Genomic DNA, 57,671 nt, shown 5'->3' on the forward strand with positions numbered 1-57,671 from the left:
TCTTTTCTTTATTATAGTACTTTATTGAAAATAAAACAGCATTCTCTTAGTTGAGAATGCTGTTTCTTTACTTCTTTTTGATGCCTATCGCACGCCCGGCCATAGACGGACGGAATTCAGCTTCTGTATGAGGCAGCGCTTCTATTCCTTTCACAAGTGCGGGAGGAAAAGGCGCCGGCCGGCCGGCTGCTTGATCCATCCCCATAATCATCTGCTCACTTGCTGCTGCTAGTTCACTGCTTTCATTTTTCATTTCCATCCATAGATGAAGTCTTTTTTCGTCTTTATCCAATATTTGAACAAATACGTCCAGTTTTTCATCCAGCACTGCTTCTTTTCTATATAGAACATGAGTTTCAAGCGTATAGGCCGTATAGTGATTTTGTTCCCGGAACGCTTCATCAAGCCCTATTTTATCCAGCATACTATCAAGAGCCATGCTGAAAACGATGGCATAGGCCGCGTCATTCATATGATTGTTGTAATCGACCCATTCTGCATTTACCCGGCCTTCCCAGATCAACTGACTATCAGACATTGCTGTCCACTTTCTCTGCCGGCCAGTAGTTTTCTTCCTGAAGCAGGCGCATCAACTTTAGAAGAAACTGATCACGTCTTTCTTCCAGTTCGGCTACGCTTTGTGTTCCGGACTGCTCTTTTGTTCCGTTTATCACTTTTTCACTCAGTTCAGGGGTCAGCTCCGGCGCTTCCAATTTAGTCCACGGTGCCTTTAAAGCAGGACCGAATTGTTCAAGCATATGAGCCATTCCTTTTTCGCCGCCGGCTAAATGGAAGGTTAAAAACGGTCCCATCAATGCCCAGCGCAGTCCTGCACCGTATACAATTGCTTTATCTACTTCTTCAGTCGTTGCGTGTCCGTCATTTACAATATGAAGTGCTTCTCTCCAGAGCGCTTCCATCAGGCGGTCTGCGATATGTCCATCCACTTCTCCCTTCATGACTAAGGGCTTCATTCCTGCGGATTCATATATATTCCGTGCCCGTTCCAAAGCTTCCGGGCTCGTAGCTGCTCCTCCTGAAATTTCCACCAGCGGCAGAAGATAAACTGGATTAAAAGGATGCGCGACCATCACTCTCTCTGGATGAACAACACATTGTTCCTGAAGCGTAGTCGGCTTATAGCCGGAAGTACTCGAAGCGATAATACTCTCGGCTGGTGCATGCTTATCTATTTGAGCCAGCACGCTTTTTTTCAAATCCTCGCGCTCCGGAACGTTTTCCTGAATAAGCACTGCTTCATAAACAGCCGTTTCTATATCATCTGTAAAAGAGAGGCGGTTTAAAGATGCTGATTCGTGCATGCCATGCTCTTTCAGCGAAGGCCAAAGCTTTTCTACTGTCGTTCGTGTTTTCTGTTCGGCTTCTGGAGCCGGATCACAGGCGATCACGTCGAATCCTTTTGCCAAAAAGCGGGCGATCCATCCATTTCCGATGACGCCTGTTCCAATAACTGCAATCGTTTGGTTTGTCATTATTTTATCCTCTCTGTGGTAATTGTTTAGTTAATCCCAGGCTGTTCCGTGCTTCTTCCGGCGTCATAGGCTCTATATCCAATGCTTGAAGAATATTTGTCGTTTTATCTACAAGCTGGGCGTTTGTTGCGAGCACTCCTTTTTCTAGATACAAATTATCTTCCAGGCCGACACGTACGTTTCCGCCTAATAAAGCGGCCTGCACTGCCGTTGGGATTTGGTGACGTCCAATGCCAAACGCTGACCAATTGGCACGGTCCGGTAGATGATGAATCATATGAAGCATTGTTTCAGCATCTGCTTCGGCTCCCCAGGGAATACCCAGGCAGAATTGATACAAAGGATCTCCATCGATAAGCCCTTCCTGAACAAGCTGATTGGCAAACCGAAGATGGCCGGTATCAAAGCATTCCATTTCTGCTTTGACTCCGCTGTTTTTAATAAGTGCCGCCTGTTCACGAAGCCATTCTACAGGTGCCATATAAAGCTGATCCCCAAAATTCAAGCTGCCGCAGTCCAATGTACATATTTCCGGAAGCAGTTTCCCGACCGGCAGATGACGCTCTTCCGGCGTTTGAATAAACGTTCCTTCCCCTCCTGTTTCAGGGTTGGCACGATCCGGAACAAAATCTCCGCCGCCGCCGGCTGTTATGTTTAAAATCACATCTGTTTCTTTCTCACGAACCCGTTCCACCACTTCCTGAAAAAGGGCAGGATCAAAGCTGTACTCCCCCGTTTTAGGATCTCTTACGTGAATATGAGCGACTGCCGCTCCGGCTTTTGCTGCTTCAATGGAAGCTTCTGCTATCTCCTTTGGTGTAATTGGTACATGGGGGCTTTTCTGAAATGTGTTACCTGCCCCGGTTACTGCACATGAGATAATTGTTTTTTTTCCCATTATTTATCTTCTCCTTCGTTTTCTAATGGCGTTTCTACAGGAACTGATTCAAAGATAGCTCCACTTTCAAAGAATTCCACCAGGTTGTTAATCCAATTGTAATAGGCTACCCATTTGCTTAATTCTTTGCGCAGTTCTTCCACCTTGGCTTTCACTTCGTAAGAACCGTTATTCGCTTTTTCTATTTCATTTATTTCCTGCTGCAGTTTTTTGGCGAACATGCGGTTTTTACTGATTACTTCCCGCCAGTTTGTCGTAAAAAGGGAGATAAATGTCTGTACATAATCATTTTCCACATTATAATGCTCTTTTCTGCTTCCCTTAATATGTTCTTTTTCTGCAATGTTCAGGGCGATCATTTCACGCATCACCTGGCTCATCCTGGTTTTGCTCATTCCAGTTGCCTCTGCCAGATCATCAAGTGTCATCGGTTCACGGTTCATATAAATGATACCGAGCAGCCTTCCTATAGTAGAAGATACACCGAATGTACTCATGTTATCGGAGATTCTGTCTCCGATTTGACGCTCTGTTTCGCTTAGCTGTGAGAGCAGTTCCGCTTCTTTTTCTACAGTCATTGTATTTACTCTCCCTCATCTGCATATCTAGTAGTTTCTGCTCATAGTTGTTACTGTATCATCTTTCTAAAAAAAGTAAAAAGCGGCTCTTCTATCTTATCTCCGCGATAAACCGAGGATTGATAAGATAAAACGCTGTAAACTTTGTACAATAAAAATTGCATAGATTTTATAGAGTATACGCTGTTATACGCGTTTTTCTTTTTTCAGCCTACTTCCATATACTTAAGCGAGGCTATTAAAAGAGTAGCAGCGCAAGTCTAATGAAGGAGGAATTTTGCATATGTCAAGATTCACGACGGTATTAAAAGTTTCTATTGTACTTATTATTTCTTTTCTATTATTCGGGGTCTTCTTCACTGAGCAGCTCGAATCCGGCATTACAGTAACTCAGAGTTTTTTGTTTAATCACTTTGGCTGGTACTTTCAAATATTAGTGACGGCCCTGCTGATTTTCGCCGTTTATCTGGGCTTTAGTAAATATGGAAAAATACGATTGGGGAAACCGGATGAAAAACCGGAATTCAGCAGGCTTACCTGGTTTACGATGCTGTTTTCCGCCGGTATTGGCATCGGCTTGCTGTTTTATGGGGTCAGCGAGCCAATTAGTCATTTCGCAAGCCCGCCTATCGGAGATGGAGGAGAAGCATCAGATGCAGTAACAGGTGTATCATCAACATGGCTGCACTGGGGTCTTCACGCCTGGGCCATCTATGCACTGGTAGCTCTAGCTCTTGCCCTGCAGCAGTTCCGCTACGAAGCGCCCGGCTTAATGAGCACAACGCTTCGTCCTGTTCTCGGTAAACATGCGTACGGACCGGCAGCAACGATTGTAGATATTATTGCGGTATTTGCTACGCTGTTTGGAGTAGCAGCCTCTCTTGGCCTCGGTTCCCAGCAGATTAACTCCGGTCTTCAGGCTGTATTCGGAGTACCATATAATCTCGGGGTCCAGTTTATTATTATGGCTATTATCACCGTCATTTTTGTAACATCAGCGAGCACCGGTATTCACCGTGGTATTAAATACTTAAGCAATATCAACTTATCAATAACCGGATTGTTTCTTCTATTTATGTTTATTGCCGGGCCGACACTGTTTCTTTTGAATATGTTCGCTTCCGGATTATCAGATTATATGCAGAACTTTATTGGCTGGGGACTGCGCATGAGTCCGGTTGACGCACAGGAAGCAGACTGGACGCAGGCCTGGACCGTCTTTTATTGGGCATGGTGGATTTCCTGGACACCATTTGTCGGAATGTTTGTCGCCCGGATTTCCAGAGGGCGGACCATTCGTGAATTTATAGCAGGCGTGCTTCTTCTTCCTTCCATCGTATCGTTTTTCTGGTTCAGTACGCTGGGCGGTTCTGCTATTTTTATGGAACTGTACGATGGACGCGATGTTTCTTCGCAGTCGCTGGAGGGTGCGTTGTTTTATGTTATTGAAGCATATCCCATGAGCGGACTTATCTCCGTGCTTGCGATATTCGTTATTACCATCTTTTTTGTAACCACTGCCGATTCAGCTACATTTGTTCTCGGCATGCAGACTACAGGAGGCAGCCTGAACCCGCCGACCTCTATTAAAATTATGTGGGGCGTGTTCTTTGTGACCGTCACCGCGGTTCTATTGGTTGTAGGAGGGCTGAATGCATTTCAGACTTCCATTGTCGTCAGTGCCCTGCCTCTCTCGATCATTATTATTTTAATGTGCATCGGCATTATGAAAACATTAATCAGTGAACACAAGCAGAATTAAAAAAAGCCCTTTTTTCCTGACCTGGAAAAAAGGGTTTTTTTCTTTTATAAAGCTTTACTGCCATGCTGGCTTAAAAAATGCTCTATTTCCAGCACAGTTAACGGCTTTGAAAATAAGTAACCCTGGGCGGTATCGCATTCATAGGCCGCAAGGGCATCCAGCTGTACTTCTTCTTCTACCCCTTCTGCTACGACTTCGAGCTGAAGGTGGCGTCCAATATCTATAATTGCTTTAACCAGGGATTGTTCTTTTACTCCGCTTAAATCATCAATAAAGGATTTATCGATTTTAATTGTATCAATAGGAAGAGTTTTCAATACGTGAAACGAAGAATAACCTGTTCCAAAATCATCCAGCGCTACCCGGACACCATGGGCACGAAGCGCATCAAATATAACAGAAGTTGCGTCCACATCCTGCATGATCGATTCGGTAATTTCAATTTCGAGCTGCTCCGGGGCCAGTTTTGATTTTTCCAGTGCTTCTCGTATCATCGTCAAAACGTCCCCATATTTTATTTGATGAACCGAAACATTAACAGCCATTGTCCCTTGAAATATCCCATTTCGCTTCCACGTCTGCGCCTGACGGCAGGCTTCATTCATTACCCAGCTTCCTAATAACTTAATAAAACCTGATTCTTCTGCTATCGGAATGAATTCATAAGGGGAGACACTCCCCAGTTTTCGATTATTCCAGCGCAGCAATGCTTCCATACCGCAGACTTCCAGCGTCTGGACATTTATTTTCGGTTGATAATGCAGCGTGAATTCGTGTCTGATCAGCCCCTGCCGCAGCTCGCTTTCAATAATCATTTTACGGCTTAGCTTCTTGTGAAGTTTTTCATCATAAAATACAAAAGCATTTCTTCCATTCTCTTTTGCCGCATACATAGCGGCATCAGCACTTTTCAACAGGGAGTCACTGTCTCTGCTCGTAGACGGATAGCAGCTGATACCAATACTTGGGGTGATCGATATGCGCTGTCCTGCTATTAAATACGGTTTGCTGAACGCTTTTTTTACCTGGGCTGCAGCTTCTAGAGCTTTGTTTCCTCGGACATCATCCACTATAATGACAAATTCATCACCGCCTAAACGATAAATATCATAGGGTAGACCATTCTTCAGGCGGTAAGCAGTTTCCATCAATACCTCATCACCTACATGATGGCCGAGTGAATCATTAATTACTTTAAACCGATCAATATCAAACAATAGCAGCGACAGTTCCGTTTTCTCTTTTCTGGCAACTGCCACTGCCTTATCTACATTTATTTTAAAGCTCGTACGGTTATAAATTCCTGTAAGAGAATCATAATACGCCAGGTGCCGGTATTCTTGTATAAGATTTGAATTTTTTTTGTTCATAATATAATTTCTGCCGACAAATAGCAGTAGGATGATTCCGATAGATACACTGAGTATATTTATGCGCCATTCGTAGCTGTTAAATGTGAATAGTATAAGTAGAGTAATTCCTGCTGCTGGAAAAAGGATGAACGGCTGCTTTATGTCTGTCCGTATCATCCAGTTGTGTTCCCACAACCCTATTTTCTCGTATGTAGCTGCCACGCCCAGCAAAATAATCGCTGCCAGCCAAAAGACATCATTAAAATTGCCCGGACTCACTGCAACCCCCACTATTTCAAGGTAAGCGGCATGAAAATCACCAACACTTTGAAAGCTGAACGCGGCAATGAGTATACATACTACCGCGATATCACGTTTTGCTTTTAATAAATAAACAAGATAGCCCGCAGCAAACAGCAGAGTACTATTAATTAATAAAAAAGAAAGGTTTATTACACTGTTTATAATGGAATAATCGAACAGCTCTAAAGCTAGTGCTGTAAAGAAATGTCCTATTATCGCTGTCGATACAATCATAAACACGCTCACGTTAAACATATGAATAGATATCACCGGTTCGCGGCTGACAATAAAAAGCTGGTATAAAAGCGCGCAAAGAAACAAAATGTAAGACGCCAGCCACAATACATCAGCCAACGAGGGAGGAAATGCAGATATGCCTATTAATGCAGCAGCCAGCCAGATGCCATTTGCGGCACCATTCGCGGCAATTCCTCTGTTTATCCATTTCCAAAATACGCGGCGGTGGCCCGAGGAGTTATTAATTGTCCTGCTTATCTGAATAAAAGCCCACAAAGCCCCTCCAACAGCAAAAAGGCTGGTACCTACCGCTTCTATATTGTCGGATTCTTTATATAAGAGTACCCACAGAGCTGAGCCAATAACCCATAACATGATGAATATGGCATTCTTTTTTTTATTTATTTTCATTAGTCGTCCTCCAGGCGGTCACGTAGTTCTATTGAACTATATATACCTTCTACTATACAATAAATCCGCACATTTCGTATGAATTATTTTAATGAAACACCGAAAAAATATCAGGCTTCTTTTCCTTCAGTGTAAATTTTTTGTTATACTAATCTTCTGTGTCAAATTGTGACAAGAAAGGAGCCTGCGCTCATGAAAAATATATTGTTTATTGTTATCGGTACGCTGCTGTTTGCGATTTCCGTCACACAGCTTGCTATGCCAAACTCCATTGCAGAAGGGGGCATTATCGGAGCGGCATTATTAATTTATTTTGCTACCGGCTTAACGCCAAGTATCTCGACCCCGGTTATATTCCTTCTGCTTCTCGGTGTCAGCTTCAGGTACCTGCCCCGTCACATGGTCTATAAGACCATTTTTAATGTGTTTTTATTGTCATTTTTCATTTGGCTGCTCGAAGGGGTGTACGCCGTACCGATGGAAGACACGCTTCTCGCTGCTATTTTTGCAGGTATTATTACGGGAATTGGCTTCGGCTTCATTTTCCAGGCAGGAAGCTCGGTAGGAGGAACTTCTATTATCGCCCGGGTTCTTCATCACCAGCGCGGCTGGGATTTAACAGGTACCACATTGGTACTCGATGCCGCCGTTGTTATTATCGGCATTTTTATTATCGGTCCTGTATTTACTATGTATACGCTGATTACACTTTATATTGGAAAAGTTGTAACCGACTATGTACTAGGCGGTTTTGATTCTAAAAAAGCTATTAATATCATTTCTCCCTATTCAGAAGAAATATCCCAACGTATTACAACAGAGCTTGCCGCAAGCGCCACTGTTTTTGATGCTTACGGTGAATATTCCAAAGAACAGCGGAGAGCGCTTTATGTGATCATACCAACGCACCGCCTGCTTCGTTTCAAACGAGCTATTAAAGAAATTGATCCTAATGCGTTTATTGTTGTTCATAACGTAAAGGATGTTTCCGGGGGAACCTTCTCTATCCCGCATGAATCCCATAACGCTGTGTCTAATGAATAACGAACAATGATAGGCGGTATGTATAGATCTTCAATATTCTGTAAAAAGAAGAGAGCGCCCGGTCCTTGGCGCTCTCTTCTTTTTTATACCATATCTTTTATAGCCGGCCGGGATGCTTTTTTATGATGATACATATTTTCATCTGCGGTTTTATAAAGCTCCCTAAAACTTCGGCTTTTTGGAGATACAAAAAGCATACCAATTGACGTAGTTAAAGCTATGCCTATCGTTTCCCCTGCCTGCGCCACAATCGTTTCCACCTTTTGCTGTTCCGCTTCCAGGTTTACTGCATGGGGCAGATATAAAATAAACTCATCCCCGCCGATCCGTCCTACAATCGCTGTATCCGGCAGTTCTCTTTTTAATCCGCTGCCCACCTGCTGCAGAACTTTATCACCCGTATGATGCCCCAGGTTATCATTTATCTGCTTAAATTGATTCAAATCCATTACGGCAAAAATGCCTCTTTTCGGACGTCTGTTGCCCCATGCCTTTAAAAATCCTTCGCGATTATACAGCCCGGTTAAATAATCCGTGTAAACTTTCTCCTTTAGATTGCTGAATGTTTTCTCATAATGATGAAGCGCATAGGAAATAAGAAATCCCCCCGCAATTGTTAACATGTTGACTCCAATAATACTAAGCGGGAGAATAAAATCGCCGGATTCCGGAAACAGAAAAATCCCGCTGAACAGTACGGTATTTCCATATATCAGGGCCCCGGCTGTATTTAATAACAGCGAACCGGACAGGGCATACAAAATCAGCGGAATACCCGCAAAATAAAATATCGGACTTTCCCACCCGCCGGTTCCAAATATAGTGGCGCTCCACCAGATAAATGCGAGGATCAGATATAGGCTTAACATTCCTGTGCTCTGCTTATCGATTGTATGTTTAATTACAAAAACACCTGCACAGACAAAAATAGTCCAGGCTGCCATAACAGCCGGTGGAAAAGCAATAAGATAAATGCTGTCCCAAATAAGCAGCAGGGCAAACAGCATATACATACCATAAAGCGATCGAATGTATCCTTTTTTTTGGAACAGCTTTATACTGTAAAGCGCTCCCGGGGCCAGCCTGTTAAGCTTCAGCATGGTAGGCACCATCCAGTTGAACTACTGGAATTTCATTTGGCCTGGCAAAATAGTATCCCTGAAAAAGCTCGTATCCCATATTGGAAAGATACTCAATATCTTCAATATGCTCAACTCCTTCAGCGAGCGGTGTTGCTTTCAGATGGTGGGCAATGTGAATAACAGAGAGCGCCACGTTTTGTTTTGCAGGATCACTGCTGACGCCGTCCGCAAATTCCCTGGCCAATTTAACAAAATGGGGTTCCAGGCTGGCAAGCTTTTTTAAATCGTTTGCTCCGGTGCCTACATCATCCAGCGCATATTTGAAGCCGTGTTTCCGGTAAAAATTCAGTATATTTTTCAAATGATTAATATCCTTCACTTCATCGCTTTCCACTACTTCAAATACTACCTGCTCCGGTCTGACGCCAATCTGCTTGATCAGTTCAAAGGTTGTGGCAAGACAGTGTTCCGGCACATAAATAGCCGTTGGTATAAAATTAATAAAAATAAGCTGGTTCATTTTTACAGCAGCTGCATTTTTCACAGCTTCCATCCGGCAGGCTCTGTCTAACGCAAATAAACGATTTCTGGACCGCGCTGCTTCGAAGAGCTTAAATGGAGGAATAATTTCTCCCTGCGTATTCACTCCCCGTGACAGCAGTTCATGCCCTATGACAGAAGCTTTTTTATTTTTTATTTCTACAATAGGCTGAAAATGTGTTCGGATCGCCTTTTTTTCAATCACTTTATCGATCCAGGCGGTCTGCTGTTCGGAACGAAGTTCAGTTATATTCATTTTTTGCTCCTGGTCATCCGGCAGCTCTGCTTCGTTTGTATGTACAAAATAGACAGAATCCGCTGGATAATGGGCTTCCAAATAATCAAGTAAGTCAAATAGAATATGCTCCAGCGTCCAGAAAGCTCTTCTATTTAATATCGCCCATTCCTCTTCCGGGTAGTCTAGAAAATAAGATGAAAGAGCTTCTATATTTTGTCCATCTTCAAATATGGCTGTATAACCTTTTTGCTTTATAACACAGATATCGCATGATTTGATCATGTCTTTCCCCCCTGGCATAGTATCACTGTCTATATCGGTACATTCCCGTTGATTTTATAGTCTGTTTCAAAACTATGCGCTGCATCTATTAATGGCATAAAAAAATCCCCTTCCAGCAGAAAGGAGTAATCTCTCTGCCGGAAAGGGAATGTCTTTGTATTTTTTGATCAGCGGAAATCCTTTGTATCATCGATGCTTTCACTAATAAGCCTATACCCTACTAGAGAAGCTATAACAAGAAGAATACTAATTATTGTGCAGTTTTTCATACAAGCGTCCCTCCTTTTCAGTTAAAATCCGATTCGTTTATTTAAAAGGGGCGTACTTTTCCTTTTTTCAATACGAGTTTTGCTCCGCCAACAAGATAAAGAGAGCGGTTATCGATTACTTTCTTCATGGCAGCTGCTTTCTTTCCGGTTAATTTATAGCCGGAGAAAATGCTGCCGATTCCATCTGAATGGCCAAGGGAAGCAACCGTTCCTTTGTTATCAAAAACAAAGTTTTTAAGAGGTTCTTTTTTCATTAAAGCGATAATGTTATCCGCTACATAATCAGCTTCCTGCATGGCAAGCTGTGCGGTAGGAGCATATGGACGGTCGCCTTCGTTGTCCCATACCCATGAACAGTCTCCGATAACAAATAGATCTTCTTCATCCGGCATGCGAAGGTCCGGATTTACGTTCACTTTTCCTTTAACCATGTCAAAGCCTGATTTTTCAAGGATAGGGCTTCCTTTTACGCCGCCTGTCCAAACGATAGTACCTGCTTTAACCAGTTCTTTTTCCTCTCCGATAATAAATCCTTCCGGAGTACATTCTTTAATCGGTGCCGCCATTCTTATTTCAACTCCGCGCTCTTCAAGCGCCTCTCTGGCATAAGTGGACAAATCCTGCTCAAACATTGGAAGAATAGAAGGAGCTGCTTCAATATTGATGATTTTCACCTTGCTGCGGTCAATATCATATTTTCTGCAGAGCTGCGGTACTTTATCAGCAAGCTCTCCTACAAACTCTATACCTGTAAAGCCTGCGCCGCCGACGAGAATATTCAAGCTGTCCGGGTCTGCATTTTCTTCATTGTTAAACTTGGCAAACTGGTATTCAATATGCTCACTGATCAGACGGCTGGAATCGATGTCTTCAATAGCAAATGCATTTTCACCCATGCCTTTGATTCCGAAATCATTTGATTTCCAGCCAAGGGCTACAACTAGATAATCATACGTAATATCGCCATTTTCCAGAACGACGCGTTTTTCGTCTTTTTTGATTTCTACTACGGTATCATACACAAGCGTGGCTTTATTCGGGTTGATAACATCGCTTATCATAACGCGGGCGTCATTTGGGGAAATAGTTCCTGCCGCCACTTCGTGCAACCATGTTGCTTCATAATGGTAGTTATGCTTATTGACCAGGACTACTTCCGCCTGTTCAGGAGACAATTTCTGAATTAGTTTTTTTGCAGTCGTAAGTCCAGCGTGGCCGGCTCCAAGAACGACTATTTTTGGTTTGGTGCTCATTATTTCATTCCACCCTTCATTTTTTACAATAAAAAAAGCATATAACGTTGTTGTATGCTTCCTACACAAAGACCATCGTGCTATGTGAAAATATTAACATGAAAAAGAATCAAAAGCACTCTTTATTCCAATATTTTCTTCTGCCCTCCCCTGCTTTTCATAAAATAAGCAAAAAGACTAGTTGATGTACTAGTCTTTTTCCCTATATGCTATTCAAAGAAGCGCTCAATATACGTTTCTTCCCCCTGGCCGAGCAGGCCGATTCCTGCATAAGCTAAAATGGAAAAAACAATACTCCAAAGGGCAATACTTGCAGAAACCCAGTAGAAAATCTTCTTCTTTGAGCCTCCAAGTGACATTCCCATAAATGCCGTCAGATGGCTTCCGACAAACAGCGGTCCGATTATCGATAAACCAGGCAGGCCGTACTTTTCCCATAATCGCTGTGCGCGCTGGGATCTTTTCCCTACTTCTTTATCTGTGTGTTTCTTTTTTCTGCGTGCTGCGACCCACTCCTGCACCCTTGTGATAAAAACAAGCAGAAGCAGAACAGTTATAACGTTTCCAATCCATCCAATAAGAAAAGCAGGTACAGCAGGAATGCCCGCAATAACAGCAATAGGTATGACCCCGTATGCTTCGAAAAATGGGACGGCTGATAATATAAAGATAAGAAGATACATACCAAGTAATTCAATAATCCCCATGACAGTCCCCTAACTTTTTCCGTAATATAATAAGGGTAACACTTTTGACAAATTGATTTTACTACTAATTTATTTTGTATTAATTATGGTAATTGAAATTATATATTGTGTATCTTTTTTTCCACCGAATACGTTATATTATGACTACACCCGCCTTTATAGCTGTTTCCGGCATGGAGGATGTTATAACGCCGGGGAGATTTCACTTACGTTAGGAGAATGTTAATGAAGTATCTGCTGTACGGAAGTATCGGCGGCATTGCTATTTCGCTTATTATCTTCTTTTCCGCCGCTTCCTATTTTTCCAATGAATCCGCATTGCTGATTCTGCTCGCATTAAGCGTTCTGTTGTGTCTGCCGCTTATTATTAAAGCATTAATGAAAAACCAGGTTCCCCGTCCGGGTCTTTTTGGATCCCGTGCTCCCGGCACCTTAACAACGGTTGAAACGAAAAAAAACGACACGCCTTTACAGAAATCGCTTATTGCTGCAGGCGGCGGTATCGGTATTTTACTTATTTTTCTTGTCAGTGCTTTATTTATTATGTAGTTAAAGAACCTGCCGCCACATGTATCGTTTCTATTCGCACTTTTCGCCAGGAAAATAAAGAAATAAACGAATAACCTCGTATCCCTTTATATAGGAATACGAGGTTATATTCAGCGGTCATTCCTTTATTACGTGCCGCAGTACGTACGGTACGGCTGTGAATCTTCTTTTCCCGGCTCTTTATACGCTTCCTGTGCCTCGGAATATACATATGGATCGGAAAGAACATGCAGCAGTTTTCCCATTACTGAATAGTCTCCTTGTTTTTCAGCTGCCGTTAATGCTTCTTCTACTCTATGGTTACGGGGAATAACCGCAGGGTTATTTGTTTTCATACGCTGTTGAACACTTTCTTTAGAGTCTTCCTGGCGGTCGAGTCTTTCCTGCCAGCGCTGATGCCATTCTTTAAAAGTAGGAGCTGTAAATAATTCCATTCCTTCGAACTGCTCAAGCGTAAGAGCACGAAACGTATTTGTAAAATCGGCATGATGAACCTGCATAAGCTCCAGCAGCTCCTGAGCAAGCTTCTCGTCTTCTGTCTCTTCATTGCTTAAGCCCAGCTTTGCTCTCATACCATTCATCCATTCCTGCTGAAATAAAACAATATAGCGGGAAATTTCTTCCTGCGCGGTTTCCACTGCTTTCTTTTGATCGTCGTCAAGCAGCGGAAGCAGCGCTTCTGCAAAACGGGCCAGATTCCATCCTCCGGCCGCGGGCTGGTTCTGGTAGCTGTACCGCCCCTGCATATCAATAGAACTGAATACGGTTTTCGGATCATACGAATCCATAAATGCGCAGGGCCCGTAATCGATTGTTTCCCCGCTGATGCTCATGTTATCCGTGTTCATGACGCCGTGAATAAAGCCAGCAAGCTGCCACTTGGCAATTAATGCTGCCTGCCGTTTGATAACTTTCTGCAGAAAGGAAAGGTACTTATCCCCGGTATCGTTTAACTCCGGATAATGGCGCTCAATAGTATAATCTGCCAGCGCCTGAAGTTCTTCTTTTGTTCCCCAGCGTGCGGCATACTCGAATGTACCGACCCGTATATGACTAGAAGCAGTACGCGTCATCACAGAACCCGTTAATACCCCTTCACGCAGGACTCTTTCTCCTGTCGTAGTAACGGCGAGGCTTCTTGTCGTTTCGATTCCCAATCCGTGCATCGCTTCACTGATAATAAACTCACGAAGCATCGGTCCAAGCGCAGCGCGTCCATCGCCGCCCCTTGAATATTTCGTCTTTCCTGAGCCTTTCAGCTGAATGTCCACTCTTTTTCCATCCGGCGTTATTTGTTCGCCGTACAATAAGGCACGCCCGTCTCCAAGCATGGTAAAGTTTCCAAACTGATGTCCGGCATAGGCCTGCGCCAGTGGAGATCCCCCTTCCGGCACTTTGTTTCCAGCCAGAACAGCAACTCCTTCCTCTTCTTTTAAAGCATTTATATCCAGGCCGAGTGAAACAGCCAGCTTTTCATTTAAAATAACCAGCCTCGGAGAAGGCACTTCATTTACTTTAAAAGTAGTATGAAATAAAGACGGAAGCTCTGCATAACTATGTTCCAGCTTCCATCCTGTTTTATTTTTATATTCCTGCATAGGATTCATCCTTTCTATTTGTATCACTGCATGATGGCGGATTAGTTATATTTATTTCTATTATACGCCTCTGCCTTCCCACTTTAAATCAATACGGTGCATAAAGAGATCATAAAAAGAGGTTCCGCTTTTCAGCGGAACCCCTGTAGACTGTTTAGTTTATACTATTTGAATGCTTTTTACTCTGTGAGTTCGAGAAGGTTTTTTTCAGGATCTTCGACAACACTTTCGTAATAACCGTCCCCCGTCGTCCGTGGACCGCTTACGACAGCATACCCGTCTTTACCGAGTTTTGCGGTAATAGCGTCAACGGCCTGTTTTGATCCAAGTGAAAAGGCAACATGAGCCCATCCAATGCTGTTTTCTTTTGGACGTTCACCGATACCGGTTTTTCTCATCAGCTCCAGGCGTGCTCCTTCATCAAACTTCAAAAAATAGGATTCAAATTGTTTTTGATGATTCTCATACTTATCGTTAGCCGCTCCTCCAAAGTATGTTTCATAAAAATCCCTCATTATTTCCAGATCTTTTACCCATACAGCTGCATGTTCTATTTTCATGGTCACGCTCCTTTTACATGTTAACTATGTATATCGTAAGTATAGCACGCTTTATCGCCTTAGGTTTTGTTTTAGTACCCGTGCATAAAAAAAGAAAGCCGGGCCAGGCTTTCTTTTTTACATGAATACATTTATTTTTTTGCTTCAGAGTAACCCGGCTCCCCGTCAAAACTGTATAAATTTTCTACCTGGATCCATTCCAGGCCGGCTTCTTTAATTTTTTCCAGCAGCTCCTGTATGCCTTCATGTGAAGCTGTTTGATCTGCTCCCGGCATAAAGCGGCACCTCCAATGATCTGTAGTAAATATTTCCGCTGCTCCTTTAGGATAAACATTTGCTCCCCGGTTTGTAATAACGGTCAGCCTTAATTCACCGGTCAACTTTTCCAGAATTTCTGCGATTTGATCTACAGAACGCCTGTTTTCAAACAAAAATACATCTGTTCCTTCCAGACGCCTTTCCACAGAAGAAGCTCTTTCTTCCGCATTTAACGCAACAGTCGACGTGTTTGCTTTCTTGCGGCTGCCGGTTTCATACACCATTGGTTCGAATGTATCCGGCTTTTGGCCAAGACGCTCCACCACAGCTTCCGCGAATTCGAGTGTACTTACAGAGGCGGAGCCTTTTGCAATATCCCCGGTATAAACACCGTCTTCCAATGTCTTAAACCAGGCGTTATGGATAAGAGAAGCGGTTTCCGGCTGATTAATATGGACAAGCATTTGAATCGCACCGTGCAGAAGACCTGAGGGATTTGCAATTCCCTGTCCTGCAATATCGGGTGCGCTGCCGTGAATTGCTTCAAACATTGCATTTTCATCGCCAATATTTGCAGAGCCGCCTAATCCAACGCTTCCTGAAATTTGAGAGGCAATATCAGACCCGATATCCCCGTATAAATTAGGCATAACCACTACATCAAACTGCTCCGGTGAATCGGCAATTTTTGCAAGCCCGATATCAACAATCCAATGATCGGTTTCCATATCTTTGTATTCTTCGGCTATTTCATTAAACACTTGGTGAAACAAGCCATCGGTCCGCTTCATTATATTATCTTTCGTTACACAGGTCACTTTGCTTCGGTTGTGCTCTTTGGCATACTCGAATGCATGGCGGATCAGCCTCTCGGATCCGGGCCGGGTAATTATTTTCAAGCTTTGAACTACTTCCGGCGTCTGCTGGTACTCAATGCCCGTATATAAATCCTCTTCATTTTCCCGAATAATGACCAGATCCATATCGGGATGATTTGTTTTAACGTGCGGCGCATATGATAAGGTCGGCCGGATGTTGGCATATAAACCTAATGAAGAACGAATCGTTACATTCAAGCTTTTGTACCCTCCGCCCTGCGGTGTCGTAATGGGTGCTTTTAAAAATACTTTCGTGCGAAGCAGGGATTCCCAGGCACTGTCGGGTACTCCGGTAGACCAGCCTTCCAAATAGGCATCTTTTCCAATTTCAATAAACTCCGGTTCCACAGCAGCTTCTGCCTTTTCAAGAATGTGAAGCACAGCATCCATGATCTCCGGACCGATTCCATCACCCCGGGCTACAGTAATTGGTGTTTTTTTCATAAAAGCCTCCCATGTGCAAATTTTCCAACTATTCTATACATTTATCTTATAATCCTATTCACTACATACAGGCAATCCAAACACAAGTTTATTAATGTTAAACGAAGCGGAAAACGGTAAAAAAGAATCCCCGGCATTTACATGCAGGGAATTCTTTTCTGCTGAAGCTTCTATGCAATTTCCTCCTGCTGCTTTTTTGCACGGCTGGCTACTTTTTTAATATCCAGCTGTATGAGAACTGCCATTACAAGAGCTAAAACCATCAGCCCGGCAAAAAGATAAAATACTGGAATATAGCTTCCGGACTGTTCTCTAATCTGATTGACAATCTGCGGCCCGAGGATACCTCCCATAGACCAGGTTGTCAGAAGGTAGCCATGAATCTGACCAAGCTGTTTTGTTCCAAATAAATCGCCGATAAAGGCAGGAAGATTGGAAAATCCTCCGCCATAACAGCTGACTACTAAGAAAATGAATGCTTGGAACAAAAGAATATTTGTTATGTTTGGAAACAGGATAAACGCGGTTACCTGAAGAACAAAGAAGATCAAAAATACGTTCGGCCTGCCCAGGTAATCGGATGCAGCGGCCCATACGAGCCTGCCTCCGCCGTTAAATATGCCCATAATTCCGACCATCGTTGCCGCTGCGGCTGCAGACAGCCCAACCACTTCCTGGGACATTGGAGAAGCAACGGAAATAATCATAATACCCGCGGTTGTATTAATCAGCATCATTGTCCAGAGCATCCAAAAGCGCCTCGTTTTAACGGCTTCTCTGGCACTGAGCTGCTCCAGGTCGCGCTTGACTACCTTTTTACCGGTAGCAATATCTTTTTTCATCTGTGCAGGCATCCAGTCCTTCGGCGGCGGCGCAATATAGGAAGCACCTGCCATCATTAGAACAAAGTAGCTGATACCCAGAATATAAAATGTCATCTGCACGCCTACCGAATTCATAAGGCTTGCTGCTACAGGAGCTGTAATAAGCGCTCCGGCACCAAAACCCATAACAGCCATCCCGGTAGCCATTCCTCTGCGGTCGGGAAACCATTTGATCAAAGTAGATACAGGAGCAATGTAGCCTATACCCATTCCAAGACCGCTCATCAGGCCGTATGTGAGAATAAACATAACCGGCTGGTCAACAGCAACGGAAAGACCGGCGCCCGCCTGGCCGGCTCCAAATAATACAGCAGCGAGCATCGCGGACCGCCTCGGGCCGTTTTTTTCTACAAAAGGCCCGAAAAAAGCAGCCGCAATACCGGCCAATGCCATCATTAATGTAAAGGCTAGTGTTATTTCAGTTGTCGACCATCCCATCGTATCTCTAATAGGGTTCGTATAAACGCTGTATGCGTAGGCAGCGCCTATGGAAAGATGAATTGCAATTGCTGATAAAGCGATAAGCCATCTGTTTTTATTAGTCTGCATTCTTCTGACTTCCCTTCGTGTTGTATAATAGATGCAAAAAATAACATATGTTTATAGTACAATTAACCGCTTACATAAATCAAACAAATAGGAAAAATAAAATAATTTTGAATATTCTATATATTTAACACTGCTTTATTGTAGAACATTCTTCGCATCCTTAATTTCTATCTTTTAAATAGACAAAACATCCCTCCCGGCCGGGAGGGATGTTTTACTATTTCAAAGCTACCAGTTTTTCATTTCCTGGCGGAGCTTTTCCTGTTTTTCTTCTTCTTCCCGAAGCCTGGTTTCTTTGTAATCCAGCCTGATCGATTTCAGGAGGGCAATACTTGCGACCAGAAGCACAATCGAGAATGGCAGTGCCCCGATAAGAGAAGCAGTCTGCAGACCTTCCAGACCGGCACTTATAATTAGTATAGTTGCCACCGCTGCAATCAGCGTACCCCATACTACTTTTAAGACGATAGAAGGGTTGGTATCTCCTTTAGATGTCATCATTCCAAGAACAAATGTGGCTGAGTCAGCAGATGTTACAAGGAAGGTAAATAATAAGCCGATGGAAAGAACAGATAAAACCGTGCCGAGAGGCAGGTTTTCCAGCATGGCGAATAATGCGTTCGTTACGTCATTTTCCACCGCTGTAGTAATGTCCGTCCCCTGGAATAAATCCATATTTATGGCTGTTCCGCCAAAAATTCCGATCCAGAGAATACCAATTGCCGGAGGTGCTACCATTACGCCAAATACGAATTCGCGTACCGTGCGTCCTTTGGATACACGGGCGACAAACATACCAACAAATGGTGACCAGGCAATTACCCAGGCCCAGTAGTAAACCGGCCAGTCCTGTACCCAGGTTCCTTCATTGTAATGATCAAGACGAAGACTTGCCTGGAAGAAATTCTGGATATAGTCTCCGACTCCTGTAGTAATTGTATTTAATATGAAGCCAGTCGGCCCAATTAACAATACCGATACCATTAAAATTAAAGCTAAACCGAGGTTGACGTTACTCAGGTATTTAATACCCCGGTCGAGCCCGGAAACCGTCGATACCATAAAAAATACAAACATGGCTACGACAATTAGTATCTGCGTCGTCGTTCCGGCTGGAATATCGAATACGTTGTTTAGTCCGCCGCTGATCTGGAGAACGCTCAGACCGAGTGTGGTAGCCACACCAAGGACCGTTGCGATAACAGCAATAATATCGACCGTATTACGAAGCGGTTTTTTCCCGGTTTCGCCAATTACGGAGTTCATCGTGTCGCTGATAAGGCTTCTTTCTTTTTGACGGTAGAGAAAATAGGAAATAGATAAACCGACAAAGGTAAAAGCAGCCCACTGGTGAATACCGTTATTAAAAAAGGTGTTCCACATAGCTTCTCTGGCTGCGTCAGCCGAACGTGGTTCTGCATCGGTGCCGGGAGGAACCGTGCCGAAGTGAGTCATCGGCTCTGCCACACCCCAGAATACAATACTTACACCGAATCCACAGCTGAACAGCATAGCAATCCATGTAAACAGCGAATACTTGGGCCTGACGTCGTCCCCGCCCAATCGAATTTTACCGTATTTACTAAATGCTAAATAAAAATTAAATATAATCAAAAATAATACAAAGACAAGATAAAACCATCCGAACGTGTTGGAAATGAAATTATATGTAACCGTAGCCTGTGATGCAAGCTGATCTGGTGCCAGGAATCCCCAGATGGCAAACGCCAGTACAATAATAAATGAGATCCAAAACACACTGTTAAAGCGCCACTTTTGTTCTTTCTTATCCATTTCTTTTCCCCCTTTACTATAGTTAGAACCAGAAAATGCCTATAAACGAAGGAAAGTATTCTACTGGGATAAGTACCATTTATAGCCACAATGCTGATTAATAAACCTTCCCCTCTTTTCCCTGCTTTAAAACTTTATTAAATCAGGTTATCCCGCGTACGTAAAGAATAAACGACCGCTGCCATGCTTCTGCTCGGCCGGCTGACGATGATAGAAAAGAAAAGCAGAGACATGCAGTTGACGGCCGCAATAAGTGCCGGCAGTGACATGGAGCTCTGCATGCCATTTATTATACATCGATAATAACTAACAGCACGTTTATTTTAACATATACTTGCTTTTAAGCATCTGATTCCTGGAATTTTTTTAGTGCATATCAAAATTTATTTAATGTTTCTATAAAATCGTTAATATGCTGCAGCGAGCTGATCGTATCATTACACGTTTCACTGGATTGGCAGATATAATTTCCCCTGCTCGTATACGTTTCCCTTCCGCTTTTAACAACTGCCATAAACAGGCCGATATTGGTGTGCCCATGACACACTGCGCATATTCCTTTACGAGCCATTGGTTTAAATGAACCACTCCAGCCGGTCATTCCCCGCCGGTGCGGAAATATAATATATTTTCGTTCTGAACGGATGTCATTCCAGCTCATGTAGGTCATTCGCTTTGCATCTGCTTTTTTCAGTTCAGGTATGTTTATTTTCTTTGCTTTAGGAAACAGGGCACGAATGTCGCTGTCTGACAGCTCGGGAAATGGTATAACATATTCCCTGCCTTCAAATAAATAGCGTTCTGCATGAAGAGATTCACTTATCGCCGCTGCATTTAAAACAAACTGTTTCTGCTCGTCCGTTAGAGGCGGAAGCAGTTCCAGTACTTTCTCAACGGCACTAATACGTGTGGCATCCAGCACCCCCTGGTCCTGTGTGGCTGCATGCGCCTGTAAGATAATTTTGACCTGCCGCTTTAGAAAGTTGTATTGATCATTGCGCAGAAAAGGCTCGATCTTTACTTTATTTGATTCAGTCACTCAATCCCTCCTTTACGTCATAGTCCGGCCGGCTGAATAGGAGAGAAACAACTGAAAAGACCCTCCCTGATTTTGCTGTTTCCTTATTGTACGATATTTTATTCATTACTTGAAGAACGTTTTAAAAGTAGATGCAGCATGTATACTAATTTGAAGTCCGCGCCGCCCCGCTGCACTGCTTATCTGGAAACGCCGCCAACGTATTACACAATAAAAAGCACTCCCTTTTCCCGGGAAGTGCCCTTTATGGTTTTACCTGCTGCTTTATCTTCTTTTTGGAAGAGATGGATCTTTTCGTACCGTTTTATAAAAAGAAACCCCCATTAATAATATGACGACCGAGAAAGGCAGCGCAGCAATAATGAGTATATTCTGCAGCCCCTGCGTCCCTCCGAAGTAAACTACTACAGCTGCTACTGCAGACATAGTAAGCCCCCACATTACTTTTACCGTGTTGGGAGGATTAATAGAGCCTCCTACCGTCAGCATCCCCAGTACAAAGGTAGCTGAATCCGCAGAGGTGATAAAGAAAACAGCAATAACTACAATAGTAATTATCGACATTAAAAAGCCGAGCGGGTATTCCTGTAAAACGGCAAATGTGGCCGTTTCAAGCGAATAATCCGATATCGTAGCGATTCCCAGCTGTTCTAAATTAATAGCTGAAACTCCAAAAACAGCGAAGAAAATAAAGCAGACAATCGCTGGAACGAACAGGACACCGAGCATAAATTCTTTGATTGTACGCCCTCTTGAAATACGGGCAATAAAAATGCCTACAAAAGGTGACCAGGAAATCCACCATGCCCAGTAGAAAATCGTCCAGGCATTAATCCACGAACGGTTATCTTCGTTTAATGGCTCTAAATGAAAGCTCATATCAAAGAAGTTGGAAATATATCCACCCATCGTGTTCGTAAACATATTAAAAATGTATAAAGTCGGCCCTACAATAAGAAGCATCAGCAGGAGTATAAAAGCTAAAATCATATTAAAATTACTTAAATACTTAATACCTTTACTGATTCCTGTCCAGGCAGATAAAATAAATAATGCCGTTGCTACCGTTAGAATTACCATCTGCATAGCAAAGGTGTTCGGTGTTCCAAACAAAAAGGAGATACCTTCATTCATCTGTGCAGAACCGAACCCAAGCGTGGAGGCGACACCTACAACCGTTGCAAATACAGCGAGTGTATCAATAAGCGTGCCGGGCAGGCCGCGCATTGCCTTTTCGCCAAACAACGGCTCCAGCGTAGCACTTACCAGTCCTGGATATCCTTTGTGAAACTTAAAGTAGGCAAGCACTAGCGCCACAACGCCGTAAACCGCCCAGGCATGAATACCCCAATGAAAAAAAGAGTACTGCAGCGCTTCTTCTATTGCCTGATTGGATCCAATCTCAGCGCCCGGTGTATTGATAAAAGCGTGGGAGATCGGCTCGGAAGTTGTCCAGAATACAAGTCCCATTCCCATACCGGCGGAAAACAGCATAGCAAACCAGCTGAGTAAACCAAATTCCGGTTTTTCATTATCCTTTCCTAACCGGATACGTCCGATTCTGGAAAATATTAGATATACACAGAATACGAGCATTAACACGACAATAATAAGATAATACCAGCCGAATGCAGTAGAGAATGTAGTGGTCATTGTAGTCGTGACAGTCTCCAGCTGTGTCGGCGCAATACTTCCCCAAACTACCATAATGAGGCAGATTGAGATCGCAAACCAAAATACTAACGTTGCATTCTTCACTTCTTCACCTCATATGTTCAATTTTTTTTTTGCTATGTACAGCCTGCTTCATATACCCTTTCCTGTCAGATTCAAACAAAATGCCATGTCCTGCTGTTCCAGTAAGTTATTTTACCATACATTAGCAGAGGAATTAATAAAGATTGCCACTTACCTTAATTTCTTCCTGAATGAACTACTTTTCTACCTCCAGCAGATAAATACTAATCGAACGAAACATGCGTCTACCGCCTTTGTTTTTAACGCTTTACAGCTGTTCTTATTTGAACTGCAGTTTTTTTACGATATACTGAATAGGACTAAAAAAGGAGTGCCAGTTTATGAGTGAAGAAAAGTATAACGAAGTAGAAAAACGGGTTATTGAACAATATCAGCAGGATGAACGAATGATGATTCTTGTATTTGCCCAATGGTGTATTAACAATGAGCTTGATCCATCAGCCCTTTATAAAAAAGCTTATCCCCTTCAGGCTGAAAATGCCGCTCTTCGGGATGGGATTGCTTTAACGGTGCCTAAAGAAGAATCAGAACCTATTGCTGACTCCACCCTGTTAAACGTTCTGAGCCTGTTTGGAAATGAAGACTTATCTGTCGTTGTATCCGAGTATATGAACACAGGAAAGTAATCCGTTTAGAATTTAGCTTTTTATAAGGACAGCTTTCATGTTAAAAACAGCCCTGTATCCTTTTAATAAGGCATACAGGGCTGTTAAGTTTATATTTTACCGGCATTACGTATGTTCACTATGGCTGAGTGCCTGATTCAGCAGTTCAATAACATGGCTGTCATCGCAGCTGTAGTACAGATGATTGCCGCTGCGCCTGTATTTTACTAGCTTCATCTGCCGCAGCGTCCGAAGCTGATGGGAGACCGCTGACTGATTCATCTGCAGAATATCAGCAATATGATTAACGGAGCATTCTTCTTCAGCAAGAAGATGCATAATTTTTATACGAGTTGGATCAGCCAGTGCTTTAAATAAATGATACGTATCCTGGGCATGCTGCTCTGTAAGCAGCTGATGCGAGTCTTTTTTCATTGAAAAGCTCCTTTCTATACGGTGGAATGTTCCAGATGCCTGAGATCTTCGTATTCAATCTGAATCGTGCTGTGTTCAATACCCAGGTTATCATAAATCCATCGGTTTGCTTCAACGAGCACATCCTGGCCTTTTAAACGAAAATGTTCTTCCACGACGATGTGGCAGGTAAAGCTGTACAGGCCGGAGGTGATAGTCCAGACGTGCATGTCATGGACAGCAAGCACTCCGTTAATTTTTTCAAGCTCTGCCTTTACCTCATCGCAGTCTACGTGGGCTGGAGCTCCTTCTACCAGAATATGAATGCTTTCTTTACACAGATTCCAGCCGGCAATACCGATCAATACAGCGATGCCTGCACTTAGAATCAGGTCCATCGCATACCAGTTAAAAAAATAAATGCTCAGCCCTGCAATAATAGCTCCAACTGATCCAAGAGTATCTCCTATAACATGCAAGAAAGCACCTTTCATGTTCAAATTTTCTTTTATTTCCCCTCCGGATAATATATATAAACAGAGAATATTGGCAATCAAACCAACCACCGCAATGATAATCATCGGCCCGCCCATAATCTCCTGCGTTGTTCCTGCCCGCTGCACGGCCTCTGAAACGATGAACACAGCAATAACGAGCAGAGCCGCTCCATTAAACAGTGCCGCCAATATTTCATAGCGGTGATTTCCAAATGTTTTTCTTTTAGATACAGCTCTTCCAGCCGCGATCATAGCTGCCAGGCTGATAAATAAATTAAAAAAGTCACTGAACATGTGGCCCGCATCAGCGAGCAGAGCGAGACTGCCTGTCCATAATCCTCCTATTAGCTCTACGACCATCCAGCCCCCTATCACAATAAGGGCTAGAATAAGACTTTTTTTGTTTACATTGGTTCCGTGAGAATGACTGTGGGAATGGCCATGATGATGTGCCCCCATAATTAAAACCACCTTATCTATATGCTTATATACTCATATTGTACCATCGTTTTTTTCTATGTAAACAAAAAACTCCGCTTATTCAGCAGAGTTTTCTTTTTCTGTATTAAACCGGATCGACTGTCCCGGTGTTTGTACGATCAGCTGCTTTTTTAAAAGCCTTCCAACCGCTCTTTTAAATGCCGCCTTGCTTATTCCGAACGTATCGTAGATATCTTCCGGTCCGCTTTTATCAGTAAAAGGCATTTCTCCGCCATTCCTGGTTAAATAAATAAGAATCGCTTCTGCGTCGCGGTCCATCCCTTCTACTTTCATAGGGCGGAGGCTGACGTTGATTGTGCCATCCTCTTTCAGGCCGATCACCCGGCATTCGGCTTTTTCACCAAGCCGGAGCTCACGCTCGCTTTCGCTGTGATGAAGAAAAGCACGATATCTCTCTTCAGTCCATAAAAACGACCCCACTTTGGAAGCACGGTAGACGTGGCCTTTAACTGATTGGTTTTGAATATCTTCCGGCGCTTCTTCAGAAGAATCCATTATTATGTCTTCATCCGCCGGGACGGCAAACAGGCGGCCTCTCGGATCCTGATGAAGTTTCACAAACAGCTTATCTCCGCGCTTTGGCCAGACTTCCTGCAGGACAGGAAGATTGTCTTTAGAAACGAGCATATCTTTCTTCAGGCCGATGTGAACAAAAACACCTAATTTTGGGATCACGTCCGCAACAGTGCTCCATCCATAGGACGACACCGTGACCTGTGGCAGGTAGCTCGTCGCCAGATAACTTCCTTCTTTATTTTGATAAAGAAACACTTCGGCTTCTTCTCCTACTTCTGTATCTTCCTCTGCATCCACATACGGCATAAAAAATTGATCTTTTCCTCTTTCCAGCACAAATCCCTGGTTTTCTTCTCCAATTACATCACAAAACTGCACAGACCCTAATTCTCTCATTTTATCTACTTCCCATCATTAGTTGTTCTATTGATATGTTTAATCCAAGCCGGGTGAGTGTGTCTCCGGCTGTTTTCTCATCCGCCTGCCAGGCTGCTTGTTCAAGCGGAAGTGACACCGGCGCATCACAGCGGATCGCTGCCAGCGTTCTTGATAAATGAAGCATCTCCAGCTCTGCTTCAATTTTCCTGCGCTGGCCTGCCGGAAGATGTGCCAGATTGTCAAGCACCCCTTCAATTGTCTGGTATTCCTGAATTAGTTTTAACGCCGTTTTTTCTCCGATTCCTTTGACACCCGGGTAATTGTCGCTTGTATCACCCATCAGTGCTTTAATATCGATTAGCTGGTCCGGGTGACAGCCTTTCAATTCTTTTACTGTATCTTCATTATATAGTTGATAATTCCCCTGCCCTTTTTTCATAATGGCGATCTGAATTTTCTGGTTGGCAAGCTGAAGCATGTCCTGATCGCCGGTAAGAATATACACTTCGGCTTCTTCTGCGTAAGCACAGGCAAGCGTCCCCAGGCAGTCATCCGCTTCATAGTTTACTGCATCAATACTTGGAATGCCAAATCCATCTGTTATTTCCCTCGCCATGGCAAACTGCGGCACCATCTGCTCTTCGGGTGCAGACCGGTTTCCTTTATATGCCGGATACAGCTCCGTCCGGAACGTCCGGCTTCCCAGATCCCAGCAGCATACTACATGAGTAGGAGTAAATGACTCTACCGCTTTGAGCATATGTTTGGTAAAACCATGAACGCCATTGGTTGGAATGCCTTCTTTATTGTACATATAATTACCATGCACTGCTGTAGCAAAATACCCTCTGAAAAGAAGAGCCATCCCGTCTACAAGAAGTACTTTTTTTTGTTCCATTATTTATTCTCCTATCTTTGGCTATTATGACCATAAACGTTTAGGTTCTATAACCGGCCAGAATACCTTTTTAACCGTATTGGATGATAAAACAAACGTATAAACTACAGCCGCTGCAATATAAAGCATTATTTCTACGTTTCCGTTAAAAACGGTGTAAAAATCTGTTGTCCGCAGATAGCGGAGCAGAAAACCGTGCAGCAGATATACATACATTGTATTAAGCGCTAATGCAGAAAACACGGTGGGCCGGGACGGCACGAGTGCCAGAAAACAAAGGCTTACTATAATGGTAACTATATATAACCCCAGCCGGACCGCCATCCCTGCACCTGCCCCAATACCAAGAGCAGCATAGGATTCACTGCCATAAAACCATTCGAACATGATATTGTCTGCGAACGGATAAAGAAGAACGGCGGCTCCTGCAAATACGATGATGCTTATTTTTGGATTTATTATCGTTCTCACCTGGTTCATCGAGCTTTTTTTCATAAAATACCCGAGCAGGAAGAAAGGGAAAAATACAAGCGTTCTTGATATGCTCAGCACAGGTGCTATCTCCCACACCCCGGCAAGCATACCAAGCAGCACAGCTGGAATCAGCAGGTAGATGCTGTATTTAAAAAATACCATTAACACATAAAAAGTAAATAGACTGAGCAGAAACCACAGGCTCCACAATGGTTCAAGCAGTGGATAAACAAGCTCCCTGTCTTCGATAAAATAGTAGTATACGGCATAAATCCCCTGAAATATTAAATAAGGAAGAAGGATTGTCTGTACAGGCTTTAAAAACTGCCTGCGGTCAATTGCTTTTTTGGCAAAATACCCGGCAATCAAGAAAAACAACGGCATGTGAAAAGAATAAATAATCAGGTAGAGGGTCCGGACTCCGGTGTGCTCTCCTATATACGGGACAACCGCATGGCCCATTACAACTAACACAATTAGAAGAAATTTAGCGTTATCGAAAAAGTAGTCCCTGGCTCCAGCTTCTTGTGCTGCCACTTATATCACCTCGACAGTATTTTACCTTTCGGATGGTAAGCTGCTATTACGTCAGTATTTTTTATTTCCCTGGCGGCCCTTTTCTTTTTTAAAGGTTTTTAATGGTTTGGCTTTATTGCCCAGCCATCCTTTGCGGCGAAGCCAGACATAAATAAAGAACGTGAAAAAAAGAATAATCAACCAGGCAAAAGCATAACCAAAAGGCATCGACAATTCCGGCATGGAGTCGAAATTCATCCCCCATAATGCTCCCAATACCACGACAGGCGTGGTTAACACTGTAAAAATGGTCAGGGCATTAATAATTTCATTGGCACGGTAGGAAAATAAGTTCATATTTAAATCAAGAAGCGTGCCAATCTGGTTATCATAATGATTAAGAAGAGTCATTACCCGCTCCAGCCGTATGTTTGTCCGTTTATAAATAGTCGTATTTACCAGTTCATCAAGCATAGCTTCCTTTAACGTTACTACGGTTTCTTCGATGGGGATGGCTACCAGCTTTAAAAACAAGAGCTCTTCGCGCCGTTCAAAAATATCAGACAGAATCGCTTTACTATTGACGGCGTGGGCTTTTTCTTCCAAGTGGCTGATCTTTTCTTCATAGTCATCAATCCCTTTTAATAAATCCCCCAGCATTTCCTGAATAATACAGAGAAAAGCTTCAAATCCGTTGGAAGCCGCGGGCATCGAAGACATCAACGAGTTTTTTTGTTTATTATCCAAAAATGTTTTCCATGCACCCGCTGTTACCAGCTCTTCTTTTCGAACCGAAAAATAAAACAGCTGATCTGCATCAGCGGCTGATACGTCATGAAGCATACCATTTATAACAGGCTCATTCATTTCCTGATTATAAATAATTTCTATGTTATTTGTCGTTACCTGCTGTGCCCGGCTCCACCAGTTCTCAATAGAAGAAAACAGTTCTCCGGTGTCATTTACATCGGGGTCTATTTCCATCCAAGACCACTGGCTGCTCTCGAGTATAACGGTATGCCTTTTGTCCATATAGTTTCACGTTCCCCCTTCTATCGGCCCGGATCATTCTGCTTCCTATAATTATAACAGGCAGACAGCGCTTTCTCCCCTTTATATCGTTGATTGTTTAAAATGCGCAGAGAACGGAAAAATGAAACAAAAAAGGAAGTGCTATCAATGAGGTATCTATTCATTTCCGATATTCACGGTCAGTATTCAGCTTTAGCCGCCTTATTAAAAAAACTTGAGCCGGCCTCCGATGATATTCTCATTTTTTTAGGTGATTACGTGGATCGCGGTCCTGATTCCAGAAAAGTTATCGATCTGCTGCTGGAGCTGAAAAACGATCCGGATATGCATACTTATTTTTTAATGGGCAATCATGAAAGCATGATGATAGAAGCTTTGCAGCATCCGGAGGCAGAGGATGCCGTAAGCCTTTGGCTGCATAACGGAGGCAGGGAGACGCTTTTAAGCTACATGCAGAAAGGCCACTCCCTCCCTTATGAGGAAGCGGCCTCTCTTTTTAAAAATGAATATCCCGGCCACTATCAGTTCATTCAGCAATTATCAATATATCACGAAACCGACGACCATATCGCTGTGCATGCGGGAATCGATCCGGACCGCGATGATTGGAAGGATACGTCCACTCATGATTATTTATGGATCAGAGAAGCTTTCCATTACTCAGATATTCTCAATACAAATGGAAAAAAAGTAATTTTCGGCCATACTCCTACGCTGCGCTTTCATGAAGATGCCGGAATATGGTTTCAATCCGACAAAATAGGAATAGATGGAGGGGCCGGGTTTAAAAAACAGCTTAATGCCCTGATTTATGAAGATGGTGCTTATCAAACCATGTTTGAAAAAATCAAGTAGTCTCTTCCATATGCTTGGACAAAGCGACAATCATAGCCCCCATTCGTTCGTTCTCGGGCGCTACAACATTATCAATACCTTCTTCATGCAGAGCTTCTGTGGTAACTTTGCCAACAGATACGGCGGTTGTATGATCTGCAAACACAGCGCGGATATCCTCCGCGCATTGATATTTCTCTGCAAACCGAAACAGAGAATGTACCTGAATCGCCGTCGTAAAGCAGACGGCCTGATAGGTTCCATTTTTTAATTCTGTACACAAAAGCTGAACGGTTTGACTTTCCGGTTCTACGTGCTGGTATGGGAGCACCTCCTGAACGTGTGCTGCTCCTTTTTCCTTTAAAAAATCATAAAGCACAGGGGAACGTACTCCGTGCAGCTGCACCATTACGTTTTTCTGCTCTAAATCCTCTCCGGAAAGCTCCCTCATCAGGCCCCTTGTTGTGCCATCATCATCACGGACGGCGGGGATAACGCCCAGCTCTTTCATGGCATTAAACGTTTTGTATCCTCTGACCGCCACCTCTGCCTGCTTCAAATGCTCTGTAAGCATTTCTTTTTGTCCCATTTCCTCTGCTGCCCCCATCAGGGATTTGACGCCGATGCCCGTTGTAAATATGTACCAGTCGGGTTTAGAAGAAAGTATTTCTTCAATGGAAGGCTTTAAGGCATCTTCCGCGGGAAACACTGTTCCCTGAAGCGATCTCACCGCGGCTGTGCCGCCCTGACGTTCGATAATTTCAATCATTTCTTCGGTTTTTCTGGATGCCGCAACAGCTACATGTTTGTTTGCGAGGCCTTTTGCCATATAATAGTCTCCTTTTTTCTATTTAAACTGGTTCTTTTCCCTAAATTGTACATGATTTCGATTTTACCAGCCAAACAATATTTTATTATTATGGTTTGTGAAATTATTATAATAAACGGGTTATTTTTATTTTCTTGTTTTCTTCCCCTCCTTCCCCTATAATGAATTAGTTAAAGACGTCTTTTCCTTATTTACGTCAAAGCATCGAAGTTTTCGTGAATAAGTGTTATCATAGTAAAGATAAAAACTAAATGTAAGGATGTATGTAAATGATTACTTGCCAAAATATTGGCCTGCGTTATGGTGACAAGAAACTCTTTGAAGATGTAAACATTAAATTCACTCCCGGCAACTGTTACGGCTTAATTGGAGCAAACGGCGCCGGAAAATCCACGTTCCTCAAAATCCTATCCGGAGAAATTGAATCCCAGTCCGGTCATGTTCATATGGAAAAAGGCCAGCGCCTTGCCGTATTGAAACAGGATCACTTCGCATATGAAGACTATCAGGTAATGGACGTTGTTATAATGGGACATGAACGCCTTTATGCGGTTATGAAGGAAAAAGACGAAATCTACATGAAACCGGACTTCTCCGATGAAGACGGCATGAAAGCGGCTGAACTCGAAGGCGAATTTGCAGAAATGAACGGCTATGAAGCTGAAACAGAAGCGAGCCAGCTTCTGCGCGGCTTAGGACTTCCCGATGAGTTTCACTTTAAGAATATGAGTGAGCTGACAGGTTCTGAGAAGGTAAAAGTTCTCCTTGCCCAGGTATTGTTTGGTTCCCCGGACGTTATCCTTATGGATGAGCCGACCAACCACCTCGATGTTCATGCTAAACAGTGGCTGGAAGAATTTCTTATCCAGTTCGAAAATACGGTACTGGTCGTTTCCCACGACCGTCACTTCCTGAACAAGGTTTGTACCCACATTGCCGATCTGGATTTTGGAAAAATTGAGCTTTACGTTGGTAACTACGATTTCTGGTATGAATCCAGTCAGCTTGCTCAGCGTATGGCCAAAGACTCAAACCGAAAAAAAGAAGAACAGGTGAAAGAACTTAAAGATTTCATTGCCCGCTTCAGTGCGAACGCATCGAAATCCAAGCAGGCCACCTCTCGTAAGAAAACGCTCGAGAAAATTAATATAGAAGACATTAAGCCTTCTTCCAGACGTTATCCTTACGTTAACTTTAAGCCGGAACGAGAGCTTGGAAATGACCTGCTCGTTGTTGAAAATTTAACAAAGTCCATCGATGGCGTAAAAGTAATCGACAACTTAAGCTTCCGTCTAAACCGTAAAGATAAGGTAGCCTTTATTGGCAGCAAGGAAATTGGCAAGACGACCCTGTTTAAAATTCTCGCAGGTGAAATGGAGCCCGACAGCGGTACGTATAAGTGGGGATTAACTACTTCTACTTCTTATTTCCCTATCGACAACTCTGATTATTTCGAAGGCGTAGAATTAAACCTGGTGGACTGGCTGCGCCAGTATTCACCAAACGAGCAGACAGAAACCTTTATCCGCGGTTTTCTCGGCCGTATGCTTTTCTCCGGCGAAGAAGTATTCAAAACAGCGAATGTTCTTTCCGGCGGCGAAAAAGTCCGCTGCATGCTTTCCAAGATGATGCTTGCGGAATCCAACGTGCTGATTATGGATGAGCCGACCAACCACCTGGACCTTGAGTCCATCACTTCTTTAAACAACGCATTAATAGATTTTGACGGTTCTATTTTGTTTACTTCCCATGACCATGAATTTATCCAGACGATCGCCAACCGTATTATTGAATTTACGGATAACGGCTTTATCGATAAAGAAATGAGTTACGATGAATATATCGTAGAACAGAACAGCCAGAAAAAAACAGCTTCCAAATAATAAACGAAAAAGCGTCCCTTCATTAATGAAGGGACGCTTTTTTAATGAAAGGAAATAAACACACGTTCACAATCCGTTTTCTTCCAAAAATCCGTTAATTGTTTCCGCTTCAACGGCAATACCGACCGCTTCTCCGGATTCTTCTGTGCCTCTCGCAAATACAATACCTTCTACTTCTCCTGTTTCATTAAGAACAGGACTTCCGCTGCTGCCGTTGAACACAGAAGCAGAAATAATCATCCGCTCTTCCGGCCCGCTCCCGGGAGTTATAATTTCTCCCCTGCTTGCAATCCAGGTCAGCCGCAGCGGATTTCCAATAACATAAATTTCCTCTCCCCCTCCGGCAGCTGATTCTTTTATAGAAAGCCCCGGAATTGACCCTTCCTCTATTTGGAGAAGTGCCAGATCTTTTTCTGGATCTGCTGCAATGAGTGAAGCTTCCCGCCATTCTCCATCTTCACTGTACACGCCAATTTGATCTACCCCTTCAACTACGTGCTGATTGGTTAAGAGATAACCATCTTCCTGTAGAGCAAAGCCGGTTCCTCTTTTTTCCTGCCCGTCCGCCTGGCCCTGCACGGTTACAATCGAGTCTTTCCAGCTCTCCACTTCTTCATTTTGAAAAATAGTATTTGATTCATGCAGAAGCCGCAGTGAATCAAGACGAAACCCATCAAACAAGAGATAGCTTGATTGAAACACCAGCAGCATCGCAATACCAATAGCAGCTATTCTAACTCCTGCCCGTTTTCCTTTTTTCTTTTTTCTTTTTTTAGGGGACTCTGCTTCTTCTTCCAAAAAATCTTCAAGCTCCGGCTCCTCATATTTTTCATCGTAGAGCTCTTCTATACTGTCTTTTTTCTTATTTGTCATCAGCGCTTCTCTCCTAAGTATTGGGGTCTAAACACCAGCATCTTCTTCAGACAATTGACAAAACAGGGAAAACTGGCTAAAATAAAGCCTAGTAAATTAATGTGAATACTCAAATTAAGAAAGGACGTTATCTCATGAAACAGCATTCTGTTCTTCCAGGCGCTGCCTCTTTTTATTACCAGGCCGGAAGCAGCGCCGTTCTGCTCTGCCACGGATTTTCCGGCACTCCGCAGAGCGTTCAGGAAGTTGCTGCCGCACTATTTGAGCATGGCTATTCTGTATATGCGCCTCTTTTAAGCGGGCACGGAACGCATTACACAGATTTGGAACATGTGACTGCAGCCGATTGGAAGCGGGATGTAGAGAAAGCCTACGAATGGCTTGCTTCCAGGCATGAGCGTATATTTATTATGGGGCAGTCGATGGGCGGCACCCTTGCGTCTTACTTAGCCTCTTCTGCAGAGAAGGCGGCCGGCATGATTCTTATTAATGCCGCGATGGAGGTGCCCTGTCTTGCAGAGATGGCAGAAGCCAGCACTTCTTCTTTTATTGCAGAAGGAGAGCCTGATATCCACGATACCTCACAGCAGGAAATAGCCTACCTTCACCTTCCCGTACATGCTATCAGGGAGCTGGTCGGGTTAACCCGCGAGGTAGAACCGATGCTCAGCTCCATCAGCATTCCGGCCCTATTGTTTAAATCAGCGGTGGATCATGTCGTGCCTCCTGAAAATACGACTAAAATCTATCAATCCATCCTTTCCGAGGATAAAACCAGCATCACCTTACCCAATTCCTATCACGTAGCTACGATGGATTATGATAAGCAGATCATCATTGACCATACCGCTTCATTTATGAACCGCCTTTCAACCCTTGAACAGCAGGTGCCCGGGAAAGGCCATGAATAGAAGTATACAAAAGCGGGAACAGAGAAAAGAAAGGAGCGGTCCATCCAAATGAATTCACCTATACAAACAATTGCCTTAGATGTGTACGGCACTCTATTTGACGTGCAGTCTATCTCTTCCTCCTGCGAGGTATTTTTCCCGGGAGAAGGAGAAAGCGTCAGCCGATTATGGAGGGAAAAACAGATCCAATATACGTTTCTGCGCCAGATTATGGGACGCTATGAACCTTTTTCCAAAGTAACGATGGATGCTCTTCGTTTTGCTTCAGCAGCCCACGGCAGAAAGTTATCATCCCCTGAAGAACAGCAGCTCATGCAGGCGTATCAAACGCTCGATCTCTTTCCGGAAAGCCGTGAAATTCTCGAGCACTTAAAAAATGAAGGCAAACAGCTCGTTGTGTTTAGTAACGGCTCCGACGATATGCTGCTGCCGCTGCTGCGCTATGCAGAGATTGACCAGTATCTGGACTTAGTGCTGACGGTGGATGAAGTTATGCAGTACAAGCCCTCTCCGGCCTCTTATACGCTAATTCTAGATCATACTGAACGCAAAAGACAGGAAATTGCATTTTTATCCAGCAATGGCTGGGATATCAGCGGAGCACAGGCTTTTGGTTTCCATACCGCCTGGATTAACCGCAGCGGCCAGCCGCAGGAAGAACTTGATGTACCTCCGGAAGTTACTTACGACTCTCTCCACCCCCTAAAAGAGTGGGCATAACACATCCTGCAGATATGAAAAAAGACGCGGAAATACTATCCGCGTCTTTTTCTATGGCTTAAGAGGAAACCGGCTCAAAATAGTCTTTTTTAAATCCGGCAATTTTTTTACTATCGTCAATAATAAAGTAAAATTCCTCTGTTTCATTTTTCACTTCGTATACGCTCCCTGGAGTCAGTACACTGTCTACCTTATATTTCGCAGCATTTGCGTGAATACATTTAATTTTTCTGCCTGTTTCTGCGGTCTCCCACGTTTTATGTATCATATAACGTCCCCTTTTTTCGTTCGTATTTACTGATCAAAGTATAACAAAAAACCAGCTCCCCTAAAAGGGAAGCCGGTTGTTATCAGACGAACATACCTGCAATCGAAGCACTGAGAAGAGACGCCAGTGCACCTGCAGCTACAGCACGAAGACCAAGCTGGGCAATTTCCCCGCGTCTTTCCGGTACCAATGCACCAAATCCGCCAAGAATAATAGCCATGGAAGATAAGTTGGCAAATCCACAAAGCGCGAACGTAATAACAATGACAGATTTCTCGGATAGGTTGGCAATTTCCGGTGCAAAAGAAGCATAGGCTACAAATTCATTAATAGCCAGTTTCTGACCGATATAGCTTCCGGCCTGCATCGCTTCTTCCCACGGAACACCAATCATAAAGGCAACCGGTGCAAACACATAACCTAATATTAGTTCGAGTGTAAGATCACCGGCACCAAACAATCCACCGACGGTGCCAAGCAGCAGGTTAATTAATGCAATAAGGGCAACAAATGCAATCAGCATCGCGGCAACGTTCAGCGCAAGCGTCATCCCTGTGGAAGCACCACGGGCTGCTGCATCAATAACGTTCTGGGACTCGGTGTCTTTCCCGATAACGATATCGTCTGTTGTGTTTTCCGCATTCGTTTCCGGCATCATCATTTTTGCCATAATTAGACCGGCCGGTGCTGCCATGAAGCTTGCAGCAAGCAGATAGTTTAAAGGAATTCCAAGACCTGCATATCCGAAAAGCACAGAACCTGCAACACTGGCAAGTCCCCCGGTCATGACGGTAAACAGCTCGGAGCGCGTCATGCTCGGAAGGTAAGGCTTAACAACCAATGGGGCTTCTGTCTGTCCGACAAATATGTTTGCGGCGGCTGACATGGACTCAGCTTTACTTGTGCCAAGAATCTTTGAAAGAAGGCCGCCAATAATTTTGATGACAAACTGCATAACACCTAAGTAATATAAAATACCGATAAGAGAGCTGAAAAAAATGATAACCGGCAGTACTGTGAAAGCAAAAATTGCTTCTTCGAGAATAAAATCACCAAACAAAAACTGTACACCTGCGTTAGCACTGTTAATAACTTCCTGAACCCCTACCGTAAACTGCTCCAGGACCGCCCGACCAAAATTCCACTGCAGGACAATAAAAGCAAAAAACACCTGAAAAGCAAGTCCCCCTAAAATCGGCCGGAATTTTATTGATTTTTTTCCGGTGGAAAGCAGAAAAGCTAAAAATAGTATAAAAACAATACCCATTAAACCCCATAAAAAGTTCATTGGCCGCCACTCACTCCTTTTTTTGAAAACGCTTCCCTTCCCTTTAAATTAGGAAAGAACATGGATACTTTATCAAATAAATGACGAAAAGTAAACAGTCGTTTGCTGAATCGTACAAATTTTATGTAATATTCCTTAACATTGTATACGGAACACAAAAAAATTCGTAAATATACTATGAAAATCGTAAAAAATAAAAAAACCTGCCATTAGTATAATGGCAGGAGTCCGGCTTTTTTACTCGACGCTTAAGCGGAGATCAGGAAGATGATTAAGTATAAACTGCGACTTCTCTGCATCCGAGCGCGAGGAGAATTGACGATAGTATTTAAGAGCGGTCTCAAAATGAGCAGGCATATTATTGTACTCATCCAAAACGCGGTCAAATGCATCATAAGCAAGCATTAGCGCTCCGACCAGATCAGTTATCGGCATATTGTACGTTTTGGAGTCGTGGTGGGAGGCTGTGCATAATGTCATATGCTCTACCTGGTCATCGAAAAATGCCGCTGCTTCTTCTACGTATGGACGATACAGCGGATCCACTGATTTTGCTTTCTTTTCAAACAGCGAACGCCATTCCCGGCAGAAGCTTATCAAATACGGGAGATCATCCTTTATAATGGTTATATCAAAACCAGCCTGCCTGATACGATCCATGCTCATAGGTTCCATTGTCGTCTGGCTGGTTCCTACATAGTAAAATTTGCGGCGATAAGCTTTCATATGACACCCCGTCTTTCTAAATTAATCAATGTAGTTTATTTTCCCCATTGTAACACTTAATACAAGCGTTTCCTACTATTTTTATTCGGTCCGGTGTATCTGCTCGAGTTCTTCTATGATGTCATACACGGCTGCTATTCCCTGTTCTGCAGTTAGACAGGCTACACCCAAAGGCGTTCTCCAGAAGTAATCCGGTATTACCGGAGCCCTGGCTGCGGGTGCCTGATACAGTGCTTTGTATATGCGCTTCACATGAATGGACGCATCCGGTTCGCCGGCAGTAGGATCACCTCTGGCCGTGTTAAACACAAACTGGACGGATTTCAGCAGGGTGTTCCCCGGCATATACGCATATTCTTTATATCGTTTTACTCTCTTCCCCGCGCCTTCTGCAAGTTCATCTGCAACAGCCAGCTCTGCCGCCTGCTCTTCAAGGTGTCGGTAAAGTATTTTCAGCACCCTGCGTTTTTCTTCCATCATTAATTCATTTGTATATACGGAGCGAAGCATCTCATATGCCTGTTTTTCATCCATTTTCCGCCTGCTCTCCTTTACCAGTTAAAAGGGAAATCCAGATCGGTATCCATTTTCCCTTTTATCGTTTTAATGTATATACGCTCTCTGTTTAAAAACTCCCGGAAAGGAATTTTGACGGGCGGCCTGTTTCCTCCAATGCCTACATAAATAGACAGCGATGCTGGTTCATACACCGCAGTGTGGATCGTTCCGGACCAGTTCCGGTAATCGTTAGTGTAAATGCCCTGCCCATCATGATTAAACAAATAAAACAGATCGAGCAGTTGTTTACCAGACAAGTCCATTGATTTAAAAATTTCCTCCCGGCGGTACGAATCCTTTAAAAAATGACGATTTTCTTTCTGAAGATGTTCCGTAATAAAGTGATTGGTGCACCAAAAATCATCTTCCTGCCTGACGGCAAGCTTTCTAGGTGATGCTTCCACCACTGCGCGCCTGCCGCCGGCATCATACATCGAATAGTTAAACGAGTGACGGTGCGGCACCTGCTTTAAAAACTGTACGGCTTCGTCTGTGTTCCGGCAGTTTTCCAGCACCATCCGGCAGATGTTCGAGCAGACAAACCCCTCTTCCGGCTTGATCCGGTGCACGAAATGATAACCGATGGAAAGGCCATGCTCATTCATTCCGTCCGTTCGGCCCACCATGCGCTGGGAAAAGCCAAATGTAGCAAAACCATGATCCGGCTGATGCATCATCATCCGTCCTTCGTATGTCTTGGGAAAATAATCATAATTTCTCGCATATATTCCATTCACCATTAATGCACTGCAGCCGGCGCGAACCCGGTCGCCCTGGTAGCCGCTGTATTCATGGACCACGTCATACAATGGCCACTTCAGCTCTTCGGAAATCCCTTCCAGCTCATCCCAGATTCCGCTGGAATACCGGTTAAGAAGCTGTTTTGTATCATTAAAATCAATACTGTAACGTCTGGTAGATTTTTCCCGGCGCTTCCAATGTACTTTTTCTATCAGGGTATCTTTCCACTCTCTGCCCTGCTGCCGGCCTATGTCATAGTAGGTCCCCCGATAGGCTCGCAGCGGCATATTTATTGTTTTCATAGCAGACTCCTTAATACGTTTATCTATTCCATTGTCTGGTGCGGTATCGAAAGGCCGTTCCTGCTCTCCAGATCCAGATTAAACTGCAAAGGGAAGCTGTAAATGCTGCAGCAGCAGGGAGCCAGAATGTGAGATAGGCCAATATAACTCCCCCGGCTGCGAGAAGCCAGAAACTGATAAAAAGAAACAGACGATTCTGCAGATGTACAGAGTATTCGAACGTAAATTGCCTCTGCCTTTCCTCGGATATTCTTTTTTTGTCCGGAGCGCGCAGATAGGCCTGAACGTCTGACGGAACGGAAAGCAGCGGACGGGCGTAATCTTTCGCGATGCTCTGCCAGCCGGCACCCCCCGTTTCTTCCTGGTTGGCAATAATCCAGTCCATCACCGGTGGTTTTGAAGCTTCAATCAGATCAAGATCCGGGTCAATAATGTATAGAACGCCAATCAGGGTGGACACTGCCCTGCCGAGAAAGGCAAATTCACTTGGCATTTGAATCGGTTCTTTTTCCATTAAATCCTGAATGTCTTCCAGATAGGCTTCTACTTTCCGTTCATCCCACTGCGACATATCTTCCTGAAAATAGCGGACCATCAGCTCTTCAAATTTCTCTTTCAATCTGTCCTTGTCTGCATGCTCAAGCAAAAAACCCAGCTCTCCCATTGCATCAATGGAATCCTCATAGCGGTCAAATACAAAACCTGCTACGATTTTCCGGAGGGAACCTGCCTGAGCCGGCGTTATTGTCCCGGCCATACCAAAATCAATCAGCCAGAATGTGCCATCTTTATTCAAAAAAATATTTCCTGGATGAGGGTCGGCGTGAAACTTCCCTGCTTTAAGCGCCTGTTCAAGAAATCCGGTTAGTAAACGCAGAGCCAGCTCATTTTTAGGAAGGCCCTGTTCTTCGATAAAAGCTGTATCAGTCACTTTAACGCCGTCTATCCACTCCATAACGAGCACTTTTTCAGTACATAAAGCTTTTTCATAGGCAGGGATAAAAAACTGTTCGGAATCTTTATAACGTTCACTAAAACTCATTGCATTTTTATATTCCTTATAAAAATTCAGCTCATCTCCGATAACATCCTCTATTTCTTTATACAGGCGTTTCATATCGGTGGAATCCCCAATTTTTGTAAACCGGTCAGCCAGAGCCATTACCATGCGCAGCGCTTTAAAATCGGCCCTGATTATTTTTTCAATGCCCGGCCTCCGGACTTTTACTGCAGCCTGCCTGCCATCAATAAGAACGGCTTTATATACCTGACCGATGGACGCCGCTGCTACCGGATCGGTATCAATAGACTCCAAATAGGTATAAATATCTTCCTGCCATTCAGATTCAATTATTTCCAGGCAGTCTTCCCACTTTTCCGGCGGTACACGGTCGATTAAATCGGAAAGTTCGTCTATGAATTCTTTTGGAAGAATGTCCGCCCGTGTGCTTAGAAATTGGCCAAGCTTAATTAATAAGCCCTCCAGTTCAAGGGCTTTTTTTCGATAAACAGCGGCCTGACTGCGAAGCAGTTCTCTCCATTCGGCTTCATTCCAATGTTTTGCATGACGCTTTTTAAACCAGACTACTTTTAAAAACATGGAAATGCTCATCGCTAATATGGTAATGATGCGGTACCAGGACATAAATTTCACGCGAATCCCCTCATTTTCCGGCCGTTCACCGACTAGAGCTTCTGCTTCTGTTATATTATGGTATCATAGAAACATCAATTTTCTTACTAATATGAATGTCTTGAATGGGAGGTCTTTCCATGACCTTACGCGACCGATTTATCATGCTTTTACTATTTACTGCAGCTTTGATTGTACTGGTAATATCAATTGAAGAAATGCGTCTTTATCCATATGCTTCTTCTGTGCTTTTTTTCTTTGCAGTAAGCACAGCCGGAGGTCTGCTTTTCTACACTTTCCTGTCAACAGCCTTTGCAGCTGCCGGGGCAGGCGTTTTAACTATTGCTTTTATTCTGCTTCCCTTTATTGAAGGCTCTGCGTTTATCTGGCCGGCTGTTATATTAGGCACTTTGACGATTGCTGCTGTATCCGCACGAATTTATTCAGAAAGAAACGCATCTTCTTCATAACAAAAAAAGCATCAGCCCTGCTGGGGACTGATACTTTTATCTATTTGCTGCTATTACAGGCAGGACCAGCGTCGAACATCACTAATAAGTTCCGTGACTTCACTATTTTTGAATTCAGTATCTTTTAATTCCTCGGTGAATAAATAAATAATAATCGTATGCCTGTCACGGTTATCAATTACTTCTACACTGCTTTTTTCTGCTTTTTCATTCACTACAGGCAGCTGGAGCCGCTTGCTTACTTTTTCTGCATCAATTCGGCCTTTAGGGATATCAAGAACAATTTTCAAGTGATCGTCCATATCATCACAGATCATTCCCCAGCGTTTACCAAACCAGGCTCTGCAGCCTGTTGTACTTATAAGAGTTAATCCGTAAGGCGGCGTTGGCACAAATTTTGTGCTTGCCCATCCTTTAAGTTCCATGGCGCTGCAGAGCTCTTTAGCTTTTTCCACCACCAGCGTATGTTGATTTTCTTTAACTGGCATGTAAATCCCTCCTTCAAACTTACTCTACACCGCATTATGAATTTCCATTAGAAAAGAAAATTCAGAATATAATGTTGTTACATTAATGTACCACAACCTCAAAGTGATTGTCGATAATTTTACAAAAACACAAAGAAAGCGCATTCAATCATAATGGTGTTTATCTTTTTTGAATGAAGAAAAAATCACTTGTCCGGACAACGTAACAAAACCGACACATAAAAGGACATTTACTGCTTTTTTCTACCCGGTTATTTCTATTTATTGAATGTCTTTCTTCATTATATTGTTTCAGATTAATTAAAAAAACAGCTGATAATGCAAAAACCTTTTTAAATGATATAAAGTTTAATCAAAATAAAATAGTATTTTGCCTGAAAAGTTGTTAGTATATAAAATAGTGAATATTTATTGAAGGGAAGACGTATATGACGTGGAATGCTAAAAACATAACAAATATACTTGCAGCTCTCATTGTAATTGGGATCCTTGTATACTTTTTCGGCTTTAACAGTTCAAATGAAAGTGCTGATAATGATTCGACCCCTGAATCTGAACCCTCCCAGGAATACTCGCTGGAAGATTACGAGGGATACGGCGTAAGTTCTTCCAACCAGCAGGCCATTGACACCGGCATGGAAATACTTGATCAAGGCGGAAACGCAGTGGATGCAGCGGTCGCAGTGTCCTTTACGCTGGGGGTAACTGAACCTTTCGGCTCTGGCATAGGCGGAGGCGGCGGTATGATGTATATGGGTTCGGCTGAAGATGTTCCTACATACTACGACTACCGTGAAACGGCATCAAGCACAAACCCCGCTGACCAGATAGGCATCCCCGGATTTGTAAAAGGAATGCAGACTGTTCATGAACAGCACGGATCACTTCCGATAGAAGATCTACTGCAGCCGGCGATCGATTATGCCGAAAACGGCTTTGAAGTTGATAAGACGCTTGCAGACAGGCTTTACTATGCTACTCCAAGAATCACTACTTCAGCTGCACCAAGTTTTTATCCAGATGGTGAATCCATTAAAGAGGGCGAAACACTTACACAGCCTGAACTTGCCCAGACGCTCCGCACGCTTCAGGAAAACGGGCTGGATGATTTTTATGAAGGAGAAATTGCCAATCAGATCAGCGAAAGTGTCGCTCATATTGAGCCTGCCGATCTGCAGAATTACACGGTCGCAGAAACGGAAGCTGCCGCCGGGGAATTTGAAGGCAGCACGGTTTATTCAGCCGCCCCTCCTCTTTCCGGTATCACTGTTATTCAGATGCTCGGCATGGCAGAATACTTGAATGTGGAAGATACTATGGGCGATGAGGCAGAATATGTCAGGCTCGTTAGTGAAATTACGAGACAGGCTTATTTTAACCGATTAAATCGGTTAGGTGACCCTGCATTTGAAGATGTTGACGTAGAGTTACTCACAGGTGACACTTATATTGAGAACCGTGCTGACTTTGTCCAGGAAAGCAGACTTGACAATGTTACAGCTTTAGACGAATATGATGGAGTTGAGCACACAAGTACGAGTCATTTTGTTATCATGGATGATGAAGGGCGTACAATTTCCGCCACCAACACTCTCGGAAACTTCTTTGGTTCCGGAAGCAATATAGACGGAGCCTGGATGAACAGCCAGCTTGGCAACTACAGCGATGATCCTGAATCACCCAACTATCTTGTAGAAGGTAAGCGCCCAAGAAGCTTTATGGCCCCTACTATTATCCAGGGTGAGAATAATTCTTCTGTGATGGGTGTCGGTTCCCCAGGGGGCGACCGTATCCCGAGTGCCATCGTCGAATTTTTGTTAAGACAGGCTTATACAGATGAAAGTGTTCAGGATTCAGTGAATCACGGCCGGTTCCATCCGCAGATAGACACCATTCATATAGAAGAGCGTATGGCAAACGACCAGCTGATTGAAGATCTGCAGAATTACGGTTATCAGACGGAAGTTGAAACGGTCGCTACGTACTTTGGCAATATTACCGGTCTTGTCCGCAATAACGAAGAAGAAACAATGGAAGGCATTTCTGATGCCAGACGCGCTGGATCATACGATATTAATTAAAAAGAAAGAAGGTCACAAAATTGTTGGTACAATCAAAAAAATTGATGATGCGAGTATTCCCTTATGTGTTTCTAGTTTCCCTTGTATTTTTTATGTACTTTTTTAAATCGGATGAAGTTTTAACCAATCAGGAACAAGAGCATATTAACTCCGAGCTTTATGAAGAACAAGAAGAGAGCGATTTATCAAGCGGTACGGAATAACTTTTCCGCTTGATGTCGTGTCTAAAGTGAGAAGATAAACCTGCAAGAACAAGTAAAAGCCTGAAATCGTTTCGCTGCACTAACGTAGGTGTCTCTTCTGTACAATCTATAGTAGAGGCACTTTCCTTATGTGCAAAAGCTTTCATAAGGCTCTTCTTGAAATCATAAGGAGGAGAAAAACATGCTTTTGATCATTTTGGCCTGTTTGGTACTTTTATTAATAGGCCTGCTGGAAAAACGAAAACACGATCAGGAAATAGACAAAATTCCATTACGTATTAACGTAAACGGCATACGCGGCAAATCAACCGTAACCCGGCTGATTACCGGTATTCTAACGGAAGCGAATTATAAAACCGTTGGAAAAACCACGGGTACCGAGGCCAGAATGATATACTGGGACCGGTCGGAGAAACCTATTGTACGCAAACCTGAAGGCGCAAATATTAAGGAACAGAAATTCATGCTCCAAAAAGCTTCTTCCAAAGGAGCTGAAGCCTTTGTATCTGAATGTATGGCTATCAACCCGGAATATCAGCGTATTCTGCAGCAGGATTTCCTAAAAGCTAATGTCGGTGTTATTTTGAACGTGTATGAAGATCATATGGATATTATGGGGCCTTCGCTTGATCATGTTGCAGATGGTTTCACCTCTACTATTCCCTATAATGGAAAATTAATTGTTGGAAAAGGACCTTACTATGAGCTTTTCACTAAAATAGCTAAAGAGCGAAATACGGAAGTTTTTACAGCGGATGAAGCCGAAATTCCAGAAGGATTTCTTCAGAGATTTTCCTATATGGTGTTCCCGGAAAATATAACTATTCCTCTGGCTGTCGCTAAAGCGGTAGGCATTGACAAAGAAACGGCACTCCGCGGCATGCTCCGCGCTAATCCGGATCCGGGCGCTCTCCGCATTCTTTCCCTTGCCCAGGCAGGAAAAGAACCTTCTTTCATGATTAATGGATTCGCAGCCAACGATGCCCACTCTACTTTATCGATTTGGGATCGTTTAAAAGACTCGGCATTTATGAAAGACGATACAATGATTATTATGAACTGCCGGGAAGACCGGGTGGACCGTACAAAAGATTTTTGTGAAAACGTACTTCCCTACCTCCCGGCCAATAAGCTGGTATTAATTGGACGCAACGTCTACCCTGCTTTAAAAGCAATGGAAAAAGGCCTTCTGCCGTATAACCGGGTTATTAATCTGGAAGCAGAAGACCGCGAAATGATTTTAGAAACAGTAAAAAGAGAAGCCAACGGCTCTACTATTTACGGAGTCGGAAACATCCATGGAATGGGCGAACTATTCATGGAAGAACTAAGAAAATCTCCTGATGTAATAGAGAGAAATGTCGGCGAGGAGGCCATTTAATTGTTTGGAACAGATTTATACATTGCCTTAGTGGTAGGAGTCGTACTTAGTCTTATTTATGCAGAGCGCACCGGCATCATGCCGGCAGGCCTTATTGTTCCGGGCTATTTAGCCCTTGTATTCGACCAGCCTGTGTTTCTGCTTGTCATTTTTTTGGTCAGCTTATTCACGTATTTGATTGTAACGTACGGTCTGTCACGCTTCATGGTACTTTACGGACGCAGAAAATTTGCTGCGATGTTGTGTACAGGAATTGTACTTAAGCTGTTGTTTGATTACTTTTACCCCATACTGCCTTTTGAAATATATGAATTCAGAGGACTTGGAGTTATTGTTCCCGGACTCATTGCAAATGCTATGCAGCGTCAGGGAGTTATCCCTACGGTAGCAAGCACGATTGTATTAACGGCGGCAACATTTGTCATTATTACACTCTACTATCTGATTTAGGGGTTATATACATGAGAAAAAAATGGAGTTTAAAAGAGCGTGTACTCGCTTTAACAAAACAAGAAAAAAAGAAAGGATTCCGGCACGCCATTATCGCAGTAATACTGTGTATTGTGCTGATTGCCGTTATCCGAATTGCTGAACCGCCGGCCGAGAGCAGCACGGACACTGTATCCAGTGAATCGGTATTTTCAGCCGCTATGGTAGGAGATATGATGATGGGCCGCCATGTGGAGGAAGTCGCTTCACGTAACGGCTATGAGTCATTATTCCAGTACACTGGTGATTTATTTAAGCAGGTCGATTACATGACAGGCAACTTTGAAAACCCGATTGTAGACGAAGGGGACGATGTTCCGGAAGCGGATAAAATCATCCACCTTAGTGCTCAGTCTGAGGCCATTCAGGCACTTGAGGAATATAATTTCTCCACAGTAACCCTTGCTAACAACCATATGCTTGACTATGGACATGAAGGGCTTGCTAATACGCTGGACGCTTTTGATAATTCTTCGATCACAGCTGTTGGCGCAGGCAGAAATGCAGAGGAGGCCTCCACTTATTCTTCAGGCGAGTATAATGGCCTTAACGTAGCAACGCTTGGCGTTAATGACATTACCTACTCCGCTATGGAGCAGCCCGGCCTTGCCTCTCCTGGTGTCCTGACGTCTGATCCGGAAGAGTTTATCCCGGCTATACAAAGTGCTCAGGAAGAAGCTGATCTCGTAGTCGTTCATCTGCACGCCGGCCAAGAGTATGACAGCTCCCCTACCACCCGTCAGCAGGAACTGGCTAAAGCCATTGCCGATGCCGGCGCTGATATCGTAGTGGGCCATCATCCGCACGTTCTTCAATCGGTTGATGTTTATAATGACACGTTAATTATGTATTCTATGGGTAACTTTATTTTTGATCAGGGCTGGACCCGTACAAGAGACAGCGCGGTCGCAGAGTATGAGCTGATGGAAGACGGTACAGCGCGCATTGAGTTTAAACCTTATCGTATTTTTGAGGCGCAGCCGCGTCCCGTAGAAGGATTAACCGAATTTGTTCACCGCTTCCGTATTTTCCGCCAGTTGACTAAAGACACCACAAATGAAGAAGCCATCGTGGAAAACGATGAGCGCCTTATATTTGAAGTCGATCATTCTCATGTGTTGGAAGATAGAGAGCAGTAAAAAAAGAAGACGCCAGCTGGCGTCTTCTTTTTTTACTGTTTTTTAACTGCTTTTTTTATCCTTGGTTAGTCGGGCGGATAATAATTTCATTCACATCTACGTGAGCCGGCTGATTCACAGCATAAAATACGCCTTCTGCAATATCTTCACTGGCAAGCGGGGTCATAGATCCCAGGCCGACTCCGTCTTTTAGGAACGACATGGCATCCTCATCTGTGATAGTATCGGTAAGCTCTGTCTGAACGACACCCGGAGAAATAGAAGTGGTGCGGATGTTGCTTTCCGCAAGCTCCTTGCCCATGCCTTCCATGATAATACGAGCCGCGAATTTAGTACCGCAGTATACGGCTCCTGTTGGCATTACTTCATGTCCGGCTACGGAAGAAGTAGTCAAAATGTGTCCTTCATTGCGCTCTATCATATGCGGAAGCACTGCTGCTACCCCGTAAAGCACACCTTTAATATTTACATCAACCATTTTATCCCACTCATCCACTTTTGTGTTTTTCATGAATGAAAGCGGCATAAGACCGGCGTTATTGAATAATACGTCAATCTGGCCAAATTCGTTGATTGCAAATTCTGCCAGCTCTTTCATTTCCTTTTCAGAAGTAACGTCTGTTTTTTTGTATACTGCTTTGCCGGTTTCACCGCTCAGCTTGTCCTGCAGTTCTTTTAATCTGTCTTCTCGTCTTGCAGCCAGTACTACGTTGGCTCCCTCTTTTACGAAGCGTTCTGCCGTAGCTTCTCCAATACCGCTGCTTGCACCGGTAATAATTATTGTTTTACCATTCCAGTTACTCATTTTTTATCACTCCATTATTTTTGGTTACCTCCCTCTCTTTCCCACTTTTTTTTACTGTTAATCTTATTTTAGACACTTTTTTTTATAGTCTCTATGGAAACCATGCCCTCTTTTCAACAGAAAACCGCTTTATTGCCTATCTACAATCGCAGACTCTCATTTATAAATTATTTTATGAGGAGACAGATACTTAAGCGAACCGGATCTTTTCAAAGATTGATTATTCGTAGCGCGCTCCTTCTTTATTCATAGGAATGACCAGTTCCTGATCAAAAGCATAAATATAGGCTTCCTGCACAGGCTCTTCCCAAATGGCAGATAGAGCTTCTCTATATACGTCCAGCTGAAATTGATATTTCTCTTTCATGCCGGCGATATGTTCTTCCTGAGTTTTATTTTCTACATTGGAAAGGCGGTCTGTCTTATAATCAATCAGCACTAAACGGCCTTCGCTGTTTCGAAACACGCAGTCAGCCATCCCCTGAAGGACCGTTATATCGCCGTCTCCTTCAGGTACAGGCCGGCCGTAGGTAAAGGCTACTTCACGCCAGACGTCTGCCGATTCCATAAGCTCCTTACCGAGTCTGCTTTCGAAAAACGGCTGTATTTTATTCTCATCAATGACTTCCGCCTGTTCTTCAGTAAGCCAGTTCCCTGCCACGAGCCGTTTTTTAAGCTCTGTCAGATCGGCGGTAGTTACAGAACCTTCTAAAGATACATGCTCCATTACTATATGAAAAGCAGTCCCTCTTTCCTGGGGAGTAACCGTTTTTTCCTGAAGAAACCGGGGTCTCTCAGCGCCTGCTGAACGAAATCCGGTCTGCAGAGCCGGCTGTTCACTGTATGGATCAGATATTGCCTGCTTCCATTCACTTACCGTCTGCTTGGAGCGAAGCACTACTGTATGAGCATAAGGATACTCCCAGTTCATTCTTGCGCCTACCTCTTCATTTTCCTGTGTATACCCCGGCACCGTCTCAAGGTGAATGAGTGCTTCTTTTTCCTTTTGGTTTACCTGTTCAGGTTCTTCTTTCTCCCCGGTAAGGGTATGCTGTTCAACCACTTCTACATTCCAGCTCGATGTATCAGACAGAAAGTCCATCCGTGACGATTCCTGCCACTCTGCATGATCAGCGTGACGAAGTACAGCCGGCATAATCCAGTCAAAAAACGTTTTGGCCTGAAGTCTGTCAAATGCCGAAAGCGTATCCGCCGCCTGGCCCGCCGTCACCGCCCATTTAGAAAACTCTGAAGCGGCGTCTTTCACGGTACCCACTAGAATAAATTGTTCTTTAGCACGGGTCAGTCCTACATAAAGCACTCTCATTTCCTCTGCCAGCAGTTCCTTTTTTTCCCGTATTTTAATAGCAGCCTGAGGAAGCGAAGTTTTCACTATTCGTTTGGAAGGATTAATATACTTTGTACCGATCCCCAGGTTTTGATGAAGCAGAATATCGCTGTACATATCACGCATATTAAAATCCTTGCTTAATCCTGAAAGAAATACAACCGGGAATTCAAGCCCCTTACTTTTATGGATCGTCATCAGCCTGACCACTTCTTCTTTTTCTCCAAGGGTACGTGCGGTCCCCATATCGTCCCCTTTTTCCTGAAGCCTTTCTACAAAACGCAGAAAGCGGAACAAACCTCGGAAAGAAGTCTGCTCGTAGGCACGCGCCCTATCATAAAGAGCAAGCAGGTTTGCCTGCCTTTGTTTGCCGCCCGGCAGTCCTCCGGCAAAGTCATAATAACCACTCTCCTGGAGTAGGCGCCATATAAATTCAGGAAGAGACTCCTGGCGGGAATAGGTCCGCCATTCTTCAAGCGTTACTAAAAATGAGTGGATTTTTTCTCTACAGGTCGCCGTTTCTGACGCTGCCAGAAGCGCATCGTAATAGGTGCCGCCTGTATCAGCCATTCGTATTTCAGCCATATCTTCTTCACTGAACTGACCGATTGGGGAACGAAGCACGCTCGCCAGAGGTATATCCTGAATAGGATTATCAATAACGTGCAGCAGCGAAAGGATAATATGAATTTCCACCGCTTTAAAATAACCTGTACGAAGTTCTGCATATACCGGTATCTGCAGTTCCCGGAATTCCTCCATCATTGCCGTGGACCAGGCCATCGAACGCATCAGGATTACAAAATCGCTGTACCGGACCGGCCGCGGTTCACCCGTTCGGTCGTCTATGATCTGTTTTTTCGCGTCCATCATTTGTTGAATACGCCCCGCGATATACCTTGCTTCCAGAACAGCTTTTTCTGTGTCCTCTTGTGATTCGTCAACTTCCGTTCCGGACAGAGGGGTGCCTCTATTAATTACGGCAATATCGGCTGAAGGGTCTTCTTCAGACTGAAAACCTTCATTTCCCTGCTTGAGAGCAGCTTCGCGGTCATAGGCAATTCCCCCGATATCTTTGTCCATCAGCTGTTTGAAAATAAAATTGGAAGCATCAATGACGTTTCTGCGGCTGCGGAAGTTTTTATCAAGATTTATTTTCCAGCCGTTTTCTGAATCCTCTGTCGTGTAACGTTCATATTTATCAATAAACAAGCCTGGCTCAGCCAGACGGAAACGATAAATGCTCTGCTTGACGTCCCCTACCATAAACAGGCGGTCCGGAGCTGCTACAAGCTGAAGTATCGCCTCCTGCACGTAGTTGGTGTCCTGATACTCATCAACGAGTACTTCCTGAAAGTGATCCTGATAATAGGCAGATGCCTGCACACTGCCCGATTGATCCCGTAAAATCTGCAGGGTTAAGTGCTCCAGATCGGAGAAGTCAGCCACACCCTTATCCCGCTTGCTTTCTGTGAAACGGCTGTTCAGCTCTTTGGCCGCTGTCGTAAGCTCTTTTACCGCTGGAACCATAAAGTGCATATCTTCGAGCATTTTTTCAGGGGACTGATACAGCAGCTCTTTAATATTTTTTAAAATATCTTTAGATTTATCTCTCAGCTGCTTGGCTTCGACTTTTAAAGATTCATCTACCTCATGTTTTTTTGTAATGGGTTTCAGTCCCTTGGATGAGACCGCATGGACGCCCGCATAAAGCTGTTCCAGCGTAGTATAATCCTTAATGATGGAAAGCTGTTCAATATCGGACTGGATGGCTTCTGCATAGGGTAAAGGCCCTGACGGTGCATGAGCCAGCTCTTCAGCCCGGTACAGCATGCGCAGAGCTCCTTCAAGCGTAATATGAATTTCCTGAATAATCTCCCGGGACCATGGATGTTCATTTATATTATCGCCGCTGAGCGTTTCGTATTGACTGCTCATTTCCCCGAGCCAGCTGGACGGGTCCGGATGAGCCCGGGAGAAATCATAAAGCCTGCGTATCAGCTGGCGGAGTCTCTCATCATTTCGACTGCCGCTGTAGGAATCAGCTGCCTGGATAAAAAAGCTGCTTTCCGGCTGTTCGTATTTTTCTTCCAGAATCTGCTCCAGTATTTCCTCTTTAATCCATTCTCCTTCGGTTTCATCCAGCACCCGAAACTTTGGATCCAGCTCAACCTGAAAGTAATGCCTGCGGATAACGCTCATGCAAAAGGAATGCAGAGAGGAAATCTGGGCTTTATTTAATAAAGAAAGCTGCCTGCGCAGATGAAGGGACCCCGGATTTTCATGAATCTCCCGCTCCAGTGCTTTCCCGATTCTAGTTTTCATTTCGGCGGCAGCGGCATTGGTAAACGTTACAATCAGCAGGCGGTCGATATCGATGCCGTTTTCTTCGTTAATAATTTTTTGGATCACACGCTCTACCAGAACGGCTGTTTTTCCGCTTCCGGCAGCGGCAGCAACAAGCGTATCTGCTCCGCTTCCGGAAATCGCTTCCCACTGGCTGTCAGTCCATCGGACATTTTCCGGCTTAGTCTTTCTTGTTCTTTTCATCAGGCGGCTCCCCCTCTCCAAGTAACTCTTTTTTTATCGTTTCATTATCCGCTTTCAGCACTCTGAAATGATTGGCTTCAAACTGCTGGTCAAATTGACAGACAGGCCGGAAGGAGCAGAAAGTACAGGCTGTATCATTGCCAATTTTGTATGGATTAATCTCTACGGCGCCATGCATAATACGCTCTCCGGCATCGAGCAGCTTCTGCTGGATAAACTGATGCACCGCCTGGAAGTTCTCCCGGCTGATCGTTGATCCCGTTTTAGAAAGCTCTCCATTTTTTTTCATTCTGGCTGGAATAGTCGTAGAATGCCCTTCTTTCAGATCGGTGTCCATCAGGCGGACCGATTCCTCGTTGTCTGCAATCAGGCCTTTCATCTTGTATTCCTTAAATAATCTTTCTTCAATATCTTCTGCTGATTCATCCATTACGCTGACAAACGGATCGTGAATATGGAAATAAAGAATACCTGCCGGATCTGCTTTTTCCCCGATCCATTCTTCTGCGTAGGTCATTACAATATCCAGATAAACGAGCATCTGCAGCGCCAGCCCAAAATACACTTCGCTCAGGCGGATGTCCTTTACGCTGGATTTGTAGTCAATTACGCGGAGAAGCACCCCTTCTGATCCTTCCGCCCTGTCAACACGGTCTATTCTGCCTGCAATCTCCATTTTTGTGCCATTTTCCAGTGTGAACGTCATCGGCGGCAGATCCTGGTGTTCACCGAAAGCTACTTCTAAAGCAATCGGGGAAAATGCTGACTGGATCGACTGCCTGCGCATAACAAGCGAAGCTCTCGTAATCGTCTCCTGCAGCTTTTTCTGTACAAAAGCATGCTTGGCACTGCTTGAGAGTATCTCCCGCTGAACTTTTGGCGCGAGCTGTTCTACGGCATGCGCTGCTTTTTCTCTGCAGTCCTGTTCCGATATATCCTTCCATTCTTTTCCTTCTCTTTGAATGGCTTCTGTTATATCTTTTAAAGCCGCATGAAAAAACTGGCCGATATCAGGCGCTTCCAGCGTATACGTATCCCGTTCTTTTAGTCTCAGCCCATAAGAGGCAAAGTGGGCAAACGCACATTTTTCAAACTGCTCTACTCTGGAGACGCTCGCCTTTAATGACGTACCGTAAAGCTGGGTGCTCATTTGTTCGGTCAGCGGATACGCTTTATTTTTATAAAAAATACTCTGCATGCCTTTGACAAAGTCGGGGTGTGCTTCCGGGGACTGCACGTACCAGTTATATACACCCCACCATAAATCTGATATGGATTCGCCCGACTTCCAGCGCTGAAGCTGATAAATCAGCTGGGAAAGCGTGCGTCTGGATGAATGCACAAACGCTGCTTCCTGCGCCTCTGATTCAAACTCCTGCGGCTCTGCAAAGATAAATTCTTCCTTTATTCCCGGCAGCATATTTTTCAGCTGGCTGATTAAAATAGACGGCTGCTGCGCTTCCCCCTTCTCATTGGCAAGCGGGTAGCTTATATACAATTCTCTGGAGGGAAGACTCAAAGCCCGGTACACTAAAAAAGATTCATTTAACAGCTTCTGGCTCGATGTGTGCGCAAGAGATACGCCGCTTTCCTCAAACCATCTGCGGTCTTCATCTCCAAGAATGCCGTCCTCATCCATTGTAGATGGCAGGACTCCTTCGTTTACGCCAAGCACAAAAAGTAATTTAACATCTTCCAGACGCGAACGCTCCATATCCGCGGCGCTTACCTGATCTATAGCTGGCGGAACGAGCCGGAACAAAAGGCTTTCCAGACCGGCTTCAAGCAGTTTACGATAGCGGGTCATGCTCATTTTTTCATCGCCCGCTACTTCGACGATCTGATCGAACAGTTCAATCAGCTCACCCCAGACCTGCTCATGCTCTCCTGCTTTTGTAAGGTCTCCATGCTCCAGTGCAATATCCCTTAATTTTTCCAGCTTTTCCGGAATGTTGAGTTCCTCCATAAAACGATACAAAGCAGCCGTATAGTCTTCTACCGTCGTTCCTTTTTTTAATCGCTTTTCCAGAGGAAGAATCCGCTCTTTTAGCAGTTCTTTTTGTTCATTGATCAGCTGTTCTATCTGTTCTTCTGTACGGGACCGTTCATAATCTTCTCCGGCGGACGTCCGAAACCGGGTAAAGGACCATTTATCTTTGCTTTTCCAGTGTTTTTCTTTAATGCCATATGCGAGAACATAGTTTTCCAGCCGGTCCATGTTTTTTCTGCATGCTTCCCAGTCGTCTGCTGCCGGAAACAGCATATCTGTTTTCACAGCCCGGAATACTGCTTCATAGCGCCAGCTCTCCGTCAGCCACTCCAGTACCGACCGTAAAAATTCCAGCACGGGATGATGCTCCATTTTTTTGGTCTGATCCGTAAAAAGCGGTATCCCGTGATCGCGGAAAGAAGTCTGCAGTAGATCATCATAATCACCGATACTGCGTGCCATTACCGCAATATCTTTAAATCGGTAGCCATCTTCTTTTACTTTTTCCAGAATGGTTCTGGCCGTATGATCAACTTCCACCCGTTTATTAGCCGGACTCCACATCTGCACATTTGGGGACTGATTCCGTACATGAATCGGGCGTTTTTCAAAGTTTGCTTCCAGATGCCTGAGATCTTCATGCCGCTCATCTTTATCTTCTTCTGCTTCAAATAGTCTTACGTGCTGTTCTTTATCAGCAGACATCTGCTGAAGCAGGTGGAACGTATCCGCTGTTTCTTTAAAAAGATCCAGAGCATGCGTATCCTGCTGAATATGTGCTTGATCCATTGTTAATGCTATCGTTGTCTGCTCTGCTTTGTTTACCAGCATTAACAGAATTTCCATTTCCTGAGGAGTAAAAGAATGAAATCCGTCTAAATAAATTCGACAGCCCTCAAGCATGTTGGAATAAGGCAGCTTGTCGCGGAGCATCGGAAGGTAGTCTTCGAGTCCAATAAAGCGTCCTTCCATTTCAGATTCCATCTTTTCCCACAACAGCAGTATATCCGACAGCTTATCAGAAAGAATTTTGTCGTTTGCAGTTTGAACCGTTTTTTGTTCGGTTTTTTCTTTTATCTCATTAATATGGCCGGGTTCTACATTATAGCGCTGGAACTCTTTAAGCATAGTATCCATATTTTCAATAAATCCCGGCGTATCAGATGATTTGGTGAAAAGTTTAAAGTCGCTTTTATGTTCTTCCATGACTTTTCGCAGCAGTACGTGCATTCCCTGCTTCTGCAGAAAAGTATGAGTGAGGCCGCCCTGTTCCTGCAGAATCCTCCGTGCGAGTCTCGGGAAGCTGTATACCTGGGCCCTCTGCAGACCGATTGTATGCTTTTTAATTAACTTCTGTTCCGAGATAAACGTCATTTGATCCGGCACCAGTAAAATAATGGGCTGTCCTGACGGATCTTCCTTTGACTGCCTGATAATGTCATCATGCATCGTCTCTGTTTTTCCTGTACCGGTTCTCCCAATGAAATAATGCACTGTCATATACTTGCTCCCTTCTAATACCCTTCGTTCGATAGAATCATATGTTCGCCTATGTACTATTTTAATATAAAATATTGGAAAAGGTAAGGATTATTCCTTGTCATTACATGGTTTATGTCTCTTTTTATAATAAAAAAAAGAGCCCTGAAAAACAGGACTCTTTCTGAATGATTAACCTTCCAATAAAAGAGATTCTGGATCTTCCAGAAGCTGCTTAACTTTTACAAGGAAGCTGACTGCTTCTTTTCCATCCACAATACGGTGGTCGTAGGAAAGGGCAAGGTACATCATTGGACGGTTTTCCATTGTCTCTTTATCAACGGCTACTGGTCTCCACTGGATCGTATGCATTCCAAGAATACCTACCTGCGGGCCATTTAAAATCGGTGTAGATAAGAGGGAACCGAACACTCCTCCGTTTGTAATGGTAAAGGAGCCACCCTGTAGATCCGGCAGAGTTAACTTGTTATCGCGTGCTTTTTTGGACAGCCCGATAATTTCCTGTTCAATTTCAGGGAAAGAAAGACGGTCTGCATTACGCACTACCGGAACGACGAGTCCATCATCTGTGGAAACGGCCATACCGATATCATAAAATTTCTTTTTCACTACTTCTTTGCCCTGAATTTCAGCATTAAGAAGTGGAAATTGTTTTAAGGCTGCAATAACAGCTTTGGTAAAGAAAGACATAAAGCCAAGTCGAACATCGTGGGAATCCTGGAAGGAGTCCTTTCTTCTGCTTCTTACATCCATAATAGCTGTCATATCTACTTCATTGAATGTAGTAAGCATGGCTGATGTCTGCTGCACTTCAACCAGACGGTTTGCGATAGTCTGACGGCGGCGGGAAAGTTTTTCACGCTCCACCGGCTTACCTGCAAACTCATCTTTGCTTTCTTTTTCTTTTGGTTTGCTTTCTTTAGCAGGAGCTTCCGACTTTGCGGCAGCTTTTGTGTTGCTTTCGTAGTTCTCTACATCTTCTTTTCTTACGCGTCCGAGCGGATCTCTTGTTGGAATATCATCAAGATTTAATCCTTTTTCGCGGGCGAGCTTTCTAGCCGATGGGGAAGCAACCGGAGAATCGGAAGGCGAAGAATCACTGTCGCTTTCTTCTTCACTTGATTCTTCTTTTGATGCAGCCGGTGCTTCTTCTTTTTCCGGCTCTTCTTTTGCAGATTCTTCTTTTGAAGATTCTTCTTTCGACGAGGACTCTTCAGACGATTCTTCACTGCCGCCTGCTTCGCCATTCTGGTCGATCACTGCGATAACGTCTCCAACTTCGACTGTATCACCGGGCTCTTTAAGAAGTTCTTTGATTACACCGGACTCTTCGCTCGGAATTTCCACGTTTACTTTATCCGTTTCCAGTTCAGCGATATTTTCGCCTTTTTCTACATAATCGCCGGGTGACTTCAGCCACTCTGCAATCGTTCCTTCTGTAATTGATTCCGCAAGTTCTGGTACTTTAATTTCCGCCATGAGTAAATCCTCCTTGTTATTTTCCTCTCAATGCTTCATCTATAATACGGCTTTGTTCTTTTTTGTGGACTTTAGGATCTCCCTCAGACGGACTTGAACGCCTGCGGCGTCCGATATATTCCGTTGTAATCTTGCTTCCCGCTACGCTTCTGAGAAGCGGCTGCACGTAATTCCATGGCCCCATATTGGACGGCTCTTCCTGTACCCATTTAAATTCTTTAACGTTAGGATACTGTTCAAGCAGTTCTGATATCTTGTCGTCCGGGAACGGATACAACTCTTCAATTCTAACGATATGCGTATCACTTACTTCTTTTTCATCTTCGATAGCTTCATGAAGATCAATCGCCATTTTTCCTGTAGCAAACAGCATGCGTTTTACTTTTTTAGGTTCTTTACCTGTTTTTGGATCCTCTACGATGGACTGGAACATTCCTTTACTAAATGCATCCGGTCCAGATGCCACATTCTGGTTTCTTAACAGGCTTTTTGGTGTCATAAGAACAAGCGGTCTCATCTCTTCTTTGCCCAGGAAAGAAGCCTGACGGCGGAGGAGATGGAAATACTGCGCTGAACTCGACAAGTAAGCTACGTTCCAGTTATTTTCGGCAGCAAGCGTCAAGAAACGTTCCAGCCTTGCACTGGAATGCTCCGGGCCCTGTCCTTCATATCCGTGCGGAAGCAGCATTACCATTCCTGACTTCTGTCCCCATTTAGCACGTCCCGCTGAAATAAACTGGTCAAATATAACCTGGGCGGCGTTGGCAAAATCGCCAAACTGCGCTTCCCATAAAACGAGCGTTTCAGGCGCCTGAACGTTATATCCATATTCAAACCCTACAATAGCCGCTTCGGACAGCGGGCTGTTATGAACTGCAAAGGAAGCTTTTGCTTTGGAAAGCGTGTGAAGCGGCGAATAGATATCCCCGTTTTCACTGTCATGCAGCACAATATGCCGCTGCGCAAATGTACCGCGCTCGGAGTCCTGTCCTGTCAGGCGCACCGGTGTTCCATCAGAGATAATGCTTGCAAACGCAAGTGTTTCTGCATGGGACCAGTCTACTTTTCCGCCTTCCTTAAGCGCATCTTTTCTTCTTTCCAGAATTTTCTTCAGCTTCGGAAAGACATTAAACTCTTCCGGCCACGTGATCAATTCTTCGTTCAGCTGCTGCAGATCGTCAATATCATAGGAAGTGTTCACCTGAGGCAGATGCTTTTCCACTTCTTCAGGTATACTTACATCTTCTGCATCCTCTGATTTATCACCAGATACACGATCATAGTTTTCCTGAAGGTACTGCAGGCTGTCCTCTTTATATTTCTCCGCTTCCTCTTTGGAAAGCAGCTCATCTTTAACAAGCTCGCCGGCATAAACTTCACGAGCTGTAGGATGACTTCTGATTACCTCATACAAATGCGGCTGGGTTGCGGCCGGCTCATCCATTTCGTTATGTCCGAAACGACGGTATCCGATCAGGTCAATCACAAAGTCTTTATTGAATTTATTCCGGTATTCATGTGCCAAGTGAATGGCTGCCAGACAGGAATCTGCATCATCGGCATTCACATGCACGATTGGGATTTCATAACC

The 57,671-nt window shown here is 43.9% G+C and carries 51 protein-coding genes (1 of these 51 running past the window's edge); 14 read left to right on the top strand and 37 right to left on the bottom strand.

Annotated features, from left to right (window positions below):
- Positions 1-67 precede the first annotated feature (67 nt).
- From ATL39_RS15505 to ATL39_RS15520, 4 genes are read right to left on the bottom strand one after another with little or no spacing between them, the layout of a single operon-like run.
- Positions 68-538: a thioesterase family protein gene (locus ATL39_RS15505; RefSeq protein WP_120194278.1), complete on the bottom strand. Its 471-nt coding sequence runs from the start codon at positions 536-538 to the stop codon at positions 68-70.
- The gene (locus ATL39_RS15510; RefSeq protein WP_120194279.1) at positions 531-1,493 is read right to left on the bottom strand and encodes a 3-hydroxyacyl-CoA dehydrogenase NAD-binding domain-containing protein; all 963 of its coding nucleotides are present in this window, start codon (positions 1,491-1,493) and stop codon (positions 531-533) included. Before ATL39_RS15510 ends, ATL39_RS15505 begins: the two co-directional genes overlap by 8 nt.
- 4 nt (positions 1,494-1,497) lie before the next feature.
- Complete coding sequence (locus ATL39_RS15515) at positions 1,498-2,391, bottom strand: beta-keto acid cleavage family enzyme (RefSeq protein WP_120194280.1); 894 nt, start codon at positions 2,389-2,391, stop codon at positions 1,498-1,500.
- On the bottom strand, positions 2,391-2,969 hold the full coding sequence (locus ATL39_RS15520; protein WP_245961010.1) for a GbsR/MarR family transcriptional regulator: 579 nt from the start codon (positions 2,967-2,969) through the stop codon (positions 2,391-2,393). The genes ATL39_RS15515 and ATL39_RS15520 overlap by 1 nt, the downstream gene beginning before the upstream one ends.
- Before the next feature lie 283 nt (positions 2,970-3,252).
- Between ATL39_RS15520 and ATL39_RS15525 the strand changes: the two genes are divergently transcribed.
- Entirely contained in the window at positions 3,253-4,731 is a 1,479-nt protein-coding gene (locus tag ATL39_RS15525) for a BCCT family transporter (protein WP_120194281.1), read from the top strand.
- Positions 4,732-4,775: 44 nt separating this feature from the next.
- Here the strand turns inward: ATL39_RS15525 and ATL39_RS15530 are convergent, their stop codons facing one another.
- Positions 4,776-7,034, bottom strand: coding sequence for a putative bifunctional diguanylate cyclase/phosphodiesterase (locus tag ATL39_RS15530; RefSeq protein WP_120194282.1), 2,259 nt, complete (start codon positions 7,032-7,034; stop codon positions 4,776-4,778).
- Positions 7,035-7,226: 192 nt separating this feature from the next.
- On the opposite strand from ATL39_RS15530, the gene ATL39_RS15535 reads away from it, so the two are divergent.
- Complete coding sequence (locus tag ATL39_RS15535) at positions 7,227-8,078, top strand: YitT family protein (protein WP_120194283.1); 852 nt, start codon at positions 7,227-7,229, stop codon at positions 8,076-8,078.
- An 83-nt stretch (positions 8,079-8,161) separates the two neighbouring features.
- Here ATL39_RS15535 and ATL39_RS15540 read toward each other — a convergent pair whose 3' ends face one another.
- The 4 genes from ATL39_RS15540 to ATL39_RS15555 all read right to left on the bottom strand — a co-directional run bounded on the left by ATL39_RS15540 (position 8,162) and on the right by ATL39_RS15555 (position 12,449).
- Complete coding sequence (locus ATL39_RS15540) at positions 8,162-9,178, bottom strand: GGDEF domain-containing protein (protein WP_170146967.1); 1,017 nt, start codon at positions 9,176-9,178, stop codon at positions 8,162-8,164.
- Positions 9,165-10,220, bottom strand: a complete 1,056-nt coding sequence (locus tag ATL39_RS15545) for an EAL domain-containing protein (protein WP_120194285.1) — start codon at positions 10,218-10,220, stop codon at positions 9,165-9,167. Before ATL39_RS15545 ends, ATL39_RS15540 begins: the two co-directional genes overlap by 14 nt.
- 310 nt (positions 10,221-10,530) lie before the next feature.
- Entirely contained in the window at positions 10,531-11,742 is a 1,212-nt protein-coding gene (locus ATL39_RS15550; RefSeq protein WP_120194286.1) for an NAD(P)/FAD-dependent oxidoreductase, read from the bottom strand.
- A 209-nt stretch (positions 11,743-11,951) separates the two neighbouring features.
- The gene (locus ATL39_RS15555; protein WP_120194287.1) at positions 11,952-12,449 is read right to left on the bottom strand and encodes a small multi-drug export protein; all 498 of its coding nucleotides are present in this window, start codon (positions 12,447-12,449) and stop codon (positions 11,952-11,954) included.
- Between the two features lie 225 nt (positions 12,450-12,674).
- Here ATL39_RS15555 and ATL39_RS15560 point away from each other — a divergent pair, with 225 nt between their 5' ends.
- Entirely contained in the window at positions 12,675-12,998 is a 324-nt protein-coding gene (locus tag ATL39_RS15560) for a hypothetical protein (protein WP_120194288.1), read from the top strand.
- A 128-nt stretch (positions 12,999-13,126) separates the two neighbouring features.
- Here ATL39_RS15560 and ATL39_RS15565 read toward each other — a convergent pair whose 3' ends face one another.
- The 8 genes from ATL39_RS15565 to ATL39_RS15595 all read right to left on the bottom strand — a co-directional run bounded on the left by ATL39_RS15565 (position 13,127) and on the right by ATL39_RS15595 (position 22,760).
- Positions 13,127-14,605, bottom strand: a complete 1,479-nt coding sequence (locus tag ATL39_RS15565; protein WP_211327001.1) for a protein adenylyltransferase SelO — start codon at positions 14,603-14,605, stop codon at positions 13,127-13,129.
- A gap of 170 nt (positions 14,606-14,775) precedes the next feature.
- The gene (locus ATL39_RS15570; protein WP_120194290.1) at positions 14,776-15,156 is read right to left on the bottom strand and encodes a VOC family protein; all 381 of its coding nucleotides are present in this window, start codon (positions 15,154-15,156) and stop codon (positions 14,776-14,778) included.
- 131 nt (positions 15,157-15,287) lie between these two features.
- Positions 15,288-16,736 (bottom strand): NADP-dependent isocitrate dehydrogenase, encoded by a 1,449-nt coding sequence (locus ATL39_RS15575; RefSeq protein ID WP_120194291.1) that lies wholly within the window; start codon positions 16,734-16,736, stop codon positions 15,288-15,290.
- 170 nt (positions 16,737-16,906) lie between these two features.
- The gene (locus ATL39_RS15580) at positions 16,907-18,169 is read right to left on the bottom strand and encodes an L-lactate MFS transporter (RefSeq protein ID WP_120194292.1); all 1,263 of its coding nucleotides are present in this window, start codon (positions 18,167-18,169) and stop codon (positions 16,907-16,909) included.
- A gap of 228 nt (positions 18,170-18,397) precedes the next feature.
- On the bottom strand, positions 18,398-19,963 hold the full coding sequence (locus ATL39_RS15585) for a BCCT family transporter (RefSeq protein ID WP_120194293.1): 1,566 nt from the start codon (positions 19,961-19,963) through the stop codon (positions 18,398-18,400).
- Between the two features lie 137 nt (positions 19,964-20,100).
- The gene (locus tag ATL39_RS17655) at positions 20,101-20,232 is read right to left on the bottom strand and encodes a hypothetical protein (RefSeq protein WP_281270902.1); all 132 of its coding nucleotides are present in this window, start codon (positions 20,230-20,232) and stop codon (positions 20,101-20,103) included.
- Positions 20,233-20,339: 107 nt separating this feature from the next.
- A complete protein-coding gene (locus ATL39_RS15590) occupies positions 20,340-21,002 on the bottom strand; it encodes a FusB/FusC family EF-G-binding protein (RefSeq protein ID WP_120194294.1) in 663 nt (220 codons plus the stop codon).
- 264 nt (positions 21,003-21,266) lie between these two features.
- Positions 21,267-22,760 (bottom strand): BCCT family transporter, encoded by a 1,494-nt coding sequence (locus tag ATL39_RS15595; RefSeq protein ID WP_120194295.1) that lies wholly within the window; start codon positions 22,758-22,760, stop codon positions 21,267-21,269.
- 320 nt (positions 22,761-23,080) lie between these two features.
- Between ATL39_RS15595 and ATL39_RS15600 the strand changes: the two genes are divergently transcribed.
- Positions 23,081-23,386, top strand: a complete 306-nt coding sequence (locus tag ATL39_RS15600; RefSeq protein ID WP_120194296.1) for a hypothetical protein — start codon at positions 23,081-23,083, stop codon at positions 23,384-23,386.
- Positions 23,387-23,491: 105 nt separating this feature from the next.
- Here the strand turns inward: ATL39_RS15600 and ATL39_RS15605 are convergent, their stop codons facing one another.
- The 6 genes from ATL39_RS15605 to ATL39_RS15630 form a co-directional block, all read right to left on the bottom strand.
- Entirely contained in the window at positions 23,492-23,800 is a 309-nt protein-coding gene (locus ATL39_RS15605) for an ArsR/SmtB family transcription factor (RefSeq protein ID WP_120194297.1), read from the bottom strand.
- A gap of 14 nt (positions 23,801-23,814) precedes the next feature.
- Positions 23,815-24,735: a cation diffusion facilitator family transporter gene (locus ATL39_RS15610; RefSeq protein WP_120194298.1), complete on the bottom strand. Its 921-nt coding sequence runs from the start codon at positions 24,733-24,735 to the stop codon at positions 23,815-23,817.
- Positions 24,736-24,813: 78 nt separating this feature from the next.
- Entirely contained in the window at positions 24,814-25,689 is an 876-nt protein-coding gene (locus ATL39_RS15615) for a CvfB family protein (protein ID WP_120194299.1), read from the bottom strand.
- 1 nt (position 25,690) lies between these two features.
- The gene (locus ATL39_RS15620) at positions 25,691-26,569 is read right to left on the bottom strand and encodes a 5'-3' exonuclease (protein ID WP_120194300.1); all 879 of its coding nucleotides are present in this window, start codon (positions 26,567-26,569) and stop codon (positions 25,691-25,693) included.
- A 24-nt stretch (positions 26,570-26,593) separates the two neighbouring features.
- Positions 26,594-27,580 (bottom strand): acyltransferase family protein, encoded by a 987-nt coding sequence (locus ATL39_RS15625; protein ID WP_120194301.1) that lies wholly within the window; start codon positions 27,578-27,580, stop codon positions 26,594-26,596.
- Positions 27,581-27,631: 51 nt separating this feature from the next.
- Positions 27,632-28,591 carry a CorA family divalent cation transporter gene (locus tag ATL39_RS15630; protein ID WP_120194302.1) on the bottom strand — a complete coding sequence of 320 codons (960 nt, stop codon included), beginning with the start codon at positions 28,589-28,591 and terminating at the stop codon, positions 27,632-27,634.
- Positions 28,592-28,738: 147 nt separating this feature from the next.
- Between ATL39_RS15630 and ATL39_RS15635 the strand changes: the two genes are divergently transcribed.
- Positions 28,739-29,446, top strand: coding sequence for a metallophosphoesterase family protein (locus tag ATL39_RS15635; protein WP_170146968.1), 708 nt, complete (start codon positions 28,739-28,741; stop codon positions 29,444-29,446).
- Here ATL39_RS15635 and ATL39_RS15640 read toward each other — a convergent pair.
- Positions 29,439-30,254 (bottom strand): uroporphyrinogen-III synthase, encoded by an 816-nt coding sequence (locus tag ATL39_RS15640; protein ID WP_120194304.1) that lies wholly within the window; start codon positions 30,252-30,254, stop codon positions 29,439-29,441. The two genes, ATL39_RS15635 and ATL39_RS15640, sit on opposite strands and share 8 nt — an antisense overlap.
- A 269-nt stretch (positions 30,255-30,523) precedes the next feature.
- Between ATL39_RS15640 and ATL39_RS15645 the strand changes: the two genes are divergently transcribed.
- Complete coding sequence (locus tag ATL39_RS15645; protein ID WP_120194305.1) at positions 30,524-32,137, top strand: ABC-F family ATP-binding cassette domain-containing protein; 1,614 nt, start codon at positions 30,524-30,526, stop codon at positions 32,135-32,137.
- Positions 32,138-32,203: 66 nt separating this feature from the next.
- On the opposite strand, the gene ATL39_RS15650 is transcribed toward ATL39_RS15645, so the two are convergent.
- Positions 32,204-33,010, bottom strand: a complete 807-nt coding sequence (locus ATL39_RS15650; protein ID WP_120194306.1) for a S1C family serine protease — start codon at positions 33,008-33,010, stop codon at positions 32,204-32,206.
- A 134-nt stretch (positions 33,011-33,144) separates the two neighbouring features.
- On the opposite strand from ATL39_RS15650, the gene ATL39_RS15655 reads away from it, so the two are divergent.
- Positions 33,145-33,921: an alpha/beta hydrolase gene (locus tag ATL39_RS15655; protein ID WP_120194307.1), complete on the top strand. Its 777-nt coding sequence runs from the start codon at positions 33,145-33,147 to the stop codon at positions 33,919-33,921.
- Between the two features lie 48 nt (positions 33,922-33,969).
- Positions 33,970-34,641: a haloacid dehalogenase type II gene (locus tag ATL39_RS15660; protein WP_120194308.1), complete on the top strand. Its 672-nt coding sequence runs from the start codon at positions 33,970-33,972 to the stop codon at positions 34,639-34,641.
- A gap of 58 nt (positions 34,642-34,699) precedes the next feature.
- Here the strand turns inward: ATL39_RS15660 and ATL39_RS15665 are convergent, their stop codons facing one another.
- From ATL39_RS15665 to ATL39_RS15690, 6 genes are all read right to left on the bottom strand, one after another.
- The gene (locus tag ATL39_RS15665; RefSeq protein WP_120194309.1) at positions 34,700-34,909 is read right to left on the bottom strand and encodes a DUF6501 family protein; all 210 of its coding nucleotides are present in this window, start codon (positions 34,907-34,909) and stop codon (positions 34,700-34,702) included.
- A gap of 82 nt (positions 34,910-34,991) precedes the next feature.
- Positions 34,992-36,197 carry a NupC/NupG family nucleoside CNT transporter gene (locus ATL39_RS15670; RefSeq protein WP_120194310.1) on the bottom strand — a complete coding sequence of 402 codons (1,206 nt, stop codon included), beginning with the start codon at positions 36,195-36,197 and terminating at the stop codon, positions 34,992-34,994.
- Between the two features lie 237 nt (positions 36,198-36,434).
- On the bottom strand, positions 36,435-36,923 hold the full coding sequence (locus ATL39_RS15675; RefSeq protein ID WP_120194311.1) for a hypothetical protein: 489 nt from the start codon (positions 36,921-36,923) through the stop codon (positions 36,435-36,437).
- Between the two features lie 81 nt (positions 36,924-37,004).
- Positions 37,005-37,457 carry a hypothetical protein gene (locus ATL39_RS15680; protein WP_120194312.1) on the bottom strand — a complete coding sequence of 151 codons (453 nt, stop codon included), beginning with the start codon at positions 37,455-37,457 and terminating at the stop codon, positions 37,005-37,007.
- A 17-nt stretch (positions 37,458-37,474) separates the two neighbouring features.
- Positions 37,475-38,524, bottom strand: a complete 1,050-nt coding sequence (locus tag ATL39_RS15685) for a C45 family autoproteolytic acyltransferase/hydrolase (protein WP_120194313.1) — start codon at positions 38,522-38,524, stop codon at positions 37,475-37,477.
- A gap of 19 nt (positions 38,525-38,543) precedes the next feature.
- The gene (locus ATL39_RS15690) at positions 38,544-40,169 is read right to left on the bottom strand and encodes an ABC1 kinase family protein (RefSeq protein WP_245961011.1); all 1,626 of its coding nucleotides are present in this window, start codon (positions 40,167-40,169) and stop codon (positions 38,544-38,546) included.
- Positions 40,170-40,297: 128 nt separating this feature from the next.
- Between ATL39_RS15690 and ATL39_RS15695 the strand changes: the two genes are divergently transcribed.
- Complete coding sequence (locus ATL39_RS15695; protein WP_120194315.1) at positions 40,298-40,627, top strand: hypothetical protein; 330 nt, start codon at positions 40,298-40,300, stop codon at positions 40,625-40,627.
- 53 nt (positions 40,628-40,680) lie between these two features.
- On the opposite strand, the gene ATL39_RS15700 is transcribed toward ATL39_RS15695, so the two are convergent.
- Positions 40,681-41,115 carry a hypothetical protein gene (locus ATL39_RS15700; RefSeq protein WP_120194316.1) on the bottom strand — a complete coding sequence of 145 codons (435 nt, stop codon included), beginning with the start codon at positions 41,113-41,115 and terminating at the stop codon, positions 40,681-40,683.
- Between the two features lie 428 nt (positions 41,116-41,543).
- On the opposite strand from ATL39_RS15700, the gene ATL39_RS15705 reads away from it, so the two are divergent.
- From ATL39_RS15705 to ATL39_RS15720, 5 genes are all read left to right on the top strand, one after another.
- A complete protein-coding gene (locus ATL39_RS15705) occupies positions 41,544-43,196 on the top strand; it encodes a gamma-glutamyltransferase family protein (RefSeq protein WP_120194317.1) in 1,653 nt (550 codons plus the stop codon).
- A 20-nt stretch (positions 43,197-43,216) separates the two neighbouring features.
- Positions 43,217-43,399, top strand: a complete 183-nt coding sequence (locus tag ATL39_RS17265; protein WP_147419364.1) for a hypothetical protein — start codon at positions 43,217-43,219, stop codon at positions 43,397-43,399.
- Positions 43,400-43,580: 181 nt separating this feature from the next.
- Complete coding sequence (gene pgsB / locus ATL39_RS15710; RefSeq protein WP_120194318.1) at positions 43,581-44,780, top strand: poly-gamma-glutamate synthase PgsB; 1,200 nt, start codon at positions 43,581-43,583, stop codon at positions 44,778-44,780.
- Positions 44,781-45,230: a poly-gamma-glutamate biosynthesis protein PgsC gene (pgsC, locus tag ATL39_RS15715; RefSeq protein WP_120194319.1), complete on the top strand. Its 450-nt coding sequence runs from the start codon at positions 44,781-44,783 to the stop codon at positions 45,228-45,230.
- An 11-nt stretch (positions 45,231-45,241) separates the two neighbouring features.
- Positions 45,242-46,408, top strand: coding sequence for a CapA family protein (locus ATL39_RS15720; protein WP_120194320.1), 1,167 nt, complete (start codon positions 45,242-45,244; stop codon positions 46,406-46,408).
- A gap of 55 nt (positions 46,409-46,463) precedes the next feature.
- Here the strand turns inward: ATL39_RS15720 and ATL39_RS15725 are convergent, their stop codons facing one another.
- The 5 genes from ATL39_RS15725 to ATL39_RS15745 form a co-directional block, all read right to left on the bottom strand.
- Positions 46,464-47,213 carry an SDR family oxidoreductase gene (locus ATL39_RS15725; RefSeq protein ID WP_120194321.1) on the bottom strand — a complete coding sequence of 250 codons (750 nt, stop codon included), beginning with the start codon at positions 47,211-47,213 and terminating at the stop codon, positions 46,464-46,466.
- Positions 47,214-47,433: 220 nt separating this feature from the next.
- The gene (gene addA, locus ATL39_RS15730; RefSeq protein WP_120194322.1) at positions 47,434-51,111 is read right to left on the bottom strand and encodes a helicase-exonuclease AddAB subunit AddA; all 3,678 of its coding nucleotides are present in this window, start codon (positions 51,109-51,111) and stop codon (positions 47,434-47,436) included.
- Positions 51,089-54,601: a helicase-exonuclease AddAB subunit AddB gene (gene addB / locus ATL39_RS15735; protein ID WP_120194323.1), complete on the bottom strand. Its 3,513-nt coding sequence runs from the start codon at positions 54,599-54,601 to the stop codon at positions 51,089-51,091. Before addB ends, addA begins: the two co-directional genes overlap by 23 nt.
- Positions 54,602-54,772: 171 nt before the next feature.
- Positions 54,773-56,080 (bottom strand): 2-oxoglutarate dehydrogenase complex dihydrolipoyllysine-residue succinyltransferase, encoded by a 1,308-nt coding sequence (gene odhB / locus ATL39_RS15740; RefSeq protein WP_120194324.1) that lies wholly within the window; start codon positions 56,078-56,080, stop codon positions 54,773-54,775.
- A gap of 16 nt (positions 56,081-56,096) precedes the next feature.
- On the bottom strand, positions 56,097-57,671 hold the 3' portion of the coding sequence (locus ATL39_RS15745; RefSeq protein ID WP_120194342.1) for a 2-oxoglutarate dehydrogenase E1 component. It continues 1,263 nt past the right edge of the window; the window shows 1,575 of its 2,838 coding nt (coding positions 1,264-2,838); the start codon falls outside the window, past its right edge; the stop codon is at positions 56,097-56,099.

The sequence above is a fragment of the Sinobaca qinghaiensis genome (assembly GCF_003610495.1).
Taxonomy (GTDB): domain Bacteria; phylum Bacillota; class Bacilli; order Bacillales; family Marinococcaceae; genus Sinobaca; species Sinobaca qinghaiensis.

Excerpts from the sequence above, each read along its gene's own strand:
- ATL39_RS15530 (WP_120194282.1), bottom strand. The coding sequence starts at position 7,034 with ATGAAAATAAATAAAAAAAAGAATGCCATATTCATCATGTTATGGGTT.
- ATL39_RS15610 (WP_120194298.1), bottom strand. The coding sequence starts at position 24,735 with ATGGGGGCACATCATCATGGCCATTCCCACAGTCATTCTCACGGAACC.
- ATL39_RS15600 (WP_120194296.1), top strand. The coding sequence starts at position 23,081 with ATGAGTGAAGAAAAGTATAACGAAGTAGAAAAACGGGTTATTGAACAA.
- ATL39_RS15660 (WP_120194308.1), top strand. The coding sequence starts at position 33,970 with ATGAATTCACCTATACAAACAATTGCCTTAGATGTGTACGGCACTCTA.
- ATL39_RS15540 (WP_170146967.1), bottom strand. The coding sequence starts at position 9,178 with ATGCTGAAGCTTAACAGGCTGGCCCCGGGAGCGCTTTACAGTATAAAG.
- ATL39_RS15605 (WP_120194297.1), bottom strand. The coding sequence starts at position 23,800 with ATGAAAAAAGACTCGCATCAGCTGCTTACAGAGCAGCATGCCCAGGAT.
- ATL39_RS15510 (WP_120194279.1), bottom strand. The coding sequence starts at position 1,493 with ATGACAAACCAAACGATTGCAGTTATTGGAACAGGCGTCATCGGAAAT.
- ATL39_RS15585 (WP_120194293.1), bottom strand. The coding sequence starts at position 19,963 with ATGGATAAGAAAGAACAAAAGTGGCGCTTTAACAGTGTGTTTTGGATC.
- ATL39_RS15685 (WP_120194313.1), bottom strand. The coding sequence starts at position 38,524 with ATGAAAACAATAAATATGCCGCTGCGAGCCTATCGGGGGACCTACTAT.
- ATL39_RS15570 (WP_120194290.1), bottom strand. The coding sequence starts at position 15,156 with ATGAAAATAGAACATGCAGCTGTATGGGTAAAAGATCTGGAAATAATG.
- ATL39_RS15560 (WP_120194288.1), top strand. The coding sequence starts at position 12,675 with ATGAAGTATCTGCTGTACGGAAGTATCGGCGGCATTGCTATTTCGCTT.
- ATL39_RS15535 (WP_120194283.1), top strand. The coding sequence starts at position 7,227 with ATGAAAAATATATTGTTTATTGTTATCGGTACGCTGCTGTTTGCGATT.
- ATL39_RS15640 (WP_120194304.1), bottom strand. The coding sequence starts at position 30,254 with ATGGCAAAAGGCCTCGCAAACAAACATGTAGCTGTTGCGGCATCCAGA.
- ATL39_RS15645 (WP_120194305.1), top strand. The coding sequence starts at position 30,524 with ATGATTACTTGCCAAAATATTGGCCTGCGTTATGGTGACAAGAAACTC.
- addA (WP_120194322.1), bottom strand. The coding sequence starts at position 51,111 with ATGAAAAGAACAAGAAAGACTAAGCCGGAAAATGTCCGATGGACTGAC.
- ATL39_RS15525 (WP_120194281.1), top strand. The coding sequence starts at position 3,253 with ATGTCAAGATTCACGACGGTATTAAAAGTTTCTATTGTACTTATTATT.
- ATL39_RS15705 (WP_120194317.1), top strand. The coding sequence starts at position 41,544 with ATGACGTGGAATGCTAAAAACATAACAAATATACTTGCAGCTCTCATT.
- ATL39_RS17655 (WP_281270902.1), bottom strand. The coding sequence starts at position 20,232 with ATGTCACTGCCGGCACTTATTGCGGCCGTCAACTGCATGTCTCTGCTT.
- ATL39_RS15550 (WP_120194286.1), bottom strand. The coding sequence starts at position 11,742 with ATGAGCACCAAACCAAAAATAGTCGTTCTTGGAGCCGGCCACGCTGGA.
- ATL39_RS15665 (WP_120194309.1), bottom strand. The coding sequence starts at position 34,909 with ATGATACATAAAACGTGGGAGACCGCAGAAACAGGCAGAAAAATTAAA.
- ATL39_RS15555 (WP_120194287.1), bottom strand. The coding sequence starts at position 12,449 with ATGGGGATTATTGAATTACTTGGTATGTATCTTCTTATCTTTATATTA.
- ATL39_RS15520 (WP_245961010.1), bottom strand. The coding sequence starts at position 2,969 with ATGACTGTAGAAAAAGAAGCGGAACTGCTCTCACAGCTAAGCGAAACA.
- ATL39_RS15720 (WP_120194320.1), top strand. The coding sequence starts at position 45,242 with ATGAGAAAAAAATGGAGTTTAAAAGAGCGTGTACTCGCTTTAACAAAA.
- ATL39_RS15695 (WP_120194315.1), top strand. The coding sequence starts at position 40,298 with ATGACCTTACGCGACCGATTTATCATGCTTTTACTATTTACTGCAGCT.
- ATL39_RS15580 (WP_120194292.1), bottom strand. The coding sequence starts at position 18,169 with ATGCAGACTAATAAAAACAGATGGCTTATCGCTTTATCAGCAATTGCA.
- ATL39_RS15670 (WP_120194310.1), bottom strand. The coding sequence starts at position 36,197 with ATGAACTTTTTATGGGGTTTAATGGGTATTGTTTTTATACTATTTTTA.
- ATL39_RS15690 (WP_245961011.1), bottom strand. The coding sequence starts at position 40,169 with ATGTCCTGGTACCGCATCATTACCATATTAGCGATGAGCATTTCCATG.
- ATL39_RS15635 (WP_170146968.1), top strand. The coding sequence starts at position 28,739 with ATGAGGTATCTATTCATTTCCGATATTCACGGTCAGTATTCAGCTTTA.
- ATL39_RS15650 (WP_120194306.1), bottom strand. The coding sequence starts at position 33,010 with ATGACAAATAAGAAAAAAGACAGTATAGAAGAGCTCTACGATGAAAAA.
- ATL39_RS15545 (WP_120194285.1), bottom strand. The coding sequence starts at position 10,220 with ATGATCAAATCATGCGATATCTGTGTTATAAAGCAAAAAGGTTATACA.
- ATL39_RS15655 (WP_120194307.1), top strand. The coding sequence starts at position 33,145 with ATGAAACAGCATTCTGTTCTTCCAGGCGCTGCCTCTTTTTATTACCAG.
- ATL39_RS15680 (WP_120194312.1), bottom strand. The coding sequence starts at position 37,457 with ATGGATGAAAAACAGGCATATGAGATGCTTCGCTCCGTATATACAAAT.
- ATL39_RS15700 (WP_120194316.1), bottom strand. The coding sequence starts at position 41,115 with ATGCCAGTTAAAGAAAATCAACATACGCTGGTGGTGGAAAAAGCTAAA.
- ATL39_RS15675 (WP_120194311.1), bottom strand. The coding sequence starts at position 36,923 with ATGAAAGCTTATCGCCGCAAATTTTACTATGTAGGAACCAGCCAGACG.
- pgsB (WP_120194318.1), top strand. The coding sequence starts at position 43,581 with ATGCTTTTGATCATTTTGGCCTGTTTGGTACTTTTATTAATAGGCCTG.
- addB (WP_120194323.1), bottom strand. The coding sequence starts at position 54,601 with ATGACAGTGCATTATTTCATTGGGAGAACCGGTACAGGAAAAACAGAG.
- odhB (WP_120194324.1), bottom strand. The coding sequence starts at position 56,080 with ATGGCGGAAATTAAAGTACCAGAACTTGCGGAATCAATTACAGAAGGA.
- ATL39_RS15565 (WP_211327001.1), bottom strand. The coding sequence starts at position 14,605 with ATGAATCCTATGCAGGAATATAAAAATAAAACAGGATGGAAGCTGGAA.
- ATL39_RS15505 (WP_120194278.1), bottom strand. The coding sequence starts at position 538 with ATGTCTGATAGTCAGTTGATCTGGGAAGGCCGGGTAAATGCAGAATGG.
- ATL39_RS15575 (WP_120194291.1), bottom strand. The coding sequence starts at position 16,736 with ATGAAAAAAACACCAATTACTGTAGCCCGGGGTGATGGAATCGGTCCG.
- ATL39_RS15630 (WP_120194302.1), bottom strand. The coding sequence starts at position 28,591 with ATGGACAAAAGGCATACCGTTATACTCGAGAGCAGCCAGTGGTCTTGG.
- ATL39_RS15725 (WP_120194321.1), bottom strand. The coding sequence starts at position 47,213 with ATGAGTAACTGGAATGGTAAAACAATAATTATTACCGGTGCAAGCAGC.
- ATL39_RS15620 (WP_120194300.1), bottom strand. The coding sequence starts at position 26,569 with ATGGAACAAAAAAAAGTACTTCTTGTAGACGGGATGGCTCTTCTTTTC.
- ATL39_RS15615 (WP_120194299.1), bottom strand. The coding sequence starts at position 25,689 with ATGAGAGAATTAGGGTCTGTGCAGTTTTGTGATGTAATTGGAGAAGAA.
- ATL39_RS15515 (WP_120194280.1), bottom strand. The coding sequence starts at position 2,391 with ATGGGAAAAAAAACAATTATCTCATGTGCAGTAACCGGGGCAGGTAAC.